Source organism: Serratia sp. PGPR-27, assembly GCF_022678525.1.
Taxonomy (GTDB): domain Bacteria; phylum Pseudomonadota; class Gammaproteobacteria; order Enterobacterales; family Enterobacteriaceae; genus Serratia; species Serratia nematodiphila.
Map to the genome: position 1 here is coordinate 1 of NZ_JALBYS010000028.1, position 57,671 is coordinate 57,671.

Annotated in this window: 48 protein-coding genes (1 of these 48 running past the window's edge); 27 read left to right on the forward strand and 21 right to left on the reverse strand. The window is 58.3% G+C overall.

Annotated features, from left to right (window positions below; translation table 11 throughout):
* Both msbA and lpxK read left to right on the forward strand, forming a co-directional pair.
* On the forward strand, window positions 1–1,396 hold a 1,396-nt coding region (gene msbA, locus MMS95_RS15860; RefSeq protein WP_242141933.1), incomplete at its 5' end, for a lipid A ABC transporter ATP-binding protein/permease MsbA.
* Complete coding sequence (lpxK, locus tag MMS95_RS15865; protein ID WP_015377330.1) at window positions 1,396–2,376, forward strand: tetraacyldisaccharide 4'-kinase; 981 nt, start codon at window positions 1,396–1,398, stop codon at window positions 2,374–2,376. The genes msbA and lpxK, both read left to right, overlap by 1 nt.
* Window positions 2,377–2,378: 2 nt before the next feature.
* Here the strand turns inward: lpxK and MMS95_RS15870 are convergent, their stop codons facing one another.
* Window positions 2,379–3,785 (reverse strand): VOC family protein, encoded by a 1,407-nt coding sequence (locus tag MMS95_RS15870; RefSeq protein WP_004928247.1) that lies wholly within the window; start codon window positions 3,783–3,785, stop codon window positions 2,379–2,381.
* Window positions 3,786–4,310: 525 nt separating this feature from the next.
* Here MMS95_RS15870 and MMS95_RS15875 point away from each other — a divergent pair.
* The 6 genes from MMS95_RS15875 to MMS95_RS15900 all read left to right on the forward strand — a co-directional run bounded on the left by MMS95_RS15875 (window position 4,311) and on the right by MMS95_RS15900 (window position 8,579).
* Window positions 4,311–4,520 (forward strand): cold shock domain-containing protein, encoded by a 210-nt coding sequence (locus MMS95_RS15875; RefSeq protein ID WP_004928244.1) that lies wholly within the window; start codon window positions 4,311–4,313, stop codon window positions 4,518–4,520.
* Window positions 4,521–4,743: 223 nt separating this feature from the next.
* Window positions 4,744–4,965, forward strand: coding sequence for a cold-shock protein (locus tag MMS95_RS15880; RefSeq protein WP_004928241.1), 222 nt, complete (start codon window positions 4,744–4,746; stop codon window positions 4,963–4,965).
* Window positions 4,966–5,078: 113 nt separating this feature from the next.
* Window positions 5,079–6,305, forward strand: a complete 1,227-nt coding sequence (locus tag MMS95_RS15885; protein ID WP_015377331.1) for a winged helix-turn-helix domain-containing protein — start codon at window positions 5,079–5,081, stop codon at window positions 6,303–6,305.
* Window positions 6,306–6,603: 298 nt separating this feature from the next.
* The gene (locus MMS95_RS15890; RefSeq protein ID WP_004928237.1) at window positions 6,604–6,786 is read left to right on the forward strand and encodes a Trm112 family protein; all 183 of its coding nucleotides are present in this window, start codon (window positions 6,604–6,606) and stop codon (window positions 6,784–6,786) included.
* Entirely contained in the window at window positions 6,783–7,532 is a 750-nt protein-coding gene (gene kdsB, locus MMS95_RS15895) for a 3-deoxy-manno-octulosonate cytidylyltransferase (protein WP_004928235.1), read from the forward strand. Before MMS95_RS15890 ends, kdsB begins: the two co-directional genes overlap by 4 nt.
* Window positions 7,533–7,682: 150 nt before the next feature.
* Window positions 7,683–8,579 carry a YcbJ family phosphotransferase gene (locus MMS95_RS15900; protein WP_015377332.1) on the forward strand — a complete coding sequence of 299 codons (897 nt, stop codon included), beginning with the start codon at window positions 7,683–7,685 and terminating at the stop codon, window positions 8,577–8,579.
* A gap of 7 nt (window positions 8,580–8,586) precedes the next feature.
* Here MMS95_RS15900 and elyC read toward each other — a convergent pair whose 3' ends face one another.
* Window positions 8,587–9,360 carry an envelope biogenesis factor ElyC gene (elyC, locus tag MMS95_RS15905; RefSeq protein WP_015377333.1) on the reverse strand — a complete coding sequence of 258 codons (774 nt, stop codon included), beginning with the start codon at window positions 9,358–9,360 and terminating at the stop codon, window positions 8,587–8,589.
* A gap of 152 nt (window positions 9,361–9,512) precedes the next feature.
* On the opposite strand from elyC, the gene cmoM reads away from it, so the two are divergent.
* The 7 genes from cmoM to MMS95_RS15940 all read left to right on the forward strand — a co-directional run bounded on the left by cmoM (window position 9,513) and on the right by MMS95_RS15940 (window position 20,242).
* Complete coding sequence (gene cmoM, locus MMS95_RS15910) at window positions 9,513–10,298, forward strand: tRNA uridine 5-oxyacetic acid(34) methyltransferase CmoM (protein WP_015377334.1); 786 nt, start codon at window positions 9,513–9,515, stop codon at window positions 10,296–10,298.
* On the forward strand, window positions 10,295–11,617 hold the full coding sequence (gene mukF / locus MMS95_RS15915) for a chromosome partition protein MukF (protein WP_015377335.1): 1,323 nt from the start codon (window positions 10,295–10,297) through the stop codon (window positions 11,615–11,617). Before cmoM ends, mukF begins: the two co-directional genes overlap by 4 nt.
* Window positions 11,598–12,326, forward strand: a complete 729-nt coding sequence (mukE, locus tag MMS95_RS15920; protein WP_004928226.1) for a chromosome partition protein MukE — start codon at window positions 11,598–11,600, stop codon at window positions 12,324–12,326. The genes mukF and mukE overlap by 20 nt, the downstream gene beginning before the upstream one ends.
* Window positions 12,323–16,771: a chromosome partition protein MukB gene (mukB, locus tag MMS95_RS15925; RefSeq protein ID WP_242141935.1), complete on the forward strand. Its 4,449-nt coding sequence runs from the start codon at window positions 12,323–12,325 to the stop codon at window positions 16,769–16,771. Before mukE ends, mukB begins: the two co-directional genes overlap by 4 nt.
* 221 nt (window positions 16,772–16,992) lie before the next feature.
* Window positions 16,993–18,801: a L,D-transpeptidase gene (gene ldtD, locus MMS95_RS15930; protein ID WP_072062299.1), complete on the forward strand. Its 1,809-nt coding sequence runs from the start codon at window positions 16,993–16,995 to the stop codon at window positions 18,799–18,801.
* Between the two features lie 180 nt (window positions 18,802–18,981).
* On the forward strand, window positions 18,982–19,530 hold the full coding sequence (locus tag MMS95_RS15935; RefSeq protein ID WP_004928217.1) for a YcbK family protein: 549 nt from the start codon (window positions 18,982–18,984) through the stop codon (window positions 19,528–19,530).
* 64 nt (window positions 19,531–19,594) lie between these two features.
* Window positions 19,595–20,242 (forward strand): MBL fold metallo-hydrolase, encoded by a 648-nt coding sequence (locus tag MMS95_RS15940; RefSeq protein ID WP_015377338.1) that lies wholly within the window; start codon window positions 19,595–19,597, stop codon window positions 20,240–20,242.
* Between the two features lie 77 nt (window positions 20,243–20,319).
* Here MMS95_RS15940 and MMS95_RS15945 read toward each other — a convergent pair whose 3' ends face one another.
* The 5 genes from MMS95_RS15945 to MMS95_RS15965 form a co-directional block, all read right to left on the reverse strand.
* On the reverse strand, window positions 20,320–21,510 hold the full coding sequence (locus MMS95_RS15945; protein WP_004928210.1) for an amino acid aminotransferase: 1,191 nt from the start codon (window positions 21,508–21,510) through the stop codon (window positions 20,320–20,322).
* A gap of 245 nt (window positions 21,511–21,755) precedes the next feature.
* Window positions 21,756–22,883, reverse strand: coding sequence for a porin OmpC (ompC, locus tag MMS95_RS15950; RefSeq protein ID WP_015377340.1), 1,128 nt, complete (start codon window positions 22,881–22,883; stop codon window positions 21,756–21,758).
* A gap of 301 nt (window positions 22,884–23,184) precedes the next feature.
* The gene (gene asnS / locus MMS95_RS15955) at window positions 23,185–24,585 is read right to left on the reverse strand and encodes an asparagine--tRNA ligase (RefSeq protein ID WP_015377341.1); all 1,401 of its coding nucleotides are present in this window, start codon (window positions 24,583–24,585) and stop codon (window positions 23,185–23,187) included.
* A gap of 215 nt (window positions 24,586–24,800) precedes the next feature.
* Complete coding sequence (gene pncB, locus MMS95_RS15960; protein WP_004928202.1) at window positions 24,801–26,006, reverse strand: nicotinate phosphoribosyltransferase; 1,206 nt, start codon at window positions 26,004–26,006, stop codon at window positions 24,801–24,803.
* 255 nt (window positions 26,007–26,261) lie between these two features.
* Window positions 26,262–27,962, reverse strand: a complete 1,701-nt coding sequence (locus MMS95_RS15965) for a GGDEF domain-containing protein (RefSeq protein WP_242141938.1) — start codon at window positions 27,960–27,962, stop codon at window positions 26,262–26,264.
* Between the two features lie 337 nt (window positions 27,963–28,299).
* Between MMS95_RS15965 and pepN the strand changes: the two genes are divergently transcribed.
* Window positions 28,300–30,918 (forward strand): aminopeptidase N, encoded by a 2,619-nt coding sequence (pepN, locus tag MMS95_RS15970; RefSeq protein WP_242141940.1) that lies wholly within the window; start codon window positions 28,300–28,302, stop codon window positions 30,916–30,918.
* Between the two features lie 55 nt (window positions 30,919–30,973).
* On the opposite strand, the gene ssuB is transcribed toward pepN, so the two are convergent.
* The 5 genes from ssuB to ssuE are packed head-to-tail and all read right to left on the reverse strand — an operon-like array spanning window position 30,974 to window position 35,286.
* The gene (gene ssuB, locus MMS95_RS15975; RefSeq protein WP_015377344.1) at window positions 30,974–31,747 is read right to left on the reverse strand and encodes an aliphatic sulfonates ABC transporter ATP-binding protein; all 774 of its coding nucleotides are present in this window, start codon (window positions 31,745–31,747) and stop codon (window positions 30,974–30,976) included.
* The gene (gene ssuC, locus MMS95_RS15980) at window positions 31,744–32,538 is read right to left on the reverse strand and encodes an aliphatic sulfonate ABC transporter permease SsuC (protein WP_044031527.1); all 795 of its coding nucleotides are present in this window, start codon (window positions 32,536–32,538) and stop codon (window positions 31,744–31,746) included. Before ssuC ends, ssuB begins: the two co-directional genes overlap by 4 nt.
* A gap of 11 nt (window positions 32,539–32,549) precedes the next feature.
* A complete protein-coding gene (gene ssuD / locus MMS95_RS15985) occupies window positions 32,550–33,698 on the reverse strand; it encodes an FMNH2-dependent alkanesulfonate monooxygenase (RefSeq protein ID WP_015377346.1) in 1,149 nt (382 codons plus the stop codon).
* 19 nt (window positions 33,699–33,717) lie between these two features.
* A complete protein-coding gene (locus MMS95_RS15990) occupies window positions 33,718–34,683 on the reverse strand; it encodes a sulfonate ABC transporter substrate-binding protein (protein ID WP_088381439.1) in 966 nt (321 codons plus the stop codon).
* 24 nt (window positions 34,684–34,707) lie between these two features.
* Complete coding sequence (ssuE, locus tag MMS95_RS15995; protein ID WP_004928176.1) at window positions 34,708–35,286, reverse strand: NADPH-dependent FMN reductase; 579 nt, start codon at window positions 35,284–35,286, stop codon at window positions 34,708–34,710.
* A 258-nt stretch (window positions 35,287–35,544) separates the two neighbouring features.
* Between ssuE and pyrD the strand changes: the two genes are divergently transcribed.
* A complete protein-coding gene (gene pyrD, locus MMS95_RS16000) occupies window positions 35,545–36,555 on the forward strand; it encodes a quinone-dependent dihydroorotate dehydrogenase (RefSeq protein WP_015377348.1) in 1,011 nt (336 codons plus the stop codon).
* Between the two features lie 176 nt (window positions 36,556–36,731).
* Window positions 36,732–37,280 carry a cell division protein ZapC gene (locus MMS95_RS16005; protein ID WP_004928171.1) on the forward strand — a complete coding sequence of 183 codons (549 nt, stop codon included), beginning with the start codon at window positions 36,732–36,734 and terminating at the stop codon, window positions 37,278–37,280.
* Window positions 37,281–37,286: 6 nt separating this feature from the next.
* Here MMS95_RS16005 and MMS95_RS16010 read toward each other — a convergent pair whose 3' ends face one another.
* Window positions 37,287–38,390 carry a YcbX family protein gene (locus MMS95_RS16010; RefSeq protein WP_075684387.1) on the reverse strand — a complete coding sequence of 368 codons (1,104 nt, stop codon included), beginning with the start codon at window positions 38,388–38,390 and terminating at the stop codon, window positions 37,287–37,289.
* A gap of 103 nt (window positions 38,391–38,493) precedes the next feature.
* Between MMS95_RS16010 and rlmKL the strand changes: the two genes are divergently transcribed.
* The 6 genes from rlmKL to rmf all read left to right on the forward strand — a co-directional run bounded on the left by rlmKL (window position 38,494) and on the right by rmf (window position 46,551).
* Window positions 38,494–40,620 (forward strand): bifunctional 23S rRNA (guanine(2069)-N(7))-methyltransferase RlmK/23S rRNA (guanine(2445)-N(2))-methyltransferase RlmL, encoded by a 2,127-nt coding sequence (gene rlmKL, locus MMS95_RS16015; RefSeq protein ID WP_242141942.1) that lies wholly within the window; start codon window positions 38,494–38,496, stop codon window positions 40,618–40,620.
* A 5-nt stretch (window positions 40,621–40,625) separates the two neighbouring features.
* The gene (locus tag MMS95_RS16020; RefSeq protein ID WP_015377351.1) at window positions 40,626–42,530 is read left to right on the forward strand and encodes an ABC transporter ATP-binding protein; all 1,905 of its coding nucleotides are present in this window, start codon (window positions 40,626–40,628) and stop codon (window positions 42,528–42,530) included.
* Between the two features lie 73 nt (window positions 42,531–42,603).
* Window positions 42,604–43,920: a membrane integrity-associated transporter subunit PqiA gene (gene pqiA, locus MMS95_RS16025; protein ID WP_015377352.1), complete on the forward strand. Its 1,317-nt coding sequence runs from the start codon at window positions 42,604–42,606 to the stop codon at window positions 43,918–43,920.
* Window positions 43,907–45,553, forward strand: coding sequence for an intermembrane transport protein PqiB (pqiB, locus tag MMS95_RS16030; RefSeq protein WP_075684389.1), 1,647 nt, complete (start codon window positions 43,907–43,909; stop codon window positions 45,551–45,553). Before pqiA ends, pqiB begins: the two co-directional genes overlap by 14 nt.
* On the forward strand, window positions 45,550–46,110 hold the full coding sequence (gene pqiC / locus MMS95_RS16035) for a membrane integrity-associated transporter subunit PqiC (RefSeq protein WP_015377354.1): 561 nt from the start codon (window positions 45,550–45,552) through the stop codon (window positions 46,108–46,110). The genes pqiB and pqiC overlap by 4 nt, the downstream gene beginning before the upstream one ends.
* A gap of 270 nt (window positions 46,111–46,380) precedes the next feature.
* Window positions 46,381–46,551 (forward strand): ribosome modulation factor, encoded by a 171-nt coding sequence (rmf, locus tag MMS95_RS16040; protein WP_004928150.1) that lies wholly within the window; start codon window positions 46,381–46,383, stop codon window positions 46,549–46,551.
* Between the two features lie 72 nt (window positions 46,552–46,623).
* On the opposite strand, the gene fabF is transcribed toward rmf, so the two are convergent.
* From fabF to MMS95_RS16060, 4 genes are all read right to left on the reverse strand, one after another.
* Window positions 46,624–47,892 carry a beta-ketoacyl-ACP synthase II gene (gene fabF / locus MMS95_RS16045; protein WP_242141944.1) on the reverse strand — a complete coding sequence of 423 codons (1,269 nt, stop codon included), beginning with the start codon at window positions 47,890–47,892 and terminating at the stop codon, window positions 46,624–46,626.
* Window positions 47,889–48,416, reverse strand: coding sequence for a helix-turn-helix domain-containing protein (locus MMS95_RS16050; RefSeq protein WP_031300129.1), 528 nt, complete (start codon window positions 48,414–48,416; stop codon window positions 47,889–47,891). Before MMS95_RS16050 ends, fabF begins: the two co-directional genes overlap by 4 nt.
* Window positions 48,417–48,741: 325 nt before the next feature.
* Window positions 48,742–49,260 (reverse strand): bifunctional 3-hydroxydecanoyl-ACP dehydratase/trans-2-decenoyl-ACP isomerase, encoded by a 519-nt coding sequence (fabA, locus tag MMS95_RS16055; RefSeq protein ID WP_004928144.1) that lies wholly within the window; start codon window positions 49,258–49,260, stop codon window positions 48,742–48,744.
* Window positions 49,261–49,328: 68 nt separating this feature from the next.
* A complete protein-coding gene (locus MMS95_RS16060) occupies window positions 49,329–51,077 on the reverse strand; it encodes a Lon protease family protein (RefSeq protein ID WP_088381441.1) in 1,749 nt (582 codons plus the stop codon).
* 210 nt (window positions 51,078–51,287) lie between these two features.
* Between MMS95_RS16060 and matP the strand changes: the two genes are divergently transcribed.
* The gene (matP, locus tag MMS95_RS16065) at window positions 51,288–51,746 is read left to right on the forward strand and encodes a macrodomain Ter protein MatP (protein WP_004928138.1); all 459 of its coding nucleotides are present in this window, start codon (window positions 51,288–51,290) and stop codon (window positions 51,744–51,746) included.
* Window positions 51,747–51,848: 102 nt separating this feature from the next.
* Here matP and ompA read toward each other — a convergent pair whose 3' ends face one another.
* Both ompA and sulA read right to left on the reverse strand, forming a co-directional pair.
* Window positions 51,849–52,928, reverse strand: a complete 1,080-nt coding sequence (ompA, locus tag MMS95_RS16070; protein WP_015377358.1) for a porin OmpA — start codon at window positions 52,926–52,928, stop codon at window positions 51,849–51,851.
* A gap of 356 nt (window positions 52,929–53,284) precedes the next feature.
* Window positions 53,285–53,791, reverse strand: a complete 507-nt coding sequence (gene sulA, locus MMS95_RS16075) for an SOS-induced cell division inhibitor SulA (protein WP_015377359.1) — start codon at window positions 53,789–53,791, stop codon at window positions 53,285–53,287.
* A 229-nt stretch (window positions 53,792–54,020) separates the two neighbouring features.
* Between sulA and MMS95_RS16080 the strand changes: the two genes are divergently transcribed.
* A complete protein-coding gene (locus MMS95_RS16080; protein WP_049239718.1) occupies window positions 54,021–54,677 on the forward strand; it encodes a TfoX/Sxy family DNA transformation protein in 657 nt (218 codons plus the stop codon).
* Between the two features lie 4 nt (window positions 54,678–54,681).
* On the opposite strand, the gene yccS is transcribed toward MMS95_RS16080, so the two are convergent.
* Together yccS and MMS95_RS16090 are read right to left on the reverse strand one after the other, a co-directional pair.
* The gene (gene yccS, locus MMS95_RS16085; protein WP_015377361.1) at window positions 54,682–56,817 is read right to left on the reverse strand and encodes a YccS family putative transporter; all 2,136 of its coding nucleotides are present in this window, start codon (window positions 56,815–56,817) and stop codon (window positions 54,682–54,684) included.
* A gap of 26 nt (window positions 56,818–56,843) precedes the next feature.
* Window positions 56,844–57,296: a YccF domain-containing protein gene (locus MMS95_RS16090; RefSeq protein WP_004928120.1), complete on the reverse strand. Its 453-nt coding sequence runs from the start codon at window positions 57,294–57,296 to the stop codon at window positions 56,844–56,846.
* A gap of 166 nt (window positions 57,297–57,462) precedes the next feature.
* On the opposite strand from MMS95_RS16090, the gene helD reads away from it, so the two are divergent.
* Window positions 57,463–57,671: the 5' portion of a DNA helicase IV gene (helD, locus tag MMS95_RS16095; protein ID WP_103085718.1), read on the forward strand. The gene runs 1,846 nt beyond the window's last position; the window shows 209 of its 2,055 coding nt (coding positions 1–209); its start codon is at window positions 57,463–57,465; its stop codon lies off the right edge, out of view.

Consider the following 57,671-nt stretch of genomic DNA (forward strand, 5'->3'; position numbering starts at 1 on the left):
GCAGTCCACCGGGACTTTGCTGTCGCGTATTACCTATGATTCCGAGCAGGTAGCTTCCTCCTCTTCCAGCGCGCTGGTGACCGTGGTGCGTGAAGGAGCCTCGATCATTGGCCTGTTCATCATGATGTTTTACTACAGCTGGCAGCTGTCGGTGATCCTGATCGTGCTGGCGCCGATCGTCTCCATCGCCATTCGCCTGGTGTCCAAGCGTTTCCGCAACATCAGCAAGAACATGCAGAACACCATGGGGCAGGTGACCACCAGCGCCGAGCAGATGCTGAAAGGCCATAAAGAAGTGTTGATCTTCGGCGGCCAGCAGGTGGAAACCGAGCGTTTTAACTCGGTGAGCAACCGCATGCGCCAACAGGGCATGAAACTGGTCTCCGCGTCTTCGATTTCCGATCCGATCATTCAGCTGATCGCTTCGCTGGCCCTGGCGTTCGTGCTGTTTGCCGCCAGCTTCCCAAGCGTGATGGAAACCCTGACCGCCGGCACCATTACCGTGGTGTTCTCGTCGATGATCGCGCTGATGCGTCCGCTGAAGTCGCTGACCAACGTCAATGCCCAGTTCCAGCGAGGGATGGCGGCCTGTCAGACGCTGTTCTCCATTTTGGATATGGAACAGGAAAAAGACACCGGCACCCGCGAAGTGAAGCGTGCGAAAGGCGATATCGAATTCCGCAACGTCACCTTCTACTACCCGGCCAAAGAAACGCCGGCGCTGCGTGATATCAACCTGAAAATCGCCGAAGGCAAGACCGTCGCGTTGGTGGGCCGTTCCGGTTCGGGTAAATCCACCATCGCCAACCTGCTGACGCGCTTCTACGATATTCAGGAAGGCGAAATCCTGATGGATGGCCACGATCTGCGTGAATATACCCTGGCCTCGCTGCGCAATCAGGTGGCCCTGGTTTCGCAAAACGTGCACCTGTTCAACGACACCATCGCCAACAACATCGCCTATGCGCGTGAGAGCGAATACAGCCGCGAGCAGATTGAGAAAGCGGCGGAAATGGCGTACGCGATGGACTTCATCAACAAGATGGAAAACGGTCTGGATACGGTGATCGGTGAAAACGGCGTGATGCTGTCCGGCGGCCAACGCCAGCGCATTGCCATCGCGCGTGCTTTGCTGCGCGATTGCCCGATCCTGATCCTGGATGAGGCGACGTCTGCGCTGGATACCGAATCCGAGCGTGCCATTCAGGCCGCGCTGGACGAGCTGCAGAAAGACCGCACTTCGCTGGTGATCGCACACCGTCTGTCGACCATTGAGAAGGCGGACGAGATCCTGGTGGTGGAGGACGGCCGCATCGTCGAACGCGGTGAACACGCCGAGTTGCTTGAGCGCCAGGGCGCCTATGCGCAGCTGCACCGCATGCAGTTTGGTCAATAATGATTGAGCGCATCTGGTCCGGCGGTTCGTTGCTTTATCTGGCGCTATTGCCGCTCTCGTGGCTTTATGGCTTGTTCAGTTGGCTGATCCGTCTCAGTTACCGCTGCGGCCTGCGTAAAAGTTGGCGTTCGCCGGTGCCGGTAGTGGTGGTGGGTAACCTCACCGCCGGCGGCAACGGTAAAACGCCGATGGTGATTTGGCTGGTGGAACACCTGCAACAACGGGGCTATCGCGTTGGCGTGGTGTCACGCGGCTACGGCGGCAAGTCGGCGGTTTATCCGCTGGTGCTCGGTCAGAATACGTCGACCCGCGAGGCGGGCGATGAGCCGGTGCTGATTTATCAACGTACCGGTGCGCCTGTGGCGATCGCGCCCAAGCGAGCCGAGGCGGTGCAGGCCCTGCTGCAACAACAGCCGCTGGATGTGATCATCACCGACGACGGCTTGCAGCACTACGCTTTACAGCGTGACTTCGAGCTGGTGGTCATCGACGGCGTGCGTCGTTTCGGTAACGGCTGGTGGTTGCCGGCCGGGCCGATGCGTGAACGTGCCGCGCGGCTTGGCAGCGTCGATGCGCGCGTCGCCAATGGTGGCGTGGCGCAGGCCGGGGAAATTGCCATGCGCCTGCAGGCGCGTGATGCGGTGAACCTGCTGAGCGGTGAACGTCGCCCGGCGGCCGAGCTGCCGCGCGTGGTGGCGATGGCGGGCATCGGCCATCCGCCGCGTTTCTTCGCGACGTTGGAAAAGTTGAACGTCGAAGTCGTGCAGGAAGTGGCGTTTGCCGATCATCAGGAATATCAGCAGGAACCGCTGGCGGCGTTGGTTAATGCAGATCAAACGCTGTTGATGACGGAGAAGGACGCGGTGAAGTGTCGCGCCTTTGCCCAGCCCAATTGGTGGTATTTGCCGGTTGATGCGGTGCTACCGTCCGCTCAGGCTGAGCAACTGCTGCAGGATATCGAGTCCCTGCTGACTAAGTAATCTCAGGATGCCAGCGTGGCAAGCCCCAGGGCTTGCGCGCAGGCTTCCAGCGAACGCTGCTGGGTTTGCTGATACAGCGCCAGCTCGTCGATCACCTCACTGCCCAACGCTTGTTCAAACGCTGCCCGGCTGGAAACCGCGTTGTACTGCGCGTGGCGGCTGTCCCCCAGATTCGACTGGAAAATCCCCGCCGCGCTGACCGGCAGAAAATCTTCATACACCAGAGGCTGGAAGCGAACGTGTTCTTTCTCGATCAATTGTTCCAGGGTGCTGTGCTTGTCCAGCGACTCTTTGGCCGCCAGGCCGCATTCGGTCGGGAAATAGCGGAACCAGGCCAGCTGTTGCTCACGCAGCGTGGCGTAATCATCCGGAAACGCCCGGAAGTTTTCCTCCAGCAGTTGATAGTAGCGCTCGGCATTCTTCTCGCTCGGCGGCGCCTGCAACGCATCGTTGGTCGCCTGCAGCAAACGGTCGTAAAGTTCGCGTCCTTTAGGCGTTAGCGCCACGCCGCGTTGTTCGATCTCGCCGAAGCGCGCGGTATGGTGACCGGCGATGGCGTGGCCGTCGTGCTCAACGAAATCGACGCTTTCTTCCAACGCTTTGAAGCTGGTTTGGCGCAGCAGGATCGCGCGGCGGCGGCGCGGCGGGCCCTCGATGACCGCTTTGGGCGTAATACCGCGGCCGGGCATCGCTTGCTGAACGCGATCGATATCCAGCGTACGTGGTGTCAGGTGGTTGATATGCGGCCCTTTAAACGCCACCACGTCGGCGATCAGGCGATGCTGATCGTGCAGCTGCCGGTATTCTTCGGCGCTGACCGTCGCCTGGTTATGCCAGCGGAAGGTTTCCAGCGCTTGTTCGACAAATTCTTGCGCCTGCACTTCATTCAGCCCGCCTTGCGCTTCCTGCAGCGCCATCAGCTCCAGCGCGCGATCGGTAAAGATACGGCGGCGCGCCAGCAAGCGCTCGGCCAGCGCACGCAGCGCGGGATCTTCTATCAGTTCCAGGCGCAGCAGGGAGGTGAACACGCGGAAAGGACTGATCTGCAGCGCGTCTTCGTGTATGGCGCGAAAAGCGGTGGAGTGCACCGGAACGCCCGCCACCGACAGGTCATAGTAACCGACCGGCGCCATGCCCATCACCCGGAACAGGCGGCGCAGGGTGGCCAGTTCGTCCGCCGTGCCGACCCGGATCGCGCCGTGGCGCTCCATGGCCAGGCGTTCGATCTCGCCGGTGATTTGCAGTTGATGAGCCAGTGCGGCATCTTCGCGTAGAACCTGCCGGTTGGTTTCCGCCACCAGCTCCAGCAGATCGCCGTACAGCGGTACCTCTTTTTGATACATGTCCGACATCGCGTGAGAGAATCTGGCGCGGATTTCATTAGGTGAAACGAACTGCTGGGCGGTCATGCGCATAGCTCCTTGATTCAGCATAATCTGAAAAATCGTGTTTTTAGCGGCAAAAGTGCTGGCGAAAAAGCCGTCTGCCTTGTTTTCCCCTCAAGTTTAGCCATCTGATTTGGGATTTGTTATAGCGGCGTCAAGCATATTAGAGTTTTATGCGTTAGCTCTCATTTGCAGCGCTCAGACGGGCAAATGATGCCCCGGTGAGGAGAGGAACGCGCTGGATCGGCTGCGGCGAGCGTTAAATTAAGTCATGTATATTCATGGGGATAAAAATAAATTCGGTGTAATGATGAATTTATTGCAATAAACCTCTTGTGCATTCACCATTTTTATGAGTAAATGCAAGTCGGCCTGTAATCCAGACCTATTTATGTTCGAGTTTAGAGTTAAGCAGTTCCTCCAAAAACGTTATCATCCGATTCCGCTTCAAAGACGAACCTTCTAAGTACCTCCCATAAGTAATGTTTCTGAAATGGCCGCAATTGCCTCTTATGGCAGGTTTTGTAAATATATTTAAAGGTAAAAGTAATGTCTAAGAAGACTGGTCAAGTTAAGTGGTTCAACGAAAGCAAAGGTTTTGGTTTCATTGAGCAGCACGACGGCGGCAAAGATGTATTCGTACACTTCTCCGCAATCATGACCGACGGTTTCAAGACCCTGGCTGAAGGCCAGCGCGTCGAGTACACCATCCAGGACAGCCCGCGCGGGCCGGCTGCCGCCAACGTAGTTGCTCTGTAAGAAGACAGGGAACGCGTATAAAGAGATCTTAATACAACCATGGTGACGCTTCAGCGCTGAGTCATGCGGAAGATATTAAGTTCAACAAGCCCGCCTTAGTGCGGGTTTTTTATTTTTTTGCTCACGAGAGGTTTGTTACGAAAAACTTTAGGATGGGCTGGTAGCGTCCAGACAATATAAAAAATGACGTTGTCAAGGATGCTCAAGTAAAAGGATATAAGTTATGTTTAAAAATACTGTGTTAAAAATGGGTCGTGTGAAATGGTTTAATCAGGCCGAAGGCTATGGTTTTATTTCACCGGTAGATGGCAGCGACGAAATCTATGTCAACCGCAACGCTATCGCCAACACCAAAAATAAGTCGTTGAACGAAGGTCAGAACGTTGAGTTCTCGATCTATCGCAGCTCGCATGGGCTGTCCGCGGCAGACGTTATCGCGTTCTGATCGCATCCTCCTTCCTCGCCAGTGCCGGTGTCGCCACCCGCAAGCACTGGCGAAGATAAATCCCGCGATATCCACTATTATCAGGCCATTGCCTACTCGCCACGGATATCAGGATGACCACCCCGACCATTTCCCTTACCGCCGCTCGCGCACTGCACCTTGCCGCCCAGGGGCTGCTTTCTCCGCTTAAACGCCAGGCTCGGCCCGATGATGTCGTGAGCGCGATCCAGCGCATGGGGCTGTTACAAATCGATACCATTAGCGTCGTCGCCCGCAGCCCGTATCTGGTGCTGTTCAGCCGTTTGGGGGCCTATCAGCCGGAGTGGCTGGAGCAGGCGCTCGCCGGCCGCAAGCTGTTCGAGTATTGGGCGCACGAGGCCTGTTTCCTGCCGATCGAGGATTTTGGTCTGTTGCGGCATCGCATGCTGGCGCCGCATGATATGGGCTGGAAATACTCGGCCGACTGGGTGCAGCAGCACCAGGCAGCGATGGACAACCTGCTGCGGCACATCGAACAACAGGGGCCGGTGCGTTCCGCCGATTTCAGCGCCGAGAAGAAAGGCAACAGCGGGTGGTGGGACTGGAAACCGGAGAAACGGCACCTGGAGATCCTGTTTACCGCCGGCAAGCTGATGGTGGCCGAGCGTCGCAACTTCCACCGGGTTTACGATCTGACCGAAAGGCTGCTGCCGGCCTGGGACGATGCGCGTCATGCGCTGCCTGCGGAGCGGGCGCGCCGGCAGATGTTGCATCGCACCTGCCGCTATCTGGGCATTTTCCGCGCCGAGTGGTTGGCGGATTATTATCGGCTGAAACGCGTGGCGCCAAAAGCCTTGCTGGCAGAGCTGCAGGCGCAGGGGGAAATTTCGCCGGTGCAGGTAGAGGGGCTGGAAGGGCAGTTCTATGTGCATGAATCACTGGCGGAACTGCTGCCGCTGGCGGAGCAGGGCAAACTGAAATCGACGGTCACCAGCCTGCTGTCGCCTTTTGATCCGGTGGTGTGGGATCGCCGCCGGGCGCTCGAACTGTTCAACTTTGACTATCGGCTGGAGTGTTACACGCCGAAAGAAAAACGTCGCTATGGTTACTTCACGTTGCCGGTGCTGCATCGGGGCGAGCTGGTGGGGCGGATTGACGCCAAGGCGCACCGTCGCCAGGGCATCTTCGAGATCATCAGTTTCCATGCGGAGCCGCAGGTGCGCTTCGGTAAACAGCGAGCGCAGGACATCCGGCAGGCCATCGCGCGCACGGCCAAATGGCACGGTGCGCAACGCGTCGCGCTGGGCGACATTCCGGCCGCGTTGGCCGCGGAATGGGGTGCCGGCTGGGAAGTGGGATAACGAGCGACGCCGTCGGTGGGGTAAAACGAAGTGAAGCGTCGCTCGTTACAAAGGGGCTCAGTGGCTGAAGTTAGCGAACAGAGCGATGATTTTATGCAGACGTTTGATCATGTATCACGGCTTTCTTTTGTGATTTGTGTCACAAAATTCTACGCCGGGATGCGCCGCAGTTCAAGCTGTCGCGCTGACGCAGTGAGGAAATATCGGCACCTTGGCGCCGCCGATGATTAACCTGAGGCCGGGCGTTATGCTATCCTCACTGCCTTTCCCAGATGACCTATCCCCTAGCGGAGGATGCATGGACCACCGTTTACTCGAAATCGTTGCCTGCCCGGTATGCAACGGCAAACTCTATTTCAATAAAGAAAACCAGGAACTGGTGTGCAAAGCGGACGGGTTGGCTTACCCGCTGCGCGACGGCATTCCGGTGCTGTTGGAAAATGAAGCGCGTGCGCTGTCGCTGGATGAGAAGCACGCATGAGTTTTATCGCTATTATTCCCGCCCGCTACGCCTCAACCCGTTTGCCGGGCAAACCGCTGGCCGATATTCATGGCAAGCCGATGGTGGTGCATGTGATGGAGCGCGCCCGTGAGTCCGGCGCCAGCCGCGTCATCGTGGCGACCGATCATCCTGAAGTCGCCAAAGCGGTGGAAGCCGCCGGCGGCGAAGTGTGCATGACCAGCCCGGATCACCATTCCGGCACCGAGCGTCTGGCGGAAGTGATCGCGCACTACGGCTTTGCCGACGACCAGATCATCGTTAACGTGCAGGGCGACGAACCGCTGATCCCACCCGTTATCGTGCGGCAGGTGGCGGAAAACCTGGCGGGCAGCCAGGCCGGCATGGCGACGTTGGCGGTGCCGATCGAGAGCGCCGAAGAGGCTTTCAACCCCAATGCGGTGAAGGTGGTGATGGACGCGCAGGGCTACGCGCTCTATTTCTCACGCGCCACCATTCCGTGGGATCGCGAGCGTTTCGCCGCGTCGAAAGAGAGCATCGGCGACAGCCTGCTGCGTCATATCGGCATCTACGCATACCGCGCGGGCTTCGTGCGCCGCTACGTCAGCTGGGCGCCGAGCCAACTGGAGCAGATCGAGCTGTTGGAACAGCTGCGCGTGCTGTGGTACGGTGAAAAGATCCACGTGGCGGTCGCGAAAGCGATCCCGAGCGTGGGGGTCGATACGCCGGAAGACCTCCAGCGCGTGCGCGACAGCATTCAACCCTGAGCCTGATTTCGTCGGCGCGCCGCGCAACGCGCCGACGATGCAATACCCCCATTATTGATCCCCGTTTTGTTGATCTGCGTTGAAGAATTTTTCCGCTCGCCGTTCGATGATGTTACGCATCCCCCCTAATTAGCCTGAGGTGAATGCCTTATGGAGCAGTTACGCGCCGAACTGAGCATTGTGCTGGGTGAGTCCATCAGCCGACTGGAGCGGGTGAGCGAACAGCCTTATGCGCATATGTATTCGCTGTACGATCGGCAGGGCAACGCGATCCCGCTGATGGCGAAAAGCTTTATCTGTCGGGGCATCGCCCAGCAGGAGGCGTACAAGCTGTCGATGCTGGCGCGCGACGGGGATATTCGCCTGCCTACGGTGTATGGCGTGGTGTGTACCCACCAGGCGCCGTATACGGAAATCCTGCTGATCGAGCGCCTGCGCGGCGTGTCGGCTGAGGCGCCGACGCGCTCGCCGGATCGCTGGAATATGCTGATGGAGCAGATCGTTGACGGGATATTGGCCTGGCACCGCATCGACAGCCACGGCAGCGTCGGCAGCGTTGACAGCACGCAGGAGAATGACTGGTTTTGCTGGTATCAACAGCGGGTCGAAGTGCTGTGGGCGACGGTGGTCAATCTCACCACCCCGCAGTTGACTATGGCGGATCGGCGTTTGCTGTACCGCACGCGCGAAGCGCTGACCCATTTCTTCGTCGGCTTCGATGATCCCTGTGTTCTGGTGCACGGTAACTTATCGCTGCGCAGCATGCTGAAAGATCCCAAAAGCGATCAACTGCTGGCGATGCTCAATCCCGGCGTAGTGCTGTGGGCGCCGCGCGAATACGATCTTTTCCGCCTCTGCGAGGCGGGCATGCCCAGCCAGCTGTTGTTCAGCTATCTGCAGCGGGCGCCTGTCGCCGACGCTTTCCTGGCACGGCGCTGGCTATATGTGGTGTGGGAAGCGGTAGGGCGTTTGATCCATACCGGCAAGCTGGAGCGGCGGCCGTTCGACTATGCATCGCAACAGCTGCTGCCCTGGCTGGCCGGTTGAACGAGCTTTACTCTGCGCCGGCGCTATCTGCACCCTTCAGCCATTGCCACAGACTACCCAGCGTTTCATACCAGGCGCGCTCGGTATGGCCGAGGAACATTGACGACGGTGTGGCGCGATCCCAGATATTCAGCGGCGAGTCGATCGCCAACTGGTTGGCCGGCGCCGGGATCGGGTGCAGCCCCTTAGCCTTGAAGAAACGCATGGCGCGCGGCAGATGGTTGGCGGAGGTCACCAGAATGAACGGTTGCTCGCCGACCAATTTGGCGACCTGAGCGGCCTCTTGCTCGGTATCGCGCGGTTCCCCCAAGATCACCATATCACTGCGCGGCACGCCCAGGCTTTCGGCCACCAGCGCCGCAGTGGCGGCGTTGCTTTGCATGGGGCCGGCGGACGCGCCGGTGAACACCATCCTGGCGCCGGGATGTGCAAGGTAGAGCCGCACGCCTTCCGTCACGCGCGGCAGACTGTTGCCGAGCAGGTTTGAACTGGGCGCCCAATCGGGATTGTAGGTATAGCCCCCACCCAACACGACGATGTAGCTGACCGGATCGTTACCGCGATAGGTCTGGTATTCGGCTTCGATCGGCCGCAGCAGCCGGTCGGCCACCGGTTGCAGGCTGAAAAGCAGTAAAAACAGCCAGCTCAGCGTGAAAATCGTCTTACCGCTTTTTTGCCAGCGGGTGAACCACAGCAGCAGCAGCGCCAGCCCCATCAGCAGCATCAACAGCGGCAGTGGCATCAGCAGGGCGCCAAAGAACTTTTTCAGGTTGAACAGCATCGAAAATCAGATCCTTTTGGGTGAAAAAGCGGCATCCAGGTATAAACAGGCCGCAAGAAGATACATTCTAAGTCAGTCTGTGCCAAAATAGCAGGTTTGAATGGGCGTGCGCTTTGCCGCCGACAAGAATGAGATCAGCGGAGCCGTTGTCCATGCAGGATCGCAATTTTGACGATATTGCTGAAAAATTTGCGCGTAATATTTACGGCACCACGAAAGGAAAAATCCGCCAGGCGGTGGTTTGGCAGGATCTGACCGGGCTGCTGGCGCAGTTGCCGCAGCGGCCGCTGCGCATTCTCGACGCCGGGGGCGGTGAAGGCCATATGGCCTGCCAACTGGCAGAATTAGGACATCAGGTGTTGTTGTGCGATCTTTCTGGTGAGATGATCCAGCGCGCCGCGCAGCTGGCGGAGCAGAAAGGTGTGAGCCAGAACATGCAATTCGTACAAAGTTCTGCGCAGGATATCGCTCAACATTTGGAACAGCCGGTTGATCTGATATTGTTTCATGCAGTGCTTGAATGGATCGCCGAGCCCGAAGCGGCGCTGCAGGCGTTGTATGACTGCCTGACGCCGGGCGGCGCACTGTCGCTGATGTTCTTCAACGCCAACGGCCTCTTGATGCGCAACGTGGTGTTGGGTAATTTTCAACTGGTGGATCCCGAGGTCAGACGGCGCCGCAAGCGTTCGCTGTCGCCTCAATATCCGCACGATCCGCTATTGGTCTACGGTTGGTTGGAACAGCTGGGCATGCGCATCGGCGGCAAAACCGGCGTGCGGGTGTTCCACGACTATCTGCAGAGCAGACAGCTGCAAACACAAAAATTTGAAGAGTTACTGGCGCTTGAACAGCACTATTGCCGGCAGGAGCCGTACGTGAGTTTGGGGCGCTATATTCACGTCATGGCGCATAAACCAAACCTGAAGGACGAACTATGAGTGAATTTTCCCAGACAGTACCCGAACTGGTCGCCTGGGCACGGAAAAATGATTTCTCTATTTCGCTCCCTACGGAGCGTCTCGCATTTCTGCTCGCCATCGCCACCCTGAACGGCGAACGACTGGACGGCGAGATGAGCGAAGGTGAGCTGGTTGATGCATTTCGCCATGTCAGCAAGGGTTTTGAACAGACGCATGAAACGGTGGCGATGCGCGCCAACAATGCGATTAACGACATGGTGCGCCAGCGCCTGTTGAACCGTTTTACCAGCGAGCTGGCGGACGGCAACGCGATTTACCGCCTGACGCCGCTGGGTATCGGCATTACCGATTACTATATTCGCCAACGCGAATTCTCCACGCTGCGTTTGTCGATGCAGCTGTCGATCGTGGCGCAGGAACTCAAACGCGCCGCCGATGCCGCCGACGAGGGCGGCGACGATTTCCATTGGCACCGCAACGTGTTCGCGCCGTTGAAATATTCGGTGGCGGAAATCTTCGACAGCATCGACATGACCCAACGCGTGATGGATGAGCAGCAGCAGAGCGTGAAGAACGACATCGCGGCGCTGCTGAGCAAAGATTGGCGGGCGGCGATCTCCAGCTGCGAGATGCTGCTGTCGGAAACCTCGGGCACCCTGCGCGAGCTGCAGGATACGCTGGATGCTGCGGGCGATAAGCTGCAGGCCAACCTGCTGCGCATCCAGGACGCAACCCTCGGCAACGTGGAACTGGGTTTCGTCGACAAGCTGGTGTTCGATCTGCAAAGCAAGCTGGATCGCATCATCAGCTGGGGTCAGCAGGCGATCGACCTGTGGATCGGCTACGATCGCCACGTGCATAAATTTATCCGTACCGCTATCGATATGGACAAAAACCGCGTGTTCGCCCAGCGCCTGCGCCAGTCGGTGCAAACCTATTTCGACCACCCGTGGGCGCTGACCCATGCCAATGCCGATCGTCTGCTGGACATGCGCGACGAAGAACTGGCGCTGCGCAGCGATGAAGTGACCGGGGAACTGCCGCCGGATCTGGAGTTCGAAGAGTTCAGCGAGATTCGCGAACAGCTGGCGGCGATGATCGAAGAGGCGCTGAAGGTGTACCAGGAACAGCAGATGCCGCTCAACCTTGCAGCGGTGATGCGCGATTATCTGGCGCAATATCCGCGTGCGCGTCATTTCGACGTGGCACGTTTAGTGGTCGACCAGGCAGTACGCCTCGGTGTGGCTGAAGCAGATTTCTCAGGGTTGCCGGCGGAATGGCAGGCAATCAATGATTACGGAGCCAAGGTCCAGGCCCATGTCATCGACAAATATTGAACAAGTAATGCCAGTCAAGCTGGCCAAAGCGTTGTCCAACTCGCTGTTCCCGGCATTGGACAGCCAACTGCGCGCGGGTCGTCACATCGGTATCGATGAGCTGGACAACCACGCCTTTTTAATGGATTTCCAGGATGAGCTGGAAGAATTTTACAACCGTTACAGCGTCGAGCTGATTCGGGCGCCGGAAGGTTTCTTCTATTTGCGCCCGCGCTCCACCACGCTGATCCCGCGTTCGGTGCTGTCCGAGCTGGATATGATGGTGGGTAAGATCTTGTGCTACCTGTATCTCAGCCCCGAGCGCCTGGCGCACGAGGGCATTTTCAGCCATCAGGAGCTGTACGACGAGCTGCTGAGCCTGGCCGATGAGAACAAGCTGCTGAAGTTCGTCAACCAGCGCTCTACCGGTTCGGATCTCGATCGGCAGAAGCTGCACGAAAAGGTGCGCACCTCGCTGAACCGTCTGCGCCGCCTCGGCATGGTCTATTTCATGGGCAATGACAGCAGCAAGTTCCGCATTACCGAGGCGGTGTTCCGCTTCGGCGCCGACGTGCGCAGCGGCGACGATCCGCGAGAAGCGCAGCTGCGCATGATTCGCGACGGCGAGGCGATGCCGGTTGAAACCAGCCTGTCGCTGAACGATGAGAATGACGCTGAGGATCAGCAGGTTGATAACGCTCCTGACGGTGCAGAGGATGAACAGGAATGATTGAACGCGGTAAATTTCGCTCGTTGACGCTGGTTAACTGGAACGGCTTCTTCGCCCGCACCTTTGATCTGGATGAGCTGGTGACCACGCTGTCCGGCGGTAACGGGGCGGGGAAATCCACCACCATGGCGGCCTTCGTCACCGCACTGATCCCCGACCTGACGCTGCTGCACTTCCGTAACACCACCGAAGCGGGCGCCACCAGCGGTTCGCGCGACAAGGGCCTGCACGGCAAGCTGCGCGCCGGCGTATGTTACTCCACTCTTGACGTCGTCAATTCACGCCACCAGCGCGTGGTGGTTGGCGTGCGTCTGCAGCAGGTGGCAGGGCGCGACCGCAAGGTCGATATCAAACCGTTCACCATTCAGGGGCTGCCGACCGCGGTACAGCCGACTGAATTGCTGACCCAGACCGTGGGTGAGCGCCAGGCGCGCGTGCTGTCGCTGCAAGAGTTGAAAGAGCGCGTGGAAGAGATGGAGGGCGTGCAGTTCAAGCAGTTCAACTCCATCACCGATTACCACTCGCTGATGTTCGATCTGGGCGTGATCCCGAAACGCCTGCGTTCGTCCGCCGATCGCAGCAAGTTCTACCGTCTGATCGAAGCGTCGCTGTACGGCGGTATCTCCAGCGCCATCACCCGCTCGCTGCGTGATTACCTGCTGCCGGAAAACAGCGGCGTGCGCAAGGCGTTCCAGGACATGGAAGCGGCGCTGCGCGAAAACCGCATGACGCTGGAAGCGATCCGCGTCACCCAGTCGGATCGCGACCTGTTCAAGCATCTGATCTCCGAGGCCACCTCCTATGTGGCGGCGGACTATATGCGTCATGCCAACGAACGCCGCATCCATCTGGACGGTGCGCTGGCGCTGCGTAGCGATCTGTTGGGCAGCCGCAAGCAGCTGGCCGCCGAACAGTATCGCCATGTGGAAATGGCGCGCGAGCTGAGCGAACAGAGCGGTGCCGAATCCGATCTGGAAACCGATTACCAGGCCGCCAGCGACCACCTGAATCTGGTGCAGACGGCCATGCGTCAGCAGGAGAAGATCGAACGCTATGAAGCCGATCTGGAAGAGCTGACCTACCGTCTGGAAGAGCAGAACGAAGTGGTGGCCGAGGCAAGCGAGCAGCAGGCCGAAAACGAAGCGCGCGCCGAAGCGGCCGAGCTGGAAGTGGATGAGCTGAAGAGCCAGCTGGCCGACTACCAGCAGGCGCTCGATGTGCAGCAGACCCGCGCCATTCAGTACCAGCAGGCGCTGCAGGCGTTGGAGCGCGCACGCGCGCTGTGCCAACTGCCGGATCTGACCGCCGACAACGCCGAACAGTGGCTGGATACCTTCCAGGCCCGCGAGCAGGAGGCGACCGAAGCGCTGCTGATGCTGGAACAGAAGCTGAGCGTGGCCGACGCCGCGCACGGCCAGTTCGAGCAGGCCTATCAGCTGGTGGGTAAAATCGCCGGTCAGGTCAGCCGTAGCGAAGCCTGGCAGTGCGCGCGCGAATTGCTGCGCGACTGGCCTTCGCAGCAACACCTCGCCGAGCGCGTTCAGCCGCTGCGCCTGCGCCTGAGCGAACTGGAACAGCGCCTGCGCTCGCAGCAGGACGCCGAGCGCCTGCTGCAAGAATTTTGCAAACGCCATGGTCAGGAGTACCAGCCGGACGATCTCGACATGCTGCAGCAGGAGCTGGAAGAGCGCCTGGAAGCGCTGTCGCAGAACGTCAGCGAAGCCGGCGAACGCCGCATGGAGATGCGCCAGGAGCTGGAGCAGATCCAGCAGCGCATCCGTGAGCTGACGGCGCGCGCCCCGGTGTGGCTGGCGGCGCAGGACGCCCTGAGCCAGCTCAGCGATCAGAGCGGAGAACCGCTGGAAAACAGCCAGCAGGTGACCGAATACATGCAGCAGCTGCTGGAGCGCGAGCGTGAAACCACCGTCGAGCGCGACGAGGTGGCGGCCCGCAAGCGCGAAGTGGAAGCGCAGATCGAACGTCTCAGCCAGCCGGGCGGCGCGGAAGATCAACGCCTGGTCACCTTGGCCGAACGTTTCGGCGGCGTGTTGCTGTCGGAAATTTACGATGACGTCACCATCGACGACGCGCCTTACTTCTCGGCGCTGTACGGCCCTTCGCGCCACGCCATCGTGGTGCCGGATCTGTCGCTGGTGCGCGAGATGCTGGAAGGGCTGGAAGATTGCCCGGAAGATCTCTACCTGATCGAAGGGGATCCGCAGTCGTTCGATGACAGCGTATTTGCCGTCGAAGAACAGGACAAAGCGGTGGTGGTGAAGATCGCCGATCGCCAGTGGCGTTATTCCCGTTACCCGGAAGTGCCGTTGTTCGGCCGCGCGGCGCGCGAAAACCGCCTGGAAGTGCTGCATGCCGAGCGTGAAACGCTGGCGGAGCGCTATGCCACGCTGTCGTTCGACGTGCAGAAAACCCAGCGTTCGCATCAGGCCTTCAGCCGCTTTATCGGCACCCATCTGGCGGTGGCGTTCGACGCCGATCCGGAAGCGGAGATCCGCGGCCTGAACGCCCGTCGCGGCGAGATCGAGCGTGCGCTGAACAATCACGAAGCGCAGAATCAGCAGCAGCGCCAGCAGTACGATCAGGCCAAAGAGGGCATTTCCTCGCTCAACCGCCTGATGCCGCTGGTGTCGTTGCTGAACGATGAAACGTTGCAGGATCGCGTCGACGAGATCCGTGAAGAGCTGGAAGAAGCGCAGGACGCCGCGCGCCACATTCAACAGCACGGGGTGTCACTGACCAAACTGGAGCCGCTGCTGTCGGTGCTGCAGAGCGATCCGCAGCAGCATGAACAGCTGCAGCAGGACTACGCGCAGGCGCAAAGCGTGCAGCGTCAGGCCAAACAGCAGGCGTTCGCGTTGACAGAAGTGGTGCAGCGCCGCGCGCACTTCAGCTATACCGACTCCGCCGGCATGCAGAATGCCAACAACGATCTGAACGATAAGCTGCGCCAGCGTCTGGAACAGGCGGAAGCCGAACGCGCCCGCGCCCGTGAGCAGCTGCGTCAATATCAAACCCAGTTCACCCAATACAGCCAGGTGCTGGCCTCGCTGAAAAGCTCGTATGACGCCAAGCGCGACATGCTGAAAGAGCTGAGCCAGGAGCTGGTGGATATCGGCGTGCAGGCCGACGCCAACGCCGAAGCGCGCGCGCGTCAGCGCCGCGACGAGCTGCATGCGGCGCTGAGCAACAACCGAGCTCGCCGCAATCAGCTGGAGAAACAGCTGACCTTCTGCGAAGCCGAAATGGATGGCCTGCAGAAGAAACTGCGCAAGCTGGAACGCGACTACCATCAGCTGCGCGAGCAGGTGGTGACCGCCAAGGCGGGCTGGTGCGCGGTGATGCGTCTGGTGAAAGACAACGGCGTGGAACGCCGTCTGCATCGCCGCGAGCTGGCGTATATGGATGGCGACGAGCTGCGCTCGATGTCGGATAAGGCGCTCGGCGCGCTGCGTCTGGCGGTGGCGGACAACGAACACCTGCGCGACGTGCTGCGTCTGTCGGAAGACCCGAAGCGGCCGGAGCGTAAGATTCAGTTCTATATCGCGGTGTACCAACACCTGCGCGAGCGTATCCGCCAGGACATCATCCGTACCGACGATCCGGTCGAGGCCATCGAGCAGATGGAGATTGAGCTGGGCCGTCTGACCGAAGAACTGACCGCGCGCGAGCAGAAGCTGGCGATCAGTTCGAAAAGCGTGGCCAACATCATTCGCAAAACCATTCAGCGCGAGCAGAACCGCATTCGCATGCTGAACCAGGGGTTGCAGGCCGTTGCTTTCGGCCAGGTGAAGAGCGTCCGTCTGAACGTCAACGTGCGCGAAGCGCATGCCACTTTGCTGGACGTGCTCTCCGAGCAGCAGGAACAGCATCAGGATCTGTTCAACAGCAACCGCCTGACCTTCTCCGAAGCGCTGGCCAAGCTGTATCAGCGCCTGAATCCGCAGATCGACATGGGGCAGCGTACGCCACAGACCATTGGCGAGGAGTTGCTGGACTACCGCAACTACCTGGAAATGGAAGTTGAGGTGTACCGTGGTTCCGACGGCTGGTTGCGTGCGGAAAGCGGCGCGTTGTCTACCGGTGAAGCCATCGGTACCGGGATGTCAATCCTGGTGATGGTGGTGCAGAGCTGGGAAGAAGAGTCCCGCCGCCTGCGCGGTAAAGATATCTCGCCGTGTCGCCTGCTGTTCCTCGATGAAGCGGCGCGTCTGGATGCCAAGTCGATCGCCACGCTGTTCGAACTGTGCGATCGTCTGGAGATGCAGCTGATCATCGCGGCGCCGGAAAACATCAGTCCGGAGAAGGGCACCACCTATAAACTGGTGCGTAAGGTGTTCCAGAACCACGAGCATGTGCACGTGGTGGGGCTGCGCGGTTTCGCCGGCGAGCCGCCGGCGCTGGGCACTGCGCCGGTTGAGACGCCGTAACGCAGAAAAACGCCCTAAAAATCCGAAAATAGCCGCCGCAGGGTGGCTATTTTTTTGTGCGCGTGGATGATAGTCCTGCTTTTTTATCCGTTGAAAAGCGGTTAGTTTAATCACATAAACAGTTATTCGACGCCCGCAGGGCGAAACGGCCTTTCTGTTTGTATACTGAAACTATATGCAGTTTTTGACGTTTTTTTTTGTGAGCATACAGGGGGCAAGGGATGTTGCTTAAAAAGGGAAACTCTCTACGACGTTTGGCGCTGAGTGGCGCTATCGCCTGTAGTCTTGTGTCGTCGTTTTCCGCCTTGGCCACCGTAACGGCGTTACCGGTGGCATCAGCAGGCATGTCCGTTGCGCAGAGTCGTTCTGAACTGCTGGCCGCGTTGCCGCGCGGTATGGATCTGCACTACCTTTCCACGCTGGCGCCGCTGTATGCGGCGAATCATATGCAGCCGATGTGGCAGGATCGCGAGGCCGTTCAGCAATTTCAACAGCAGCTGGCCGAACTGGCGATGTCCGGCGTACAGCCGCAGTTCACCCAGTGGGTGAAGATGTTGACCGATCCGGCGCTCAGTGAAGCGGGCCGCGATGCGGTGTTGTCCGATGCGATGCTGGGCTATTTGCAGTTTGTATCCGCCATCGGCGCCAACGGCAACAACTGGCTGTACAGCAATATTCCTTACAAGCTTGGTTTGCCACCCACGGCGGTGATCAATCAATGGCAGCTGGCGGTGCGCCAGGCGCGAACCCTGAGCTACGTGAATTCGCTTGCGCCGCAGCATCCGCAATACGCCAAGATGCATCAGGCGCTGCGTGACATGCTGGCGGACAACCGCCCCTGGCCGCAGGTGGGCAGTGGCCCGAGCCTGCGCCCAGGCCAAATGAGCAACGATATCCCGGCGCTGCGTGAGATCCTGACGCGCACCGGCATGCTGGCCGCCTCGGCGCCGGAAGCGGAGCCGGAACCGGCGGTGGTTTCGGCGAAGAGCAATGAACCCGACGACGGCGGGCTGACGGTAGACGAAGAGAAAAGCCGCGTGACGGTCAGCCCATCGGCGGCGCCGGTGACGGAGTTGACCGCGGAACAGACGCCGCCGCAGATCGGCAGCGTGGTGAGCGACAACCTCTATACCAACGAGCTGGTGGAGGGCGTCAAGCGTTTCCAGAAATGGCAGGGGTTGACGGCGGACGGCGTGATCGGCGTGCGCACCCGCGAGTGGCTCAACGTGTCACCGAAAACCCGCGCCGCGCTGTTGGCGCTGAATATCCAGCGCTTGCGCATCTTGCCGGGGCATGTCGGCACCGGCATTATGGTGAACATTCCCAACTACTCGCTGACCTACTATCAGAACGGCAACGAAGTGTTGTCCTCCCGCGTTATCGTCGGGCGGCCGAGCCGCAAGACGCCGTTGATGAGCAGCGCGTTAAACAACGTGGTGGTCAACCCGCCTTGGAACGTGCCGACTACGCTGGTGCGTGAGGATATCGTGCCGAAGGCGATGCGCGACGGTAACTATTTCCAGAAACACGGCTATACCGTGCTGTCAGGCTGGAGCAACGATGCGGAAGTGATCAACCCGGCGATGATCGACTGGAGCATGGTTTCTGCGCGCAACTTCCCGTATCGCGTCCGTCAGGCGCCGGGGGCCACCAACTCGCTGGGGCGTTTCAAGTTCAATATGCCGAGCTCGGATGCCATCTACCTGCACGATACCCCGAACCACAGCCTGTTCCAGAAAGACATCCGCGCGCTCAGCTCCGGCTGCGTGCGGGTGAACAAGGCTTCCGATTTGGCGAATATGCTGCTGCAGGATGCCGGCTGGAACAATAGCCGCGTTTCCTCCACGCTGAAAGAAGGCAATACCACTTATGTGAATATTCGCCAGCGTATTCCCGTAAAACTGTATTATCTAACCGCCTGGGTTTCGGATGATGGCCAACCGCAATTCCGTACAGATATTTACAATTATGATAATACGGTGAGATCGGGCGCACAAATTTTGGCTCAGGCCAAAAAATTAATGCAGTAAATGCAGTAATTATAAATAAATAACGGTCAGAATGTTTGGCTATACCGCAGGCCCTCGTAGGCGGGGGCCTGTAAACCTAGGCGTATCGCGGGTTGACTCAGCATACGCAGGCGGTTATGGTTCGGACAGTGCGCTGCTTTGTGCATTTATTTTGACATTCTTGCCGGGTTTAACAGAGTCATGGACAAAATTGATCATCATCGCCGTAAATGGCTGGCGCTAGGTGGCGCCGCTATGGGCATAGCGCTGCTTCCAGGGCAGGCATTTGCCAGTCTTTCCACCGCTCGACCGCGTATTTTAGTGCTGAATAACCTGAATACCGGTGAATCTATTAAAGCCGAGTTCTTTGACGGCAAAGGCTACAATAAAGAAGAGTTGGTTCGGCTAAATCATCTGTTCCGCGATTATCGCGCCAACAAGGTTAAATCGATCGATCCCAGCTTGTTTGATCACCTCTATCGCCTGCAGGGGCTGCTGGGTACCAGCAAGCCGGTGCAGCTGATCTCCGGTTACCGTTCCGTAGATACCAATAACGAATTGCGCGCGCACAGCCGTGGTGTGGCCAAGCACAGCTACCATACCAAGGGCCAGGCGATGGATTTCCATATTGAAGGTATCCAATTGAGTAATATCCGTAAAGCGGCGTTAAAAATGCGCGCTGGTGGTGTAGGATATTACCCACGTAGCAACTTCGTGCACATCGATACCGGCCCGGTTCGGAGCTGGTAATCGCGGTGCCCTCAGTGAATAACGCCGCTCCTTGCGGAGGCGGTGTTATTGTCGTTGGAGCCTTATGAAATACCATCTTATTCCCGTTACCGCCTTTAGCCAGAATTGCAGCCTGATCTGGTGTGAAAACACGCAGCAGGCGGCGTTGGTCGATCCCGGCGGCGAAGCGGAAAAAATCAAAGCGGAAGTGGCGAAACAGGGTGTGACAATCACGCAGATTTTGCTGACGCACGGCCATTTGGATCACGTCGGTGCGGCGGCGGAGCTGGCGGAACATTATCAGGTGCCGATTTACGGCCCGGATAAAGAGGACGCTTTTTGGCTGGATGGTTTGCCGGCGCAGAGCCGGATGTTCGGGCTGGAAGAGTGTGCGCCGCTGACCCCGACCCGTTGGTTGTCGGAAGGCGATGAGATGCAGGTGGGCGAGATGACGCTCAAGGTGTTGCATTGCCCTGGGCACACACCGGGCCACATCGTCTTTATCAATGAGCAGGCGCGTTTGGCGCTGGTGGGTGACGTGCTGTTTAACGGCGGCGTGGGACGCAGCGACTTCCCGCGCGGTGATCATCAGGCGCTGATCGCCTCTATTCGCACCAAGCTGCTGCCATTGGGCGACGATATGCGCTTTATTCCCGGCCACGGCCCGATGTCGACTTTTGGCCACGAGCGCCAGACCAATCCGTTCCTGCGCGAAGAGCCGGCGGTGTGGTAACGATTATTTCCCGGCCGAAATAATCAAGGGCGCATAGAGCGCCCTTTTTTTATGATTTATGACCTGCGTCGATGCTTTTAGAGCACGGCGACGATGGCTTCACACAGCGGTGCCATGTTGTCCGGCGTCATGCCGGCCACGTTCACCCGGCCCGAGTTTACGGCGTATACGCCGAACTCTTCACGCAGACGCAGCACCTGTTCTTTGGTCAGGCCGCTGAATGAGAACATGCCGTTCTGCTGGATGATAAAGCTGAAGTCCTGTTGTGCGCCTTTCTCCTGCAGGGTGTTCACGAACAGCTGACGCATGCGGTGAATGCGCTGGCGCATGTCGGTCAGCTCCTGCTCCCACATCGCGCGCAGGGCGTCGTTGCCCAGAATGGTGGCGACAACGGCCGCGCCGTGCGACGGCGGGTTAGAGTAGTTGGCACGAATGGCCGCCTTCACCTGGCTGAAGGCGCGATCGGCGGTTTCGGCATCGGCAGCTACAATGGTGCAAGCGCCGACGCGCTCATTGTACAGGCCGAAGTTTTTCGAGTAGGAGCTGGCGACGATCAGCTCTTGATGTTTGGCGGCGAAAATACGCAGACCCTGCGCATCCTCTTCCAGACCGTTGGCGAAGCCCTGGTAGGCGAAGTCGAACAGCGGCAGCCAGCCATTGGCGGCGGAAAGCTCAGCCAGCTGCGCCCACTGTTCCGCCGTTGGATCGATACCGGTCGGGTTATGGCAGCAGCCGTGGAACAGCACAACATCACCGGCCTGAGCCTGTTTCAGGCTGTTCAGCAGGCCGTCAAAATCCAGCGCGTGGTTGGCAGCGTCGTAGTAGGCGTACTCCAGCACTTCCAGACCAACGGCGCTAAAGACGTTCTTGTGGTTCGGCCAGCTTGGGTTGCTGATCCAGATGCGCTTGGCGCTGGTCTGGTTGGCGATAAAGTCTGCCGCCACGCGCAGGCCGCCGGTGCCGCCTGGCGTCTGTGCGGTGCGCGCGCGACGATCGGTGACGATCGGGCTCTCTTTACCGAACAGCAGCTCTTGCGTGCAGCTGGCAAACGCCGGGATGCCTTCAATGCCGAGATAGTTTTTGGTGGTCTCGTTTTCCAGCAGATACTGTTCAGCTTTTTTTACGCTGGTCAGCACCGGGGTTTTGCCGGTTTCATCTTTATAAACGCCAATGCCTAAATTGATTTTATTCGGGCGGGCGTCGGCGCGGAAAATGTCGGTCAGGCCCAGGATCGGGTCGGCGGGTGCGGCGGTGATTTTTTCAAACATGTCAGGTGCTTCCAAATCTCGGAGTTAAGCAGACAGAAGCATCAGGGTAGCGCCAGTTATCGGCTTTGCCAACCGTTTGCGATAAAAACACCGCGATCTTGTGAACGGGAAGGATTCGACAGAAAAAATGAGGGATAAGGGGAAATCTGCAGGATAAAACGTTACCGGCAGACACAAATAAAAACAGGGCCGAAGCCCTGTTTTTTTAACTTAGCCGACGGTGAACCGCCGTTAAGCGAGACAACTTAGAACTGGTATACCAGACCAACAGCTACGATATCGTCGGTAGCGGTGCCGGTTGCTTTGGTGAACTCGTTGTCATCCAGCAGGTTGATTTTGTAATCAACGTAGGTGGACATGTTCTTGTTGAAGTAATAGGTGGTACCAACAGAAACATATTTAACCAGATCCTGGTCAGAACCCACGCCTGGGACGTTCAGGTTTTTACCTTTAGATTGCAGGTAAGACACTTCTGGACGCAGACCGAAGTCGAACTGGTACTGAGCAGTCACTTCGAAGTTCTGAGTTTTGCTCGCGAAGCCGCCGCACTTGTCATCGGTAGCTGCACAGCCTGCACCGAAGTTACCGCCGCCGAACGGAGTCATGTTACGGGTTTCTGCGTACATCGCCGCCAGGTAAACGTTGTTGGCGTCGTATTTCGCACCCACGGTCCATGCGTCAGCCTTGTCGCCACGCTCGTTGGAACGCAGTTTTTGGTCGTCGGTACGGTTAGAGGATGCGTATGCAGCGCCGAAGCTTACGCCTTCGCCGATGTCATAAGTAGAGGAGATGCCCCAGCCGTCGCCGTTTTGTTTCTTGACGTTACGGCCGTCGTTCTGGTTTTTGCCCTGGTACTGAACGGCGAAGTTCAGACCGTCAACCAGACCGAAGAAGTTGTTGTTACGATAGGTCGCAACGCCGTTGGTACGGCCGGTCATGAAGTTGTCGGTGTAGGTGTAAGTATCGCCACCGAACTCTGGCAGCATATCGGTCCAGCCTTCCACGTCGTACAGTACGCCGTAGTTACGGCCGTAGTCGAAGGAGCCGTAGTCAGCGAATTTCAGACCCGCGAAGCCCAGACGGGTTTTGGTGCCTTCGGTGCCCTGAGATTCGGAGTGGTTAGCCTGGACGTTGTATTCCCACTGGCCGTAACCGGTCAGTTGGTCAGTAATCTGAGTTTCACCTTTGAAGCCGAAACGAACATAGGTCTGATCGCCGTCATTACCTTTGTCGTCGGAGAAGTAGTGCAGACCGTCAACTTTGCCGTACAGATCCAGCTTGTTGCCGTCTTTGTTGTAGATTTCAGCTGCGTTTGCTGCACCAGCAGCCAACAGAGCCGGGATAACCACTGCAAGAATGTTGCGCTTCATCATTATTACCCTCATTGGTGTTATTCGGACACCTTTGCCACTGCCGCCAATAATTCCTTGGGAACTATTGTTGATAGATTGGTGTCGTCCTGTGTCTGAACGCAGTGTTCCATTCACAGGCGGGTTAATCTAGGACGAAAATGATACCAATGTCGCAATGAGGTTGCAAAAGGAAAGTATGTGTAACCAAATGTAATTTTTCGGGAACTTTGTGACGTGCGTCAATATTAAAAAATGCGAAAGGCCAGCGAGGCTGGCCTTTGTTTTGTAACGAAATCGTTTAAAAAACGTGTGATCGTATAAATTAGAAGCTTGCGTTACGTGGGGTGCGTGGGAACGGGATCACATCGCGCACGTTTTGCACGCCGGTGACATAGGCGATTAAACGTTCAAAGCCCAGGCCGAAACCGGAGTGCGGCACGGTGCCGTAACGACGCAGATCGCGATACCACCAGTAGTCTTCCTTATTCAGGCCCATCTCTTCCAGACGCTGATCGAGCACGTCGAGACGTTCTTCACGCTGAGAACCCCCGATGATTTCACCGATGCCCGGCGCCAGCACGTCCATGGCCGCGACGGTTTTGCCGTCTTCGTTCATGCGCATATAGAACGCTTTGATGTCTTTCGGGTAGTTTTTCACCACTACCGGCGCCTGGAAGTGTTTCTCCGCCAGATAACGCTCATGTTCGGAAGAGAGATCGATACCCCAGGAGACCGGGTTTTCGAAGGTTTGGCCAGAGGCCAGCAGGATCTCAATGGCGTCGGTGTAGTCTACCTGGGCGAAATCGGAAGAGACGAAGCGCTCCAGACGCGCGATAGCGTCTTTATCCACGCGCTCGGCGAAGAATTTCAGATCGTCTGCACGCTCATCCAGCACCGCCTGGAACACATACTTCAGCATGCTTTCGGCCAGGCCGGCGACATCGTCCAGCGTCGCGAAGGCCACTTCCGGCTCGATCATCCAGAATTCAGCCAGATGGCGGCTGGTGTTGGAGTTTTCAGCGCGGAAAGTTGGGCCGAAGGTGTATACCTTGGACAGCGCACAGGCGTAGGTTTCGCCGTTCAGCTGGCCGGAAACGGTGAGGAAGGCTTCCTTACCGAAGAAGTCCTGGCTGAAATCGACGGCGCCCTTGTCGGTGCGCGGCAGGTTTTCCAGATCCAGCGTGGACACGCGGAACATCTCGCCGGCGCCTTCGGTGTCGGAGGCGGTGATCAGCGGGGTAGATACCCAGAAATAGCCATTTTCATGGAAGAAGCGGTGGATCGCCTGCGCCAGGGTATGACGCACGCGCGCCACGGCGCCGATCAGGTTGGTGCGCGGGCGCAGGTGGGCCACTTCGCGCAGGTATTCGATGCTGTGACGTTTGGCCGCCATCGGGTAAGTATCCGGATCGTCGACCCAGCCGACCACTTTGATCGCGGTGGCCTGCAGCTCGAAGCTCTGGCCTTCGCCCGGTGAGGCGACGACCTTGCCGGTAACTTCAACCGAACAGCCGGTGGTCAGGTGCAGCACTTCATCTTGATAATTCGGCAGAGAATTATTAACGACGGCCTGTAACGGATCAAAGCAGGAACCGTCATAGACGGCCAGGAAGGAGATACCAGCTTTTGAATCTCTCCGGGTACGTACCCAGCCGCGTACGGTGACTTCACTGTCAACCGCAGCACGACCTTGCAGTACGTCGACTACAGGCACTACGCTCATAGATTTCTCTCTTTAATAATTTGGTTTAGAAATAGCTTACAACCCAAGAATATGGGGGTAATGGCTATGTTACTTGCCGCGTTGCAGAGCACAAGCAGAAATCATCGGATTGGCGCAACATTTATCGCGGCTGACTGAAAAGAGGGCGTTCGGGATAAAAACAAAAAAGCCGGCGCGTGAACCGGGCCGGCTTTCTCTCTTTATATAAAGAAGGCTCAGCTGGCTTTTTTCACCAGCGGCAGATCGAAGGCCTTGCGCAGGGCCCTGACGAACGCCTGGTCCTGGCAGATGGTCTTGCCGGGGCTGTCGGAGAGTTTGGCCACCGGCTTGCCTTTGCACTCGACCAGCTTGATCACGATATTTAACGGCTTAACGCCGGGAATATCGCAGGTCAGGCGCGTGCCGATGCCGAAGCCGAGATTAATGCGCTGATAGAAATGGCGATAGAGCGCCAGCGCTTTTTCCAGATCCAGGTTGTCCGAGAACACCAGCGTTTTGCTCAGTGGGTCGATGCCCAGTTTCTGATAGTGGGCAATGGCCTTTTCACCCCACTCGACGGGATCGCCCGAATCGTGGCGAAGCCCCTGATAACGCTCGGCGAACTGCGGGCCGAAGTCGCGCAGGAAGGCATCCATGGTGATGCAGTCGGTGAGCGCGATGCCAAGCTGGTCCGGATATTCATCCAGCCAGGCCTGCAATGCGGCGCGCTGGCTGTTGGCCAGCACCGGGCTTATCTGCTGATGCGCCTGGAACCACTCATGCGCCTGCGTGCCGACCGGCGCCAGACCCAGCTGGTGCGCCAGATCGTAATTGCTGGTGCCCGACAGGTACGGGAATTCGGCCTGCAAGGTGCTGACGATGGCCTGTTGCACGCCCTGAGAGAAACGGCGGCGGGTGCCGAAGTCCATCAACTTGAAGCGCGAAAGATCCAGATCGCCCGCCAGCGTCTTGAACTGCGCCAGCTTGGTTTGCAGATGCGCCACCGCCTGTTCCGGCGTCGCCAGCGGCGAGCGCCGGCGGTGCACCACTTCGCTGATCACCGCCAGCAATGGGACTTCCCACATGATCACTTCACGCCAGGGGCCGGCGATGCGGATTTGCAGCTTGCCGTCGCGGTTGTCGATGGTGACCTGCTGCGGATCGTAGCGGAACGTTCGCAGCCAGTTCAGGTAATCTTGACGGAAGAAGGGCAGGCCCGAAAGATAAGCGAATTCGGCGTCGGTTAGCGCCAGCCGGCTCATCAGCGCCACCTGCGCGCGGATTTCGTCGGCATATTCGCCCAGCAGTTCGTCGCCGCGGCAGCGGAATTCCGCCGCCACGCTGATCGCGGGATAGCGATGGAACACTGCTTGCTGCATATGAAGCTTATAAGCATCGGTATCAAGCAGTGATGTCAAAATCGGGGAAGCGTATTGAGTCATAGCGCGTTACAGCATCCTCGTCAGGCGCGTGTCCAAATCCGGATAATCATAAAAGTGGGGGTGGAGTATACCCGGATTATCCTGTTATTGAAGCTGCATCACACCATAAATCACCGAAGCGGGTCGAGGATTAAACGTGCCTTTATGGCAGCCGGATAGCGGCGGGGAGGAAAAAAAGCCAGATATGCCTGTAAGGTGAATGACTTAGCCTAATTAGTCATAAAAATTATAATGTTAATTATTTTAAACAGCGAATCAGATAAAGCCGGCCTGGGTATGCACGCTGACCCGATCCTTGCCGTTCTTTTTGCAAAAGTAGAGCGCTTCGTCCGCCTGTTTGATCGCCGCCTGCAGCGCGGTGAACGCGCTGACTGGCGCAATGCCGCAGCTGGTGGTGAAACGCACTTGCCGTCCGTCGGCCAGATGTAGCGTCAGACGATGAGTACGGGCGCGCAATTGCTCCATGATGTCCCGCGCGTTGTCCAACGAACAGTTGCCCAGCAGTACCGCGAACTCTTCGCCGCCATAGCGGCAGAAGATGTCGCTGGCGCGGAACGCGCGTTGCAGCAGGTGGCCGAAGGCCACCAGCGCCCGGTCACCCACGTCGTGGCCGTAGCTGTCGTTGAGTTGTTTGAAATTATCGATGTCGATCAGGCAAAAGGCCTGTGGGTAGCTGGCGTTGCCCAGCAGTTGACATTCAAGGAAGAATTTACGGCGGTTGTAGATATTGGTGAGCGGATCGAGGAAGGAAGAGGCCTCGAGCTCTTTAATCAGCAGTTGTTTCTCGCTCTCCAGCGAGACCTTGTCCAGCTGGTATTGCCTGAGCTGCTGAATGGCGTCGCTGATGGCGATCAATTCCTGGCTGTAGAAGGCGTCGTTGCTATCGATATTCATCTCACCGCGCGACAGCCGCACGATATTGTTGTGGGTCTTGGTCAGCCAGCGGTTGATGCTGGTGCAGAACACCAACGCCGGCAAAATGAACAGCAAAACCACCAGGCCGGCGAGTGCGATCATGCCGTAAATGGTCGTCTGGCTGTCGTAAATCTTGTGGCGCGAGGCGAGGGTTTCCAATTCGAAACTGCGTTGATACAGCGCCTGCGAAAGCCCGCTCACATCGTCGACATAGCGCGAAATAAGCGCTGTGGGGTAGGGCTTATGGGTATCGATAGCGGTATACAGCCCATTGGTAATCTGCTGGAGGCGTTCAGCGGACACCTGGGCGAGCAACGCATTGACGATGTTGGTGATTTGTCCATCGTCGTAGTTGATCTTCATGAAGATCAATCGGGTGCTCAGCGCGTTCAGCACGCCGGTTAGCTGAATGGACTTCAGATAGGCGTCTTTGCGAACGAGCTGGCTGACGTTGACGTCGATAATCTGATCGCTCAATTCCGTCAATGACATATTTAGCCGGTTATTGAGGCGGATGGCCTCGAGAAACATAAAGGAGTCGGTATCCACCATCCGGGTATCGTAGGTGTAGCGGTAATAACTCTTGCTGGTTTGCGAGATGTAATAGGCGCTGTTGATGTTGAACAGATTGGCGTTGGTGTTATTGACCTGCGAAAGCTGCAGGTTGTCATTATCCAGCAGCTGTTCCATTAAAGCGATCATCGACAGCGCGGCGATTTTTTGCCGAACCCCGAGCTGTCTGGCGACCTCATCGTCCAGATGTTCGCGGATCCGGGTGATTCTCTCACGCGCCACCCGATCGGCGGCCAAACATTGCGCACGGGTGATTTGCGGATCGATCAGGCTCAATCGTTTGAGGCGATGAGCCAGCAACGCAGCCTGAAAAGCTTCGGAAATTTCTTTGGCGCGATCAATTTTGTACAGGTTTAGCTGGTTGTCGCGGTAGTCGGAATGGGCTTCGAGCAGCTCATCGACGATGAACAGAGAGAAGGAAGTCATCAGGCACAGGGTAAAAAAATAGATTGCGTATTTAATTTTCATAGTGCGAGTCATCCCTGAGCCTGATGCCGCAATTATACCACCATGCCGTCGGTGTCGCCTCAACTATGCCGGCGCGCCGCGATGGCGGTTTTTTAGCATTAAATGCTGATTTTTATTTGGCCATTGGTCACCCGCACTGCCGCCTGCCGGGCGATTTATGATTTGCCTCTGATTTCTCTCTCCTGGTCGCCCTGCGGCTCTGGGCTTTTCGGCCAGCTGTGATACAGTTTATTCACAATTCAGGCTCACCGCGCGCCGCAGGGGAACATACCGGCTGCGGTACGAAGGAGAAGAGCGGCCTGGCACCTATAACTCACTGAGACGTTTAAGGGTTTTTATGACACAACAGCCACAGGCAAAATACCGCCACGATTATCGCGCGCCCGATTACACCACGACCGATATCGATTTGGACTTCAGTCTGGACGCGGAAACCACGCGCGTGACCGCCGTCAGCAAAATCAAACGTCAGGGGGCGGTCGGCGCACCGCTGGTGCTGGATGGCGAAGATTTGACGCTGGTGAGCATTCAGGTGGACGGCCAACCGTGGAGCGCCTACCGTCAGCAGGATAACCAGCTGATCATCGAAGAGTTGCCGGCACAATTCACTCTTACCATTGTCAACGATATTCACCCGGCGAAGAACACCGCGCTGGAAGGGCTGTACCTGTCCGGCGATGCGCTGTGCACGCAATGCGAAGCCGAAGGCTTCCACCACATTACCTATTACCAGGATCGCCCGGACGTGCTGGCGCGCTTTACCACCCGCATCGTGGCCGACAAGACGCGCTATCCGTTCCTGCTGTCGAACGGCAACCGCATCGGCCAGGGCGAATTGGCCGATGGCCGCCACTGGGTGCAATGGCAGGATCCGTTCCCGAAACCTTGCTACCTGTTCGCGCTGGTGGCGGGGGATTTCGACGTGCTGCGCGACAGCTTCACCACCCGTTCCGGTCGTAAGGTCGCACTGGAGCTGTTCGTCGATCGCGGCAACCTGGATCGCGCCGATTGGGCAATGACTTCGTTGAAGAACTCGATGAAGTGGGACGAGACCCGCTTCGGCCTGGAATATGATCTCGACATTTATATGATTGTGGCGGTCGATTTCTTCAATATGGGCGCGATGGAGAACAAAGGGTTAAATATCTTTAACTCCAAATATGTGCTGGCGAAGGCGGAAACCGCGACCGACAAGGATTACCTGAACATCGAAGCGGTGATCGGCCACGAATACTTCCACAACTGGACCGGTAACCGCGTGACCTGCCGCGACTGGTTCCAGCTCAGTCTGAAAGAGGGGCTGACGGTGTTCCGCGATCAGGAATTCAGTTCCGATCTGGGATCGCGTTCGGTCAACCGCATCGACAATGTGCGCGTGATGCGCGGCGCGCAGTTTGCCGAAGACGCCAGCCCGATGGCGCACGCCATCCGCCCGGACAAAGTCATCGAGATGAACAACTTCTACACCCTCACGGTGTATGAAAAGGGTTCCGAGGTGATCCGCATGATGCATACCCTGTTGGGGGAGGAGAACTTCCAGAAAGGGATGCAGCTCTATTTCGAACGCCACGACGGCAGCGCCGCTACCTGCGACGATTTCGTTCAGGCGATGGAGGATGCGTCTAACGTCGATCTGTCGCGCTTCCGCCGTTGGTATAGCCAGTCCGGCACGCCGCTGTTGACGGTGCGCGACGAGTACGATGCGGAAACTCAGCAATATCGCCTGCATGTCAGCCAGAAAACCGCGCCGACCGCCGATCAGCCGGAGAAGTTGCCGCTGCATATTCCGCTGGATATCGAACTGTACGACAGCGAAGGCAATGTCATTCCATTGCAAAAAGGCGGCCTGCCGGTCAACAACGTGCTGAACGTCACCGAAGCGGAGCAGACCTTCGTGTTCGACGGCGTGGCGCACAAGCCGGTGCCGTCGCTGCTGCGCGAATTCTCCGCGCCGGTGAAACTGGACTATCCGTACAGCGATCAGCAACTGACCTTCCTGATGCAGCACGCGCGCAATGAATTTGCGCGTTGGGATGCGGCGCAGAGCCTGCTCGCGACCTATATCAAGCTGAACGTGGCGCGGCACCAGCAGAAGCAGCCACTGTCGCTGCCGCTGCACGTGGCCGATGCGTTCCGTGCGGTGCTGCTGGACGAAAAACTGGATCCGGCGCTGGCGGCGCAGATCCTGACGCTGCCGTCGGAGAACGAAATCGCCGAGCTGTTCGCCACTATCGATCCGGAAGCGATCGCCGCGGTGCACGAAGCGATCGTACGCTGCCTGGCGCGGGAGTTGGCCGAAGAGTGGCTGGCGGTGTATCACGCCAACAAGACCGACGGCTACCGCGTGGAGCATGCCGAGATCGCCAAGCGCGCCTTGCGCAATGTGTGCCTGGGCTATCTGGCGTTCGGCGAAGATGAGGCGCTGGCGGACCAGCTGGTGAACGAACAGTATCGCCAGGCGGACAACATGACCGACTCGCTGGCGGCGCTGTCTGCCGCGGTCGCGGCCCAGCTGCCGTGCCGCGATGCGCTGCTGGCGGCGTTCGACGAGCGCTGGCATCAGGATGGCCTGGTGATGGACAAATGGTTCGTGCTGCAGGGCGGCAGCCCGGCGGCAGACGTGTTGAGCAAGGTGCGCGCGCTGTTGCAACACCGCTCGTTCAGCCTGAGCAACCCGAACCGCACCCGTTCGCTGATCGGCGGCTTCGCTTCCGGCAACCCGGCGGCGTTCCATGCCGCGGACGGCAGCGGCTATCAGTTCCTGGTGGAGATCCTCAGCGATCTCAACCAGCGCAACCCGCAGATCGCCGCGCGCCTGATTGAACCGCTGATTCGCCTGAAGCGTTACGATGCCGGCCGCCAGGCGCTGATGCGTAAGGCGCTGGAACAGCTGAAAGGGTTGGAAAACCTGTCCGGCGATCTGTACGAGAAGATCAGCAAGGCGCTCGACGCCTGATTTTTTCGCGCTAGAGACATCAAGGGACGGCCTGGGCCGTCCCTTTTTCATTCATTCAATTCGCCGCCCGGCGCGCGGCGTCCGTCGCGGCAGGCGGCGATAACACCCGTTCCAGCACTTCGGCCTCCAGTTCCGCCAGCCTGGCCGAGCCTTTGCGGCGCGGCCGCGGCAGATCGATGCTCAGATCCAGCCCGATATGCCCCTCTTCAATCAGGATCACCCGATCCGCCAGCGCGATGGCTTCGCTGACGTCATGTGTGACCAGCAGTACGGTAAAACCGTGTTGTAGCCACAGCGTTTCTATCAGCCCTTGCATCTCGATGCGCGTCAGGGCATCCAGCGCTCCGAGCGGTTCATCCAGCAGCAGCAGGCGGGGGCGGTGGATCAGCGCGCGCGCCAGGGCGACCCGCTGCTTTTGTCCGCCGGACAGCGCCGCCGGCCAATCGCGGGCGCGATCCGCCAAACCGACCGCTTCCAGGGCTTGCAACGCCGCGTCGCGCCACTGGCCGCGCAGCCCCAGACCCACGTTATCGATCACCGTTTTCCATGGCAGCAGGCGCGCATCCTGAAACATCAACCGGGTATCCTCTTTAGCGGCGGCGAGCGGCGCGTTGCCGCTGAGCAGCGCGCCGCTGCTGGCCTGTTCCAGGCCGGCCAACAGGCGCAGCAGGGTGCTCTTGCCGCAGCCGCTGCGGCCGACCACCGCCACGAACTGCCCGGCGGAAATGCGCAGCTGAATATTGTCCAGCACCGTGCGGTTGCCGTAACGTTTGCCGATAGACTCCAGCGTCACCGGCGTGCCTTGTGCAAGGCGAGCGGGAAGGGTCATAGCGCTTCTCCCTGTTTCAGTTGATAGGCCGGATGCCAGCGCAACCAGACGCGCTCCAGCAGCTGTGCGCCCACGTCCGCCAGCTTGCCGAGCAGGGCGTACAGCACGATCGCCACCACCACCACGTCGGTTTGCAGAAATTCACGCGCGTTCATCGCCAGGTAGCCGATGCCCGAATTGGCCGAGATGGTTTCGGCGACGATCAGCGTCAGCCACATGAAGCCGAGAGCGAAACGCACGCCGACCATAATCGACGGCAGCGCGCCCGGCAGCACCACCTGTGTAAACAGGCGGAAACCGCTCAGGCCGTAGCTGCGAGCCATCTCCAACAGGCCGCGATCGATGTTTTTGATGCCGTGATAGGTATTGAGATAAATCGGGAACAGCGTGCCGAGCGCCACCAGAAAGATCTTGGCGGATTCATCGATGCCGAACCACAGGATCACCAACGGGATCAGCGCCAGATGCGGCACGTTGCGGATCATTTGCACCGAGCTGTCCAGCAGGCGTTCGCCCCAGCGCGACAGCCCGGTAATAAAGCCGAGTATCAGTCCGATGCTGCCGCCGATGGCGAAGCCTAACAACGCGCGCTGGCTGCTGATGCTCAGGTGCTGCCACAGTTCGCCGCTTTGGCTCAGGCGCCAGAAGGCGGCCAGCACCGCACTCGGTGCCGGCAAAATGCGGTTGGAGAGCCAGCCGGTTTCGACGGCGATTTGCCAGATGATCACCAGCGCCAACGGCAGCGCCCAGGGAGCCAGCCGATACAGGATGCGTTGTACGTTATTTGCCATCGGGGCGCTCCTCAGCTCTGCGATACTTTTTGCGGAACATAGATGTTGGCCACCACTTCGCCCTGCGGACGCACCGGCTGAAGGCGAGCGGGCGTTTCCTCCTGCGCCAGATCGAGGTGCGGGAACAGCAGTTCGCCGACGCGGTAGGCCTCTTCCAGATGCGGATAGCCGGAGAGAATAAAGGTGTCGATGCCCAGATCGGCATATTCCTGCATGCGCGCCGCGACCGTCGGGCCATCGCCCACCAGCGCGGTGCCGGCGCCGCCGCGCACCAGGCCGATGCCGGCCCACAGGTTCGGGCTGATCTCCAGGTTATCCTTTTTGCCGCCGTGCAGCGCCGCCATGCGCCGTTGGCCGACGGAGTCGAAGCGCGCAAAGGCCTGCTGCGCGTTGGCGATGGTTTCCTCATCGAGGTGGGCGATCAGCCGGTCAGCGGCGCGCCAGGCTTCTTCGGTGGTTTCCCGCACGATGACGTGCAGCCGGATGCCGAAACGCACCTGGCGGCCTTTCGCCGCCGCTTTGGCGCGCACCTCTTCGATCTTCGCCTTAACCTGCGCCGGCGGCTCTCCCCAGGTGAGATACATTTCTACCTGCTCGGCGGCCAGATCCTGCGCGGCGGCGGAGGATCCGCCGAAATAGAGCGGCGGGCGCGGCTGTTGCACCGGCGGGAACAGCAGTTTGGCGCCTTTCACCTGAATATGCTTGCCGTGGAAATCGACGGTTTCCCCTTCCAGCACCCGGCGCCAGATGTGGGTGAACTCGGTTGAGGCTTCGTAGCGTTCTTCATGGCTAAGGTGCAGCCCCTCGGCCGCCAGCTCTTCCGGATCGCCGCCGGTGACCAGATTGAACAGCGCGCGCCCGTTGGACAGGCGATCCAGCGTCGCCGCCTGGCGCGCCGCCAGCGTAGGGGAGATGATGCCCGGCCGCAGCGCGACCAAAAATTTCAGCCGCTGGGTGACCGGGATCAGCGAGGCGGCCACCAGCCAGGAGTCTTCGCAGGAGCGGCCGGTGGGGATCAGCACGCCGCCGAATCCCAGCCGATCCGCCGCCTGGGCGATCTGCTGCAAGTAACCGTGATCGACGCTGCGCGCCCCTTGTGCGCTGCCAAGATAGTGGCCGTCGCCGTGGGTGGGTAAAAACCAGAAAACGTTCAGGCTCATCGTCAATGCTCTCCCGTATTTATTGCGCGCTAGGGCGCCAGATGCGTTGCGAGATGTCGACCTTCACCGGCACCAGCCGGTTGGTGTAAAACAGGTCGGCGGTTTGCTGCTGCGCGGCGATGGTATGCGCATCGAGCGGTGTGATGGCGGTCGGGGGGCGGTGATCCAGATAGCTGGCGATCACCGGTTCCGGCAGCCCCATGGCGTTGGCCAGCAAGGTCACGCTTTGCGCCCGGTCGCTGCGGGTGAGCGCATCGGCCTGGGTCAGCACCGTCAGGATCTGGCTGATAAAGGCGCCGTTGGCTTCGACATAAGGGCGCGCCGCCAGATAGAAGGAGCCGGTCTGGTTCAGATCGGTGCCGTCGCCGAGCACCCGCACGCCGCCCTGCAGCAGCGCGGCGGAATAATAAGGATCCCAGATCGCCCAGGCATCGACGTTGCCCTGTTGGAATGCGGCGCGCGCATCGGCGGGCGTCAGATAGGCGGGCTGGATATCCGTAAATTTCAGTCCGGCTTTTTGCAGCGATCGCAGCAGCAGGTTATGTGAGCTGGATCCTTTCTGGAACGCGACCTTATGGTCTTTCAGATCTGCGACGGTTTTGATCGGGCTGTTTTCCGGCACCAGGATCACTTCCGCCTTCGGTTTGGGCGGCTCAACGCCGACATACAGCAGATCGGCCCCGGCGGCCTGCGCGAAGATCGGAGGAATATCGCCGGTGCTGCCCAGATCGATGCTGCCGACGTTCAGGGCCTCCAGCATTTGCGGGCCGGCGGGAAACTCGATCCAACTGATGCGGGTGGCGGGGAAACGTTCCTCCAGCAGCCGGTGGCTCTTCGCCAGCACCAGACTGACCGATCCTTTTTGGTAGCCGATGCGGAACTGCGCCGGATCCTGAGCGACGGCGGCGTTGGCCCAAACCAGCGACAGCAGGCCGGTGAAGGCGGCGGCGCTCAGCCAACGCCGCAAAGCAATGCGTTGTTTCATTCAGGCTCTCCTTTTCCAGGCGTTTCAGGCGGTTTGACGCGCCGCCAGTGGCGAGGCGACGCGCAGCGCCGGCGGTTTGCGGCGGCCAAGTGCCAGATAGAAACTGGCCAGTGCCTCTTCCAGCCGGGCGGCCACGGCGTCGGTGAGCGTGGCGCCTTCGTCGGTCAGCTGGATCTGGCTGTCGTCGGCGAACACGCCGTGCAGCACCTCTTGCGCTTTCAGCGCCGCCAGTACCGGTTTCAACGCATAGTCCACCGCCAGCATGTGGCCGATCGAACCACCGGTCGCCAGCGGCAACACCACCTTATGATCCAGAGCGCGTTCCGGCAGCAGATCCAGCAGGGTTTTCAGCGCGCCGGAGAACGACGCTTTATAAACCGGCGTGGAAATCAGCAGGCCGTCGGCCTGCGCCAGCTGCTCGGCAAACGCCTTGATCGCCGGACTGTTGAAGTTGGCGTACAGCAGATCTTCGGCGTCAAAGTCGTGCAGGGTATAGGCCGTCACTTCCACCCCTTGCTGCCGCAGCCAGTTCTGACTCAGCGAGAGCAGCGCGGCGGAACGTGATGGGATGCGTGGGCTACCGGCCAGTGATATAACGCGCATTGCCACTCCTTATAACTAAAAGTTAGGTTTAATTAGAAAATCAATGGGAAGTGTTTTAAACCTACCAGCAACCGGGCGCGTTTTTTAAATCTCATTTTTTGATTTGGATATGCGCAAAAGCGGATTAGCGCCGATTTGGCGGTGAAGAGGGAAAACGATTGCGTAAAAACGGCTTTTTTTGCCTTTAATCAATTCCAATTAGGCGGGGGATACCGGATAATACGCCCCCGGTTTGCAACCGGGAAATCAGGAGAGTCCATGTACTACCCCCTCATCAGGAAAGCGTTGTTCCAGCTCGATCCGGAGCGCGCGCACGAAGTGACCTTTCGTCAGCTCAGCCGTATTACCGGCACCCCATTAGCGTTTCTTGTCCGTCAGTCCGTGCCGACCAAACCGGTCAACTGCATGGGGCTGTCGTTTAAAAACCCGCTGGGATTGGCCGCCGGTCTGGATAAAAACGGCGAATGCATCGATGCGTTCGGCGCGATGGGCTTCGGCCATGTGGAAGTCGGCACCGTGACGCCGCGTCCGCAACCGGGCAACGACAAGCCGCGCTTGTTCCGCGTGGTTGAGGCGGAAGGCCTGATTAACCGCATGGGGTTCAATAACCATGGCGTGGACAATCTGGTTGAAAACGTTAAGAAATCCCATTTCGGCGGCATTCTTGGGATCAATATCGGCAAGAATAAAGACACGCCGGTCGAGCAGGGCAAAGACGATTATTTGATCTGCATGGATAAAGTTTATCCGTATGCCGGATATATCGCGATTAACATCTCTTCACCGAATACGCCGGGGTTACGATCCTTACAGTATGGCGAAGCGCTGGACGATCTTTTGGCTGCGATTAAAAATAAGCAGCAGGAATTACATGCGCGTCATCACAAATATGTGCCGGTGGCGGTAAAGATCGCGCCGGATCTTTCAGAAGAAGAATTGATCCAAATTGCCGATAGCCTGGTGCGGCATAATATCGATGGCGTGATCGCCACCAATACCACGTTGGATCGAAAATTGATCCAGGGGTTGAATTACTGCGAACAAGCGGGCGGGTTAAGCGGGCGTCCGTTGCAATCACGCAGCACCGAAGTTATCCGTCGTCTCTCCACCGAACTGCAGGGGCGCCTGCCGATTATTGGCGTAGGCGGCATCGATTCGCTGACGGCGGCGCGCGAAAAAATGGAGGCCGGCGCGAGCCTGCTGCAAATTTATTCCGGATTTATCTATCACGGCCCGCGTTTGATTAAAGATATCGTTACCCATATCTAATATTTTTCCTCTCATTTTATTCCGGGGGTTTATTTCTGCCCCCGGCTCGTCTATATTTTGTTCGTTAGCTTAAATATCGTTCGCGGAATTATCCGATGTTTAAGCGATTTCATCGGTGATAAAATCGCCTTTTAGGGTGAGTGCGGCGTTGGCATAGGCAGCGAGAAGGATACGAAATGAAGATAAAACCTGACGATAATTGGCGTTGGTATTTTGATGCCGAACACGATCGGCTAATGCTGGATTTAGCTAATGGTATGATCTTTCGTTCACGTTTCCCGGCCAAAATGTTAACGCCGGACGCCTTTGATGAATGTGCTTTTTGCGTGGATGACGCCGCCCTTTATTTCACCTATGAAGAACAGTGCAAGCAGGTCAAGCTTAGCCATGAACAGCGCGCCGAGCTGGTGCTGAATGCGCTGGTCGCCTATCGCTTCCTGAAACCGCTGATGCCAAAGAGCTGGCATTTCTCGCAGCAGCATTACCCGCTGCAGCCGAAAAACGGCGAGCTGGCGGCGGTGAAAGTGATGGAGAGCGGCGCGGAAGCGCGCTTGCTGGTGGTGGAGGCCGGGGATAACGCCAGCCTGTGCCTGCTGGCGCAAAATCAGCTGACGGTCGCTGGCCGTACCATGGTCTTGGGCGACGCCATCAAGGTGATGCACGATCGGCTGAAACCGTGCGCGCAGGATGAAAGCGCCGCCCCGGCTTACGACAGGGCGGTATAAGGCGGATTACGCCAGGGTCAAATCACTTTTCGGGATGCAGCTGCAGCACAGGATGGTGCCGTTGTCGCCCAGCGCGCTTTTCTTCAGGGGCGCGACTTCACCGCTCAGCAACGTAATGCGGCAACTGCCGCAAATCCCGGCGCGGCAGGAGTAAGGCACGCGGATGCCTTGCTGTTCCAACTGTTCGAGCAAGATCTGCTGGTTGTTGCCGGTAAACACCTTTCCTTCATATTCGATCGTGACGCTGTGCGCGCTGTCTTGCGGCACCTGCACGCTCTCCACCACTTTGCCTGCGCCATAAGGGCGCGGCGGCTTGGTCGACAGCACTTCCACCGTATCGCCCACGCGGATGATGCCGCTGTTGCGGGCGATCATATTCTGGCCGAAATCGATATCGCCGTTGTCGGCGGAGCGGAATTTTTGCAGCGTGCTGAGCGGTTCGCCGCTCGGGTGCTTGCGGCCGCGCTCGGTGCTGACGGTGGTGAGCACGCAGCGGCTGCAGGGTTTCACCAGATCGAACATCACGTCGCCGACGCGGATCACCTGCCAGCCGTCCTCGGCCCAGGCGGTGGCGCCGCTCACCACCAGATTGGGGCGGAACTGTTCCAGCTTGATGCTGCCGGGGCAACGCTGCTGCAGATCGTTAAACGAGGCCTGGTTAATCAGCAGATAAGGATAGCCGTCGGCAAACGTCAGTGGGATTTCGGGGTGCTTCTTCACCCGGCGGGTCAGCTCCGGCCCCAGCCAGCGCAGCTGCACGTCGCGCTGGAAATAGCCGCTTAGCCAGCGGTTGATCTCATCTGGCGCGATCAGCGCGGTGAAATGGTTGCCCCACACCTCGGTCGGCTGCGGCGCGGCGGCGAAGTCGCTGAAGCGAATGGCGGCGCTTTCGCCGTCCGGCGCGGTCAGGAATAGCCCGTCCGGCAACAGCGCCGGCGTGAACAACACCATCTGCGGGTATTGGCGCGCGGTAATAAAGGTGCCGTCCGGCTCGGTGATCATAAAGTTGCGGTCGAAGGCCAGACCGCTGCTGCCGACCTGGGCGTAGGAAAGCTGCAGGCCGCGCAGTGATTTAACCGGATGGACGTAGAGTCTGGAAAGCGTGATCACCCTTATCTCCGTGCGATGATTAAATAGAAGGGAGCAACTTTATGACAAGCGGTGCGGATTAGCTATAATGCGCAACAATTTTCTTTTTGGTGATAAGTACGATATGAACTCTCTGTTTGCCAGCACGGCGCGTGGATTGGAAGAACTGTTAAAAAGCGAGCTGGAAGCGCTTGGCGCTCACGACTGCAAAGTGGTGCAGGGCGGGGTACATTTTCAGGGTGACGATCGTCTTCTGTACCAAAGCCTGCTGTGGAGCCGCCTGGCTTCGCGCATTCTGTTGCCGCTGAACGAATTCCGCGTGCACAGCGATCTGGATCTGTACCTCGGGGTGCAGGTGATCGACTGGCCGAGCATTTTTGGCGTGGATAAAACCTTTGCCGTGCATTTCAGCGGCGTGAACGAAGAGATCCGCAACAGCCAGTATGGCGCGCTGAAGGTGAAAGACGCCATCGTCGACAGCTTTACCCGTAAACTCGACCAACGCCCGACGGTCGCCAAGCAGCAGCCGGACATTCGCGTTAACGTCTTCCTGCAACGTGATATGGCTAGCGTGGCGCTCGATCTGAGCGGCGAAGGCCTGCACCAGCGCGGCTACCGCGATCTCACCGGCCAGGCGCCGCTGAAGGAAAACCTGGCGGCCGCCATCGTGTTGCGTTCCGGCTGGCAGCCGGGCACGCCGATGCTTGATCCGATGTGCGGCTCCGGCACGCTGTTGATCGAAGCGGCGATGATCGCCGCCGATCGCGCGCCGGGTCTGCACCGTCAACACTGGGGCTTCAGCGCCTGGAATGGCCACAACGCCGAACTGTGGCGTGAAGTCACCACCGAAGCGCAGGTGCGCGCGCGTCGCGGCCTGCAGGAAACCGCCTCTCGCTTCTTCGGCTCCGATATCGATCGCCGGGTGATTGAGATGGCGCGCGGCAACGCCCGCCGCGCCGGCGTCGCCGAGCTGATCACCTTCAACGTCGGCGACGTCGCGCGCTTGACCAACCCGCTGCCGGAAGGCCCGCACGGCACGGTGATCAGCAACCCGCCTTACGGCGAGCGTCTGGAAAGCGAACCGGCGCTGATCGCGCTGCACAACATGCTGGGGCGCGTGATGAAAAACGCCTTCGGCGGCTGGCAGCTTTCGCTGTTCAGTGCCTCGCCGGAGCTGTTGAGCTGCCTGCAGCTGCGCGCCGAGCGCCAGTTCAAGGCGAAGAACGGCCCGCTGGAGTGCGTGCAGAAAAACTATCAGCTGGCGGCAAGCCCGGCCGGTAGCGCCACCGGCGGCGTGCAGGTGGCGGAAGATTTCGCCAACCGTCTGCGCAAGAATTTGAAGAAGCTCGACAAGTGGGCGAAGCAACAAGGCATTGAATGCTACCGCCTGTACGACGCCGATCTGCCAGAATACAACGTCGCGGTGGACCGTTACGGCAGCAAGGTGGTGGTGCAGGAGTATGCGCCGCCGAAAACCGTCGATGCGCAGAAGGCGCGTCAGCGCCTGTTCGATGTGATCAACGCGACGCTGGCGGTGCTGGAATTGCCGTCGAATCAGCTGATCCTGAAAACCCGCGAGCGCCAGAAGGGCAAAAATCAGTACGAGAAACTGGCGCAGAAGGGCGAGTTCCTGCTGGTGGAAGAGTATAACGCCAAGCTGTGGGTCAACCTGACCGACTATCTCGATACCGGCCTGTTCCTCGATCACCGCATCGCGCGCCGTATGCTGGGCGAGATGAGCAATGGCAAGGACTTCCTCAACCTGTTCGCCTATACCGGCACCGCCAGCGTGCACGCCGGGCTGGGCGGCGCGCGCAGCACCACCACGGTGGACATGTCGCGCACCTACCTGGAATGGGCGGAGAAGAACCTGCGCGCCAACGGCCTGACCGGCCGTCAGCATCGGCTGATCCAGGCCGATTGCCTGTCTTGGCTGAGCAACGCCAATGAACAGTTCGACGTGATCTTCATCGATCCGCCGACGTTCTCCAACTCCAAGCGGATGGAGAACACCTTTGACGTGCAGCGCGATCATCTGGCGCTGATGAAAGATTTGAAACGGTTGCTGCGCCGCAACGGGACCATCATGTTCTCGAACAACAAGCGCGGTTTCCAAATGGATATGGCAGGGCTGAGCGCGTTGGGTCTGGAGGCGAAAGAGATCACCGCCAAGACGCTGTCGCAGGATTTTGCCCGTAACCGTCAGATCCACAACTGCTGGCTGGTGACTCACGCCGGCGAAGGAAAATAATTACTATGTCGTTAATCAGCATGTCCGGCGCCTGGCTCTCTTTCAGCGATGCGCCACTGTTAGACAACACCGAAATTCATATTGAAGACAACGAGCGCGTGTGTCTGGTCGGGCGCAACGGCGCCGGCAAATCCACGCTGCTGAAGATCCTCGGCAAAGAGATCCCGCTGGACGACGGTCGGGTGATCTACGAACAGGATCTGATCGTGGCGCGTCTGCAACAGGATCCGCCGCGCAATATCGGCGGCAGCGTGTTCGACTTCGTGGCGGAAGGCGTTGCGGAGCAGGCGGAACACCTGAAGGCCTATCACGCGATCTCCCACCTGGTGGAAAGCGACCCGAGCGAGAAAAACCTGGCGCGCATGGCGCAAATCATGGAGATCCTCGATCACCAGGGGCTGTGGCAGCTCGACAGCCGCATCAGCGAAGTGCTGCTGCAGCTGGGGCTGAACGGCGACGCCGAGCTTTCCTCACTGTCCGGCGGCTGGCTGCGTAAAGCGGCGCTGGGCCGCGCGCTGGTGAGCTCGCCGCGCGTGTTGTTGCTCGACGAACCGACCAACCACCTGGATATCGAAACCATCGACTGGCTGGAAGGTTTCCTGAAAGAGTTCGACGGCAGCATCGTCTTCATCTCGCACGACCGTTCGTTTATCCGCAACATGGCGACGCGCATCGTCGATCTGGATCGCGGCAAGCTGGTTTCCTGGCCGGGCAACTACGATCTGTATCTGCAGAGCAAAGAAGAAGCGCTGCGGGTGGAAGAGCTGCAAAACGCCGAGTTCGACCGCAAGCTGGCGCAGGAAGAGGTCTGGATCCGTCAGGGCATCAAGGCGCGCCGCACCCGCAATGAAGGCCGCGTGCGCGCGCTGAAGGCGCTGCGCGTCGAGCGCTCGCAGCGCCGCGAAGTGATGGGCACCGCCAAAATGCAGGTGGAAGAGGCGACCCGCTCTGGCAAAATCGTGTTCGAGCTGGAAGACGTCAATTATCAGGTTGGCGAAAAGGTGCTGGTGCGCGGTTTCTCCGCCCAGGTGCAGCGCGGCGACAAGATTGCGCTGGTGGGGCCGAACGGCTGCGGCAAAACCACGCTGCTGAAACTGATGCTCGGTCAGCTGAAAGCCGACAGCGGCCGCGTGCACTGCGGCACCAAGCTGGAAGTGGCCTATTTCGACCAGCACCGCGCCGATCTCGATCCTGAGCGCACGGTGATGGACAACCTGGCGGAAGGCAAGCAGGAAGTGATGGTCAACGGCCGTCCTCGCCACGTATTGGGCTATCTGCAGGACTTCCTGTTCCACCCGAAACGCGCGATGACGCCGGTGAAGGCGCTGTCGGGCGGTGAGCGTAACCGCTTGCTGTTGGCTAAGCTGTTTCTGAAACCGAGCAATCTGTTGATCCTCGATGAACCAACCAACGATCTCGACGTCGAAACGCTGGAGCTGCTGGAAGAGCTGATCGACGGCTATCAGGGCACCGTGCTGCTGGTCAGCCACGATCGTCAGTTCGTTGACAACTCGGTGACCGAGTGCTGGATCTTCGAAGGCAACGGCGTGATCAATGCCTTCGTCGGCGGTTACTACGATGCGCATCATCAGCGCGCGACGGCGAAACCGATTCGTCAGGCGGCGCCGAGCGCGAGCAAACCGGCGGCGGAGAAAAAGGCCGAACAGCCGAAGAAAACGGCGGCCAAGCTGAGTTACAACCTGCTGCGTGAGCTGGAACAGTTGCCGCAGCGGCTCGAACAGCTGGAAGCGGAAATCGAAGCGCTGCAGGCGCAGATGAGCGACGCCGACTTCTTCACGCGGCCGCATAGCGAAACGCAAGAAGTGCTGACAGCGCTGGCTGATGCCGAGCAAGCGCTGGAACAGGCTTTCGCCCGTTGGGAAGAGCTGGAAGCGATGAAAAACGGCTGACCGTTGCGATGCCGCCCGCGCGCTGCTGCGGGCGGCATCGACGTGCCGGTGAGCGACGTTATTTAGGAGGAATATGGTGTGTTCCCACAACAATCATCAGCAGCATAGTCATTCCGCACCCTCGGCGGCGCAGCAGGATAACCTGATGCTGTGTCCGCAGTGCGACATGCTGGTGGCGCTGCCGCCGCTGGCCTATGGCAGCAAAGCGGTATGCCCGCGCTGCAAAACCACGCTCAGCGCCCGCTGGGACGAGCCGCGCAAGCGGCCGATCGGTTACGCGCTCAGCGCCTTGTTCATGCTGGTGCTGGCCAACATTTTCCCGTTTATCAACATGCGCGTCGCCGGCCTCGGCAACGAAATCCGGCTGATCCAAATCCCGGAAGTGATGGTGGCGGAAGACTACGCCAGCATGGCCACCTTGTTTATGGTGTTCGTGCAGCTGATCCCGGCGTTTTGCATGGTGGCGATTATCCTGCTGTGCGCCAGAGTGCGCTTGCCGCTGGGGCTCAAAGAGTGGATGGCTCGGGTGCTGTTCCAGTTCAAGACCTGGTGCATGGTGGAAATTTTCCTTGCCGGGGTGCTGGTCAGCTTCGTCAAGCTGATGGCCTACGGCGATATCGGCATCGGCAGTAGCTTCGTGCCTTACTGCCTGTTCTGCCTGCTGCAGGTGCGCGCCTTCCAGTGCGTGGATCGGCGCTGGCTGTGGCAGGATATCGAACCGGCGCCGCGACTGCATCGCCCGCTGACGGTGGGGCGCACCGGCATGCGCCAGGGCGTGCGCTCCTGCGCGTGCTGCACGGCGATCCTGCCGGCCGATCAGGTGCGCTGTCCGCGCTGTCACACCAAGGGCTACGTGCGGCGTCGTCACAGCCTGCAGTGGACGCTGGCGCTGCTGGTGACCTCTGTCATGCTGTATATTCCGGCCAACCTGATGCCGATCATGGTGACCGAGGCGCTGGGCAACAAGATGAACTCCACCATCATGGCGGGGGTGATCCTGCTGTGGGGGGACGGCTCTTATCCGGTGGCGATGGTGATTTTCATCGCCAGTATCATGGTGCCGTCGCTGAAAATGTTGGCGATCGGCTGGCTGTGCTGGGATGCGAACGGCAGGAAGAAACCGCGCGCCGACAGCGAGCGTATGCATCTGATTTATGAAGTGGTCGAATTCGTTGGCCGTTGGTCAATGATCGACGTGTTTGTGATCGCCGTGTTGTCGGCGTTGGTGCGAATGGGGCAGTTGATGAGCATTTATCCCGCGACGGGCGCCGTGCTGTTCGCGCTGGTGGTGATCCTCACCATGTTCGCCGCCATGACATTTGATCCCCGGCTGACCTGGGATCGCGCAAGTGAAACAATCAACAAGGAGCCGCAAGGTGACGGAAAATAATCATAGCGTCGCAGACGTTGAGAAGATCAAACGCTGGTCGCCGGTGTGGATCATTCCCATCGTGACCGCGCTGATCGGCGCCTGGATCCTGTTTTACCACTTCAGCCATCAGGGGCCGGTGGTGACGCTGGTGACCACGACGGCGGAAGGGCTGGAAGCGGGTAAAACCAAAATCAAAAGCCGCAGCGTTGACGTCGGGGTGGTGGAAACCGTCACGTTGAGCGATGACCTGAGCAAGGTGATGGTGCAGGCTCGCCTCAATTCCGGCATGGAAAAATTGCTGCGCCAGGATTCCGCCTTCTGGGTGGTGAAGCCGCAGATCGGCCGTGAAGGCGTCTCCGGGCTGGGCACGCTGCTCTCCGGCGCCTATATCGAACTGCAGCCGGGCAACAAAGGCAAAGACGGCAAAGACAACTATCAGCTGCTCGATGCGCCGCCGCTGGCTTCCCCGGATGCCAAAGGGTTGCGCATCGTGCTGGACAGCGAGAAATCAGGCCAGCTCAACGCCGGCGATCCGGTGCTGTTCCGCGGTTATCGCGTCGGGTCGGTGGAAACCAGCTACTTCGATCCTAAAGAACGCGCCATGCGCTATCAGCTGTTCATCACCGCGCCTTACGATCAGTTGGTCACCACCAACGTGCGCTTCTGGAAAGACAGCGGCGTGGCGTTCGATATGTCGGCGCAGGGCATGCGGGTGGAGATGGGCTCGTTGACCACGCTGTTCAGCGGCGGGGTCAGTTTTGACGTGCCGGACGGCTGGGATCGCGGCGATCAGGCGAAAGAGAAGGCGGAATATCAGCTGTTCGACAACCAGCGCAGCACGCAGGATTCACTGTATACCGTGCATAAGGATTACCTGCTGTTCTTCTCCGACTCGGTACGCGGCCTGCAGCCGGGCGCGCCGGTCGAGTTCCGCGGCATCCGTCTGGGTACGGTGGCGCAGGTGCCGTTCTATAAAGACGGCATGGCGCAGCGTCTGGATAACGATTACCGCATTCCGGTGCTGATCCGCATCGAGCCGGATCGCTTCCAGAAACAGCTGGGCGGCAACTTCGATATTGAAGGGCACCTGAAAGATGCGGAATCTCGCGGCATGCGCGCCTCGATGAAGTCCGCCAACCTGCTGACCGGTTCGCTGTACATCGATCTCGACTTCTATCCGCAGGAAAAACCGTGGAAAGGGCCGCGCGAGCTGTTCGGTTATCCGCTGATGCCGACCACCAGCGGCGGTCTGGCGCAGATCCAGCAGAAACTGATGCAGACGCTGGATAAGATCAACTCAATGCCGATCAATCCGATGATCAACGAAGCGACCAAGACGCTGGCGGAGAGTCAGAAAACCATGAAGTCGACGCAGCAGACCATGAAGTCGCTGAACGACATCATCGCCAGCAAAGAGATGCAGGCGCTGCCGCAGGACATGCAGAAAACGCTGTTGGAACTGAACCGCAGCATGAAAGGGTTCCAGCCTGGTTCACCGGCTTACAACAAGATGGTGGGCGATATGCAGCGCCTCGACCAGGTGTTGCGTGAGCTGCAACCGGTGCTGCGCACCCTGAATGAGAAGAGCAACGCGCTGGTGTTTGAAGCCGCCGGCAGCAATGACCCTCAGCCGAAGAAGGCCACGAAATGATGAAATGGATCCCGGTAGCCCTAGCGCTGTTGCTCAGCGCCTGCAGCAGTTCACCACAAAAGACTTACTATCAGTTGCCGGCGCTGGGTGCGCCTGCTGCGGCCAGCAGCAGCGGCGCTTCCACGCGCCAGCTGTGGCTGGAACACGTGAGCGTGGCGGATTATCTGGCGCAGAGCGGCGTGGTGTATCAGACCAACGACGTACAGTATGTGATAGCCCAGAACAACCTGTGGGCCAGCCCGCTCGACCAGCAGTTGCAGCAAACGCTGGTCACCAACCTGAGCAGCGCGCTGCCGGGGTGGGTGGTCTCTTCGCAGCCGATGAGCAGCGATCAGGATGTGCTGAACGTGACCATCAGCGGCTTTCACGGTCGCTTTGACGGGAAAGCGATCATTCGCGGCGAGTGGGTGCTGAACCGCCAGGGGCGTTTGATCAAAAGGCCTTTCAACCTGGAGCTGAAACAGGGTGAAGACGGCTATGATGCCCTGGTGCGCACTCTGGCGCAGGGGTGGCAGCAGGAAGCCCAGGCTATCGCAGCACAGATGGGCGGCATTTAGTCATAATTTGGTCTAAAATCGTCTAATCCCTGTCGGCGTGAAAATCCGTTTTTTCTCGCTGGCAGGGATTTCTATTTCATTTCAAACAGTTAACCCCTTTCCCAGCAGATCAGCCACTTAGCACTTTCCTCGGGCGTAGCTCACAAATATGACATTGGCGTGAATTTTGCGCATTGATCTTCTCTTCTTTTAGCGCTATTGATTACTCGTGGCTGCGCAAAAAGCAGCCATTGTTTTCTTTCCACCAGACCAAAATGAGGGAAACGAGGCATGAAGAGACAGAAACGCGATCGTCTGGAAAGGGCGCATTCGAGAGGGTATCAGGCAGGTATTTTAGGGCGTTCCAGGGAACATTGTCCCTACCAATCATCGGTGGACGCCCGGTCTCAATGGCTGGGAGGTTGGCGAGAAGCCATGGAAGACAGGGCTGTGACCGCTTAAGCGGCTCCCTGTCAAATAAAAGGAATAACCTCCGCCCTTGGCGGAGGTTTTTGTTTGTGCCGTTTACTCGTCCTACCAGCGTTTCAGTAGAATACTCGCATTCACGCCGCCAAAGCCGAAGCCGTTCGATAAGGCGTAGGTTATGTTCATCGATTCAGCCCGTTTCGCGACCAGGTGTAAACCTGCCGCCGCCGGATCGGGATTGTCCAGATTCAGCGTCGCGGGGGCGATCTGATCGCGCAGCGCCAAGGCGGTAAAGATGGTTTCCAGCCCCCCGGCGGCGCCGAGCAGGTGCCCGGTGGCGGATTTTGTCGAGGTTACCGCGACGCTTCCTGTCGTGCCAAACAGGTGTTTGATGGCATTGATTTCGCCCAGATCCCCTACGGGTGTCGACGTCGCGTGTGCGTTTAAATGCTGAACCTCTTCTGGGGCGATGTTCGCCTGCCTCAACGCGATTTTCATCGCCCGATAAGCACCGTTGCCGTCTTCGGCACCGGAGGTCATGTGGTAGGCGTCGGCGCTGGTGCCATAACCGACGATTTCCGCGAGCGGGGTGGCGCCGCGCGCCAGCGCGTGTTCCAGCGTTTCAATCACCAGCATGCCGGCACCTTCCCCCATGACAAATCCGTCCCGTGCACTGTCGAAAGGCCGGGAAGCCTGCCTTGCCAACTCGGCCGGTGCGGTGGACATAGCGCGCGCGGCGGCGAACCCGCCCAGGCTGACGGTATCTATAGCGGCTTCGGTGCCGCCGCACACGGCGATATCGGCTTCATCATTGCGGATCATACGCACTGCGTCGCCAATGGCTTGCACGCCGGCGGCACAGGCGGTGACCGGCGCGCCAATCGGCCCCTTGAAGTGGTGTTTGATTGAAACGTGGCCGGCCGCCAGATTGACCAGGAATGAGGGGATGGTGAACGGCGACAGCCGCTTGGCGCCGCGGCTGTCGGTGGTGCGCACCGCCTGGGCAATCGCCGGGAAGCCGCCAATGCCCGAGGCGATGACGGTGGCGGTGCGCTCTTGTTTTTCGTCCGTATCGGCTATCCAGCCGGCCTGACGAACGGCTTCATCCGCCGCCGCCATGGCAAACAGGATAAAGCGATCCATTTTCTTTTGGTCCTTGGGGGCGACGGCAGCGTCGGGGTTGAAGCCCGCTTCAGCATCCTGCGCCAGCGCCGGAACCTGACCTCCGACCTTGACCGGTAAATCTGCAACGATCTCGTCAGGCAACGCTCGAATGCCGGACTCTCCTTTTAACAAACGTTGCCAGATGGCTTCAACACCGCACCCTAGCGGTGAAACGGCGCCCATGCCGGTAATGACGATACGACGATTGCTCATGATGGCTCCTTGGTAAATTCGGGTAAATCGGCGAGGCGCCGTTGCCGCATCAGTGCGGCGCGTTGATGTATGCCTTCATTTGCCGCAGGCCCTGGTGCCAACGTAATAAACTGCGGCGGCACCTGCTGTTGGGTATCGACATTGACCAATTGGACCTGGATCGGCCGATCGGTGCGGCCGTCGACTAACAAGGCGCTGATGTCACCATCGATCAAATGGCGATTGCCCCATTCTGAAAGAGCCGCCAGCACGGGGAGAAAATCGTTGCCGCGTTCGGTGAGCAGATACTGATAGCGAACCGGCCGCGTTTGATAACGTTGCTTATGCAGAATGCCGTGGGCTACCAAATCCTTCAGTCGCCGGGCCAGGAGAGTCGGTGACATCCCCAGACTTTGTTGGAATTCGTCGAATTTGGATAACCCCTGAAAGGCATCACGCAGGATCAGAATGCTCCACCATTCTCCGACACGATCTAATGAACGTGCGACGGGGCAAGGTGCATCGCTAAAGCGGGTTTTTTGCATATCGGCCCTTAGTTGGTACATTTACTGTAGTTACATGGGTGGCTATACTAGGTGATTTTAAGGGGCAAGAAAATAACCGGATGCAAAAAACGCTATCGTGTCGATAGCTGGCTGTGGGAGGGGGGCGCTCAAACTGGCCTGTGGCTTTGACCGTTTCGGGCAGGAAAAGGGTAGAGACAGGAGGGATAAGTCGGTTCGGTAACGGGCGATTAAAGGAGGTAGGTAGTCTTTAAACGGTAAGAGAAAGAAATGCCATCACGCTGGGCGTGATGGCATGCGAAGAGCATTAGCAAAGAAGACGATGGCCGCCCTCTCGTCTGCGTGATTAGAACGCTGTGGTATCCTTGAACAGACCCACTTTCAGATCGGTGGCGGTATAGATCACTTCGCCGTCAACCAGCACTTCGCCATCGGCGACGCCCATGATCAGCTTACGGGTGATGACGCGTTTGAAGTTAATACGGTAGGTCACTTTTTTCGCGGTTGGCAGCACCTGGCCGGTAAACTTGACTTCACCAACGCCCAGCGCGCGGCCTTTGCCTTCGCCACCCAGCCAACCGAGGTAGAAACCAACCAACTGCCACATCGCATCCAGGCCCAGACAGCCTGGCATGACCGGATCGCCGATAAAGTGGCAACCGAAGAACCATAGGTCCGGATTAATATCCAGCTCCGCTTCCACATAACCTTTGTTGTGAGTCCCGCCGTCTTCGGTCATCTTGACCACGCGGTCCATCATCAACATGTTACCTGCCGGCAACGGTGGGCCACCGGCGCCGAACAGCTCGCCACGGCCGGATGCTTCGAGGTCTTCTTTCGTATAGGAATCGCGTTTATCTACCATGTTCTCAGTAAGCCTTATTTTAATGAAGGACGCAGGTTAGCTAACACGTGTACGCTGAACAAGTCCGATCAGCCGTGGTTGAACCAGTTGAGCCAGCGCAGCGGCCAAGGACGACGGCGTTCCTGCAGGCTCACCTGCGCAATCCGTTCCTGAATGGCCGCCAACAAATTCGGCTGTTGTTCGTCAGAGTAGAGGCAACCTGTGAGCAAAGGCAAGGCTTCCGCCGCGCTCTCTACCGCCCACAGATGGAACTGCCCCTCGCGCACCGCGTCGACGATATCTTGACGCAGACACAGATGGCGCACGTTGGTCACGGGCAATACGACACCCTGTTTGCCCGTCAGGCCGCGGCGTACACAAACCTCGAAGAAACCTTCGATCTTTTCGTTAACGCCACCTATCGGCTGTACGTTGCCGAATTGGTCGACGGAGCCAGTGACGGCGATCTGCTGGGTGATCGGTTGCTGTGACAGGGCGCTGACCAATGCGCATAGCTCAGCCAGCGAGGCGCTGTCACCGTCCACTTCACCATAAGATTGCTCAAAGACGATGGAAGCGGAGAAGGGCAGCTGCTGATCAAGATCCAGTTCGGCGATCAGAAACGCCTGCATGATCATCATGCCTTTAGCGTGCAGGTTGCCGCCCAGTTCGGCTTTGCGCTCGACGTCGGTGAACTCGCCGTCGCCGAGATGCACAACGCAACTGATCCGTGACGGTTCGCCAAAGCTGCGTGGATGACCGGGATAATCCAGGACAGACAGACCGTTGATCTGTCCGACCACTTCACCCTCGGTCTCAATCAGGATCTGACCCAACTCAATCTCATCCTGCATACGCTCGGCCAGATAGCTTTCGCGCCATTCTCGGGCATTTAACGCCGCCTCGAACGCTTTGGCCGTAATGAGATCTTCTTCGGCATACAGTGCGGCTTCGGATAGCTGCTGGCCAAGCCAAACCGGCGAGAGTGGTAGAATGCCCTGATCGCCACTGTAACGCACAGCCTGGACGATCAGCGGCGGCCAGGCGTCGTTCGCCAGCATCGGCAATTGCTGGTCGGCAATCACGCCGTTGACGTAACCGCACCACTGCGTCATATCATCAACTTCAGTCAGCTGCAGATCGTCTTCGAATTCACCGTAGATCGCTTGTTCACTCAGTTCCGGCTCGATATCGTGAAAATCGGCCAGGCCGTGACGATCGCCGACTACAATCAGCCGCAGATCCAGCGGCATCGGTGGAATGGCTACCGGCAGCGGGCGGGTTTCGTCTGGCGAAACCCAGTGGAACTGGCGCTGGCCGATCATTTGCTTCAGCCGCAGCCACAGCAACGGCTGAGCAAGCAGCGCCCGCGCCGACAGAATCAGAATGCCGCCGTTGGCCTGGTGCACCAGACCCGGCTGCAGGGTAATGTCGCCATTGTGGATCCGTACGCAGCCAAACAGCTGTTCCGGTTCAATCCACTCCTGGAACAGACAAGCGCCGCCGGCGGCAAAAGGTTCATCGCCACGGCTGGCTGGCTCGACGCTGACCTTGCCATCCTGAATGACATAGTGGCTGCCGCGGCATGCCGTATTTTTCGGCAGCAGTGGTTTGACGGCGTGAGCGATCAGTTCCAGATACTCTCGCGTTTCTTGCGCTTTCAACAGCATGAAACGCGGTGGCGATTGGGGGTGGCAAAATAGCGTCAGGGCATTTTCCAGCCGAGGCTGAATGGCGGAAAAGGGCACGGGTGCCAACTGAGCGGCGGTATCAAATATCGCCTGATAAGGCGTTACGTCCGGCAATAAAGATTGCCATTCAAGTCGGTTATTGGTCAAAGTGTTAGATGCAATCGTTAAAAAGGGAAAGGGCGATTATACAAGAATAACGGCGGCTTGATACATGTGGAGTGCCAGTTGGCATCAGGGAGTTTGACATCGCGCGGTGACTGTGCAAAAAACAGTCTAAAAGACGGTTTAATTGCCGGGGAAATTCGGCGCAAAGCTGTTATGCTTATTTGAAGTTACGCGGTCACTGAAGAGCTCAAGATGAAATATCAGCAACTGGAAAATCTGGAGAGCGGTTGGAAATGGAAGTACCTGGTGAAAAAGCATCGGGAAGGGGAACTCATTACCCGCTACATTGAAAACAGCGCTGCTCAGGAGGCGGTTAACGAGCTGCTGAAGCTGGAAAATGAGCCGGTAAAGGTACTTGCATGGATTGCCGCTCATATGAATCCGGAACTGGATAACCGGATGAAACAAACGATCCGCGCCCGCCGCAAACGTCATTTTAACGCAGAACACCAGCATACGCGTAAAAAATCTATCGATCTGGAGTTTTTGGTTTGGCAACGATTGGCTGCCCTGGCGCGCCGCCGTGGCGTTACGCTGTCGGAAACCGTCGTGCAGCTTATCGAAGACGCTGAACGCAAAGAAAAGTATGCGAACCAGATGTCGTCGTTGAAAGAAGACTTGAAGGCGATTCTTGGCAAAGATCCCAAGTAAGCGCGTGAGAACGCCCCTATGGCGCCAGGCATTGAATGTTCTGGCAACAAGAGGACGAAAAAAAACCCCGCATTGGCGGGGTTTTTTATTAGGCGAGTAAACTTAGCCCTGAGGCTGAGTTACAACGTCTTTGATACCTTTAACTTCGATCTCTACGCGACGATCTGGTGCCAGGCAAGCGATCTGAGCTTTGGTAGCGCGGCCAGATTTGTAGCCACAGGTGTTGCCTGTAACTGCATCTGCTTCACCCATACCACGTGCAGAGATTTTGTCTGACGGGATGCCTTTGGAGACCAGGTAGTCAACAACGCTCTGTGCGCGTTGTTCAGACAGTTTCTGGTTGTACTGGTCAGAACCAACGGCGTCGGTGTAACCCAGAACAACTACGGAGCCGTCTTTAGGATCCATGGAGCTCAGCTGGGTGTACAGCTGATCCAGAGCCTGCTGGCCTTCTGCTTTCAGAGTAGATTTGTTGAAGTTGAACAGCACGTCAGACTTCAGAGTGAAACGCTTGGTTTCAACAACTGGAGCTGGAGCCGGAGCTGGTGCTGGAGCAACTACGTCATCCTGACCGAAGCGGTAAGAAACGCCCAGGCTCAGCATAGTGTTGTCTGGACGTGCGCCAACGGTACCTGCGTCACCGATGTTGCTTACGAACTGGTAATCCAGGCGGGTAGCCCAGTTTTTGGTCAGTGCGTATTCAACACCAACAGCAGCCAGCGGAGAAACGCCGGTGTCGTGGTCGCTCAGACGCTGACCAGTACGGCCGTAGTTAGCTTTGGAGTCTGCACGCCATACCATACCACCCAGACGAGTGTAGATGTCCAGATCGTCAGCAATTGGGTAGCTCAGTTTAGCGGCCAGTTGAACGCCCTGCGCTTTGAAAGCACCGTTGTTCACGCTGCCTTTGTAAGGCATGCGGCCGAGCCAGTCATAGCCCAGCTCGAAGCCCAGGTATTGGTTTGCCTGGTAGCCCAGGAACGCGCCGGCACCCAGCTGATCTTTATGGGTTGGGCCGTTGCCGATACCGTTCTGGTAACCGTTGCCGTAGAAACCAGTGTCGTGGTACTGGGACCAGCCCAGTTTAGCACCGGTGTACCAGGTGTTATCTTTTGGAGCGGCTTGCGCTACGGTAGCGAAACCTGCCAGTGCCACTGCTAATGCGATAGCTGTCTTTTTCATTTTGCGCCTCGTTATCATCCAAATAGGCAATGAGCTTTAAAGCTGTTTAAGCCCTTGGTTAAATTCCTTCGCCAAGGTTTAAGCCCTCGTTTGTTACTCGCCAGTTTTTCTGACGTTATAGAGCAACCTTGGCGATGTAAAGTCTACAACGTGGCGCGAAAGTTACAAGTGTGATGTGATAAGGCTCTAAAAAAAAACGCGGAATCGTACATATTTGCTAACATTCTTAGCCTAAAAAAGCGGCGATTCATCGAGCGTTTTTGCCTGCCAAACCGCAGCCGGACTCGCTTTTTGCCTTCCCCCACAAAGGTTCCGCTTAGGGGGTGCGAAAATGATGGGAAAAATCCTAAATTTACTTAATGATACAAAGAAGAGTGAATTTTTAGGGTAGAACAGTGTCCGTGAGTCGGGCTAATGTCACGTTGAGGGCGCATGATAAACCCATAGGCATTACCCAATTCTGCCGCACGTCTTAATTTTAGACGATCCTCCTCCGTTAGCTCGGGCAACCAGCCGAGAACCACGCTGTAATTTCCCGTTTGCAGCGCTTTTTCCATCGCCTCGACCGTATTCACCGGGCTGATCTGGCTCAGTTGCACCATTTTATCTACAGGCAGACCGGATTGCTGCAGCCATTGCTTGCTTAATTTTTGCTGCGGCGTCAGCCACAGAAGCCAGCGAGACTGTTTGCCCAATTGCAGCAGCAGGGGCAACAGTAATTGAGCCACTGCGGGCTGGCGCTCGTTGTAAACAAGTTCACTGATCAAGCCATTCTCTTTGCCGATATCCGTGTTCTTCGCAACATTGCGCGTTGTATAAGAGCCATGGCCGAAATGAGGTTGGTAGAGTGATTGAGTACGCATAAAGTTCCCGCCCGTCGTGTTACTGTATGTTTATACAGTATCCCTGATTTAGGATAAGATCAACCCAAATTTTCGTAGCGGCTCGCATAATTGCGATCATTTTTTGTACTGGCGGTTTTTGTGATTGGCAGGCGGGCGGATAGTGCGTATTTTTCTAATTAGTTGTTCACGTTACTTTTTTCATTGATGAGAGAAATAATACGGCCAGAACCTAAAAAGGAGGAACGCTATGAAAAGGATGTCGACGAGAAGGATCGCGCAGGCTAAAAATTGCTTTGCGGCGCTGGGCGCCATCACAACACGATCACAGTTTGGCGGCTATGGGCTGCTGGCTGAAGGGATAATGTTTGCGGTAGTAGCGGAAGGGGAATTGTACTTGCGGGCTACGGCGAGCATGGAACCGGCCTTTCGCGCCCGGGGCATGGTCAATATGGTCTATTCCAAGCGCGGTGTGCCCATCACCTTGCGCTATTACTGGGTTGACGAGTCGCTGTGGCGGGAACGCAACGAGCTGGTAGGGTTGGCCTGGCAGGCCATCAGGGAAGCGCGCCGAGAGCAGCGGCTCAAGGCCGGCGATCACGGCAGATTGAAGGCGTTGCCAAATATAGATGTCAACATGGAGCGCTTGCTATGGCGAGCGGGTATTCGCAATGCCTATGACCTGCGGCTGCATGGCGCCAAACGTAGCTATCTTCGCCTGCTGCAACAGCAGACCAATCTGGGGTTGCGCGTGCTGCTGTCGCTGGGCGGCGCGATAGCCGGCTATCATCAGGCGGCATTGCCGACCGAATTGCGCAACGAACTGGTGCGCTGGTTCGATCATACGATGGCTATGCGCCGCCATGGGCATGAGCCAGTAGTTCAGGGCCCATCGAGCGGGCCCTGAATAATTAGGTTGCCTTATTGATTTGGGTATGGAGTGCGGTGAGTTCCGGCAGCAGCTCGAGCATTAGCCCCACCTGCTGCAAAACCAACTGTTCTTTGCTTTCAGGTTCCGGAACGGCTGTGCGAATGCGCTCCGCCAGCTGTTCCAGCGCTTGCGCAATGCGCTGGCTGTTCCGTTCTTCTTGATGTAAGGCGCCGTCCACGTAACACACGGCATCATTGAGCAGATCGAGTGTGGCAGGGGTATTCAACCGCTCGCGGTGCGCCCCCAACGCCGAGATATAACTCAGGAGAGTGTGGTTCAGGCAGAGCAGACGGAAGGCGGCTTCTTGCAACGCCTTGTCGGCCTTGGGATCGGCGGACATGTTGGAGATGACCGAAGCCAGTTCAGCATCGCTGTTGTGGGCATCTCGCCGCGCGATGCGGTAAGCGAGCCCGTTATCCTTACCCTGATGATATTGCACCAGAATGGCGTCCAGATAGCGACAGTTGGCATTCAGCGTTTTATCCACTATCGCCGGCAGTTGGCGGAACTTCCAGTCCGGCCAGATAAAGCTGACCGCCGCCCAGGCGATGGCGCAACCCAACAAGGTATCGTAAACGCGCGGGGCTGCTACTTCGAAACCTTCACCCAACAGGTTAAAGCACAGCAACACAAGCAGCGTAATGAACATCGTTGCATGGGCATACTGCACGGTGCGAAAAGCGAAGAACAGGACACCGGTGATGACGATCAACACCAGTTGTCCTTCCACGGAAGGCACGAAATAGAGGATTGGCAGGCCGATCAGGATACCGGCCAGAGTGCCGATGATGCGCAGCGCCAGGCGCCGGCGGGTTGCGTTGTAGTTCGGTTGGCAGACGAACAGGCTGGTCAACAGGATCCAGTAACCGTGTTGCATGCCGGTGAACTGGATGAAGGCGTAACCCACGCACAGCACTACCGACATGCGGATCGCATGGCGGAACAGGGCCGACTGCGGCGTCAAATGGCGACTGATGCGCAGTCGGATGTCGCTCCAGCCGGTTAAGCGATCGTCGGCCAGGCTGTTCTCTTCCGCCTGCCCGCTGGCCAGCGTCTGCTCTGACTCGATATTGGCCAGCTGCGCATCGATCGCATGCAGGTTTTTCAGCAGGTGCGCCAGCGCTTTGGTTTGCTCTGAATTGCCCTGGGTTTCGGTTATGCGTGCCAAGGCCTCCTGAATGCGGCTGAAGGCTGGCTCAAAACGCGGGTTGTGCTGGTATTTTTGCCGCAGCAGGATCGATTGTGCCAGCTGGCGGCAGGCGCGCGCCTGCATGCTCAGCAAACGCTGGAAGCGGAATAAAATATCGCTGTGACGGAATTGCCGGCTGAGCGCGTGGTACTGAACATGGGAAGAGCTGGCGCGTTCGTGGATATCCTGCGCGACAAAATAGTAGTGCAAGGTGCGGCGGGTGCCGCGTTGGCCGCGATCGCCTTTCAGGCGCGTCAGCAGCGAGGCTTTGGTCTGGTTCAGCAACGCGACCAACGCGCTGTTGGCCATCGCGACATCCATCCATGGCAGGTCGGCGTCGCGTTCGGCGTCGGGATCGAACAGGTTGGCCTTGGCATCCAGATAGTTGGCCAGCTGCTCGTAGCAGCGTGCCAGGTTCTCTTGCAGCGGCCGGATAGGGAACAGCAGGTGGCCCGCCAGCGTCAGCAGGTTATACCACAGCGCGCCGATCACCAGCAGCAGCGGTTGCTGATACCAGGCATCGTACATGGCGGTGCCGAGCATGGTGTAAACCGCGATCAGCAGCGCGCCGAAGGCGATGGTGGCGTAACGTTGCCCTAAGGCGCCCAGCAGGATAAAACCGCAGGTTGAGGTGGTTAAGCCAAGGGCGAACAACCAGGGATAGGGAAACAGCAGTTCGATTGAAGCGGAGGCGACAAAGAAGCACACCAACGTGATCAGCAGGTTGCGTAACCTGCCGGCCAGGCGGTCGTCCAAATCGGTCAGTGCCGCTGCCACCACGCCCAGCGTCAGCGGGATAGTCAGCTTGGGAATGCCCAGCCACCAGGGAACGGCGGTGGTGCCGATCAGCGCAATAAGAATGCGCAGGTGGTACAGCAGATTGCTGTTGTAGGTATAACGACGTACTGCGGGTGCAAAAGAGAGCACAAAAAACTCCTCAAACGGAGAAAAAATTAACGCTGATGATAGTGGCGGCGAGCATTCTCAATACGCGCTTGCTGAGCCATTTCTACCGAGACGACGCGGCGCCCCACCGGCCACAGCGCGATGGCGGCTATTTTGAAATTGGCGATACCGACCGGAATGCCGATGATTGAAACGCATTGCACGATACCGGCGGCGATGTGCGACAGGCACAGCCACCAGCCGAACAGCACCAGCCAGATAATGTTGAGCAGTGAGCCGCCGGCGGAGAGCAGCGCATTGCTTTTCTCCGGGTACAGTTCATCGACATGTATCGCCTCGTTGCCGAACGGCACCAGTGACAGCTTGGTGATTTCCCAGCAGGAGCGAGTGAGCGGCAGCGTGATGACCAGTAGCACGCTGAACACTGTCGCAATGAGCCAGCCTAGCGTGGTGAAGAAACCGCCCAACACAAAATTAAGAATATTCAGTACAGTACGCATAGACGTCATTCTGCTCTAATGATAGCCAAACCGCGATGCGGGCGTATTCACGATAAAAACGCAAAATCTATTCTACCCTTTTTTTAGCGCTAGAGTGCCACTGCTTATCGCAGGTAAACTGGCAGATATCCGTTATTTACTCTCAACATAGTCATGGCGCGACGATATGGAACTTAAAGCGACATCGCTGGGGAAACACCTGGCTCAGCACCCTTATAACCGCGTGCGGTTGCTGCACGCCGGCGTTGAGGTGAGCGGGGAAAAACATGAATACCTGATCCCCTTCAATCAACTGATTCAGGTCAGGTGCAAGCGCGGCATCGTCTGGGGCGAGCTGGAATTTGAATTGCCGGACGAAAAAGTGGTGCGGCTGCA

Excerpts from the sequence above, each read along its gene's own strand:
- MMS95_RS16020 (WP_015377351.1), top strand. The coding sequence starts at position 40,626 with ATGTCGTTAATCAGCATGTCCGGCGCCTGGCTCTCTTTCAGCGATGCG.
- MMS95_RS15900 (WP_015377332.1), top strand. The coding sequence starts at position 7,683 with ATGGAGCAGTTACGCGCCGAACTGAGCATTGTGCTGGGTGAGTCCATC.
- lpxK (WP_015377330.1), top strand. The coding sequence starts at position 1,396 with ATGATTGAGCGCATCTGGTCCGGCGGTTCGTTGCTTTATCTGGCGCTA.
- ompC (WP_015377340.1), bottom strand. The coding sequence starts at position 22,883 with ATGATGAAGCGCAACATTCTTGCAGTGGTTATCCCGGCTCTGTTGGCT.
- rmf (WP_004928150.1), top strand. The coding sequence starts at position 46,381 with ATGAAGAGACAGAAACGCGATCGTCTGGAAAGGGCGCATTCGAGAGGG.
- fabA (WP_004928144.1), bottom strand. The coding sequence starts at position 49,260 with ATGGTAGATAAACGCGATTCCTATACGAAAGAAGACCTCGAAGCATCC.
- asnS (WP_015377341.1), bottom strand. The coding sequence starts at position 24,585 with ATGAGCGTAGTGCCTGTAGTCGACGTACTGCAAGGTCGTGCTGCGGTT.
- MMS95_RS15870 (WP_004928247.1), bottom strand. The coding sequence starts at position 3,785 with ATGACCGCCCAGCAGTTCGTTTCACCTAATGAAATCCGCGCCAGATTC.
- pyrD (WP_015377348.1), top strand. The coding sequence starts at position 35,545 with ATGTACTACCCCCTCATCAGGAAAGCGTTGTTCCAGCTCGATCCGGAG.
- MMS95_RS15880 (WP_004928241.1), top strand. The coding sequence starts at position 4,744 with ATGTTTAAAAATACTGTGTTAAAAATGGGTCGTGTGAAATGGTTTAAT.
- ssuB (WP_015377344.1), bottom strand. The coding sequence starts at position 31,747 with ATGACCCTTCCCGCTCGCCTTGCACAAGGCACGCCGGTGACGCTGGAG.
- MMS95_RS15890 (WP_004928237.1), top strand. The coding sequence starts at position 6,604 with ATGGACCACCGTTTACTCGAAATCGTTGCCTGCCCGGTATGCAACGGC.
- elyC (WP_015377333.1), bottom strand. The coding sequence starts at position 9,360 with ATGCTGTTCAACCTGAAAAAGTTCTTTGGCGCCCTGCTGATGCCACTG.
- mukB (WP_242141935.1), top strand. The coding sequence starts at position 12,323 with ATGATTGAACGCGGTAAATTTCGCTCGTTGACGCTGGTTAACTGGAAC.
- ssuE (WP_004928176.1), bottom strand. The coding sequence starts at position 35,286 with ATGCGCGTTATATCACTGGCCGGTAGCCCACGCATCCCATCACGTTCC.
- fabF (WP_242141944.1), bottom strand. The coding sequence starts at position 47,892 with ATGAGCAATCGTCGTATCGTCATTACCGGCATGGGCGCCGTTTCACCG.
- kdsB (WP_004928235.1), top strand. The coding sequence starts at position 6,783 with ATGAGTTTTATCGCTATTATTCCCGCCCGCTACGCCTCAACCCGTTTG.
- MMS95_RS15935 (WP_004928217.1), top strand. The coding sequence starts at position 18,982 with ATGGACAAAATTGATCATCATCGCCGTAAATGGCTGGCGCTAGGTGGC.
- pqiA (WP_015377352.1), top strand. The coding sequence starts at position 42,604 with ATGGTGTGTTCCCACAACAATCATCAGCAGCATAGTCATTCCGCACCC.
- MMS95_RS15965 (WP_242141938.1), bottom strand. The coding sequence starts at position 27,962 with ATGAAAATTAAATACGCAATCTATTTTTTTACCCTGTGCCTGATGACT.
- mukF (WP_015377335.1), top strand. The coding sequence starts at position 10,295 with ATGAGTGAATTTTCCCAGACAGTACCCGAACTGGTCGCCTGGGCACGG.
- MMS95_RS15945 (WP_004928210.1), bottom strand. The coding sequence starts at position 21,510 with ATGTTTGAAAAAATCACCGCCGCACCCGCCGACCCGATCCTGGGCCTG.
- cmoM (WP_015377334.1), top strand. The coding sequence starts at position 9,513 with ATGCAGGATCGCAATTTTGACGATATTGCTGAAAAATTTGCGCGTAAT.
- ssuC (WP_044031527.1), bottom strand. The coding sequence starts at position 32,538 with ATGGCAAATAACGTACAACGCATCCTGTATCGGCTGGCTCCCTGGGCG.
- sulA (WP_015377359.1), bottom strand. The coding sequence starts at position 53,791 with ATGCGTACTCAATCACTCTACCAACCTCATTTCGGCCATGGCTCTTAT.
- ompA (WP_015377358.1), bottom strand. The coding sequence starts at position 52,928 with ATGAAAAAGACAGCTATCGCATTAGCAGTGGCACTGGCAGGTTTCGCT.
- MMS95_RS16080 (WP_049239718.1), top strand. The coding sequence starts at position 54,021 with ATGAAAAGGATGTCGACGAGAAGGATCGCGCAGGCTAAAAATTGCTTT.
- MMS95_RS15940 (WP_015377338.1), top strand. The coding sequence starts at position 19,595 with ATGAAATACCATCTTATTCCCGTTACCGCCTTTAGCCAGAATTGCAGC.
- mukE (WP_004928226.1), top strand. The coding sequence starts at position 11,598 with ATGTCATCGACAAATATTGAACAAGTAATGCCAGTCAAGCTGGCCAAA.
- pqiC (WP_015377354.1), top strand. The coding sequence starts at position 45,550 with ATGATGAAATGGATCCCGGTAGCCCTAGCGCTGTTGCTCAGCGCCTGC.
- MMS95_RS16005 (WP_004928171.1), top strand. The coding sequence starts at position 36,732 with ATGAAGATAAAACCTGACGATAATTGGCGTTGGTATTTTGATGCCGAA.
- rlmKL (WP_242141942.1), top strand. The coding sequence starts at position 38,494 with ATGAACTCTCTGTTTGCCAGCACGGCGCGTGGATTGGAAGAACTGTTA.
- MMS95_RS16090 (WP_004928120.1), bottom strand. The coding sequence starts at position 57,296 with ATGCGTACTGTACTGAATATTCTTAATTTTGTGTTGGGCGGTTTCTTC.
- MMS95_RS15875 (WP_004928244.1), top strand. The coding sequence starts at position 4,311 with ATGTCTAAGAAGACTGGTCAAGTTAAGTGGTTCAACGAAAGCAAAGGT.
- matP (WP_004928138.1), top strand. The coding sequence starts at position 51,288 with ATGAAATATCAGCAACTGGAAAATCTGGAGAGCGGTTGGAAATGGAAG.
- pncB (WP_004928202.1), bottom strand. The coding sequence starts at position 26,006 with ATGACTCAATACGCTTCCCCGATTTTGACATCACTGCTTGATACCGAT.
- MMS95_RS15885 (WP_015377331.1), top strand. The coding sequence starts at position 5,079 with ATGACCACCCCGACCATTTCCCTTACCGCCGCTCGCGCACTGCACCTT.
- ssuD (WP_015377346.1), bottom strand. The coding sequence starts at position 33,698 with ATGAGCCTGAACGTTTTCTGGTTTTTACCCACCCACGGCGACGGCCAC.
- pepN (WP_242141940.1), top strand. The coding sequence starts at position 28,300 with ATGACACAACAGCCACAGGCAAAATACCGCCACGATTATCGCGCGCCC.
- MMS95_RS15990 (WP_088381439.1), bottom strand. The coding sequence starts at position 34,683 with ATGAAACAACGCATTGCTTTGCGGCGTTGGCTGAGCGCCGCCGCCTTC.
- ldtD (WP_072062299.1), top strand. The coding sequence starts at position 16,993 with ATGTTGCTTAAAAAGGGAAACTCTCTACGACGTTTGGCGCTGAGTGGC.
- MMS95_RS16050 (WP_031300129.1), bottom strand. The coding sequence starts at position 48,416 with ATGCAAAAAACCCGCTTTAGCGATGCACCTTGCCCCGTCGCACGTTCA.